Here is a 55,845-nt window from a genome sequence, read left to right as displayed (position 1 = left end):
CGGCGCAAGGCCCATTCAAACGAATAGGCATCGGCGCTGCCATGGCTCTTGAAGACGAGACCACGCAAACCCAGCAGGCTGGCGCCGTTGTAACGCGATGGATTCAAGCGGTTGCCGATGGCTTTCAGGGCCCCGCGGGCGATCAGCGCGCCCAGCATGGTAATCGGATTGCGCTTGAATTCGGAAGTGAGCACGTCTTTCATGAAGCGCGCCAGGCCTTCGATGGCTTTCAGGGTGACATTGCCGACAAACCCGTCGCAGACGACGATATCGGTCGTGCCCTTGAAGATATCGTTGCCTTCCACGTTGCCGTAGAAGTTCAGCGCGCCACGCTCGTGGTCGGCCTGCAGCAGCTTCGCGGTGAGTTTCACCACTTCATTGCCCTTGATATCTTCCGTGCCCACGTTCAGCAAACCGATCGTCGGGCGTTCGATACCCTCCATGGCGGACACGAGCACGGAACCCATGATGGCGAACTGGTGCAAGTGATGCGGTTCGCAATCGACGTTGGCGCCCAGGTCCAGCATGTAGGTCGGGCCGTTCTTTTGATTCGGCAAGATGCTGCAGATGGCCGGGCGGTCGACGCCGGACATGGTTTTCAGTACGTAGCGCGACACGGCCATCAGGGCTGCCGTATTACCGGCGGAAACGGAGGCTTGCGCCACGCCATTCTTGACCTGTTCGATGGCCACGCGCATGGAGGAATCCTTCTTGCGGCGCAGGGCCACTTCCAGGGGATCGTCCATGGTAACTTGTTCGGAGGCATGCAATACCGACAGGCGCGGATGCGTGTCGGCTTTATGTTTTTTCAGTTCGGCACGGATCACGTCTTCCAATCCAACAAGGATCAGTTCGGCTTCAGGCTCATGTTTTACGAAGGAAATTGCTGCGGGGATAGTGACTGAGGGACCATGATCTCCGCCCATGCAGTCGATAGAAATTTTGATTGTCATTTGTGTTGATTCAATACCGCTGCGGGCGTGCGGCAAGATGTGAATCGGACTGGAGCATATGCAGGGCGCAGCATGTCATGCACCGCCTGAGCAAGCTTGATTCAAAATGACGGGTGCGCAAGATGAATTGCAGCCGATAAAAAAGAAGAAGCGGCGCCACGCCGAATAACCACGCAACACCGCTTTCATCTTACCCAACAAAAACGTCGATTACTCGTCGTTTTTGGTCTTCAACACTTTACGGCCACGATAAAAGCCGTTAGGGCTGATATGGTGACGCATGTGTGTTTCGCCGGTAACTGGCTCGACGCTCAATTGCGGCGCGACCAGGAAGTCGTGCGAACGGTGCATGCCGCGCTTGGAAGGGGTTTTCTTGTTCTGTTGAACTGCCATGATGACTCCTAATACATAAGTTCTAAAATTTTAGCACAATCGATTAGCAAATACATGCGAATCGAGTATCCCAGCGGCAAAGACTACCCGAAAATAGCCCGGACCGACATCGTTTATTACAATTACATTTCACTACACTTGCCATACTCGATTACAACACGCGTTTGACACGTTCTTTACAGGAAGCATCAAAAACCTACTGCGCTTCCCGCTATCGCCTTTGCGTTGCTCAGCGTACCTTCGTACGCTTGCGCTACTCAAGACGATATCAGGCCGCTCGCTACGGTTTTTTAAAGCTTCCTTTTTACTACTCTATTCTGGCTTCAAGTCTTTCAGTGCTGCAAACGGCGACTTCTTTTCAGTCTTGAGAGCATCGAGCTGCGCCGTATCGGGGCAGACGTCGTGTTTGGGTACCTGCGGCAGGGCCAGCAAGGCTTCATCTTCGATCAGGGCCGCGGCATCCATGCTGCGGCTGCCGACGATCACGTCGATCGTTTCATCGTTGATGATTTCTTCGATCTCGTCCGCGTGCTCGTCATCCTTGCCCAGCATCAGAGTGGTCGTCGAATCAATTGCGTAAGCATACGGAGTCAGGCAGCGCTGGCAAACCAGCTGAACGGTGCCGTTGACCGACAAGGTCAGTTGTGGGTAGCCCAGCTTGCTGGTGCCGCCGACGATCTTCCAGGCGATCTCGCCGGAATTATCTGCACAATCCTTGGTCAACCGGGTCATTTCAGCGACAGGAGTTACACCCTCGCGGCTCCCGCTGATACGACAAAAATCAAAGGCGTCGATCACAAAAGCATTCATTGGTAGAAAATTTCCCCGGAAAACCTGCGATAATAACAGGGTTTTTAGCACGGAGTCAAAGGCTAAGCATCTTTTTTGACGCAATCATTGCCATCAACATGACAACTTCATCAACACCGTCATGCCGCATGGAGCCTCAATTGTGGGCTCTGCGCCCTGGGATTTGCGTGAAATTCCACTGACATCGACCAGCGCGGCCATGCCGGCCGCCATCCACTACCGAATGATACCAACTTCCGCCCCATTGCGCTTGATTCTTGCATCGAGTTCGACCTACCGCAAGGAATTGCTGGAACGCCTGCGCCTGCCTTTCGAGGTCGCCGTGCCCGATCTCGACGAAAGCCCCCTGCCCGGTGAAAGCCCCAGCGCCACGGCCCTGCGCCTGGCGCAAGCAAAAGCGCAGGCCGTGCTCGACCGCTATCCTGGCAGCCTCGTCATCGGCTCCGACCAGGTCGCCACCCTGGACGGCGCACAGATCGGCAAGCCCGGCAACCATGCGAATGCCTTGCTGCAACTGCAAACCATGCGCGGGCGCCAGACCGTGTTCCACACGGCGCTGTGCCTGCTCGACGGCCGCCAGGCGTTGCCTGTGGCGCAAGTGGAAGATATCCAGACCCTCGTCACCGTGCGCGACTTGCCCGATACGGAACTGGACGCCTACCTGCGCATCGAGCAGCCTTACGATTGCGCCGGCAGCGCCAAGAACGAAGGCCTGGGCATCGCCCTGCTCGAATGCATCGCCACCACCGACCCGACCGCCCTCACCGGCTTGCCGCTGATCGCCCTCACCGGCATGCTGCGCAAGGCGGGCATCACGTTTTTCACCATTTAATTTACCGACAATAACAATATGACCGGCACCCTGTACCTGATTCCCAACCACCTCGGCCTGTCCGACAGCCCGGCCGATCCGCTGGCCCACATCATTCCCGAGCAAGTACGGCAGATCACGTCGCAGCTCGATTATTTCGTGGCAGAAAACGCCAAGACGGCGCGCGCCTTCCTGAAATTGATCGGCAACCAGCATCCGCTGGCCAAGCCGCTGCAGGAAATCACGATTTCCGAACTTAACGTCAATACCCCCGCGCAAGCGCTGGCCGGCTTGCTGGCACCCCTGCTGGCGGGACGCGATGCGGGCCTCGTGTCGGAAGCGGGCGTGCCCGCCGTGGCCGACCCCGGCGCCGACCTGGTGCGCCTGGCGCATCAGCACGGCATTAAAGTGCGCCCGCTGGTGGGCCCGTCGTCGATCCTGCTGGCCGTGATGGCCAGCGGCTTGAACGGCCAGAGCTTCGCCTTCAACGGCTACCTGCCCACGGACGCGGCCCTGCGCGCCAAACGCATCAAGGAACTGGAAAGCCGCTCGCGCAATGAAAAGCAGACCCAGTTGTTCATCGAAACGCCGTACCGCAACGCCGCCATGCTCGAAGCGCTGGTGGCGCAATGCGCGCCGTCCACCCTGATCTGCGTCGCCACCGACCTGAGCCTGGACACGGAAAGCGTGCAAACGTGGAATGGCGCGCAGTGGAAGAAACAATTGTCCGCCGGCAAGGCGCCGGACTTCCACAAGAAACCGACCGTGTTCCTGTTGCTGGGACAGTAAACGACAAACGCCACGGAAATATTTGCCGTGGCGTTATTTACTTTGCTCAACTACGATAGTTACGACACCTGACAAAACCGTAGCGAGCGGAAGGGAGAGGTGGCCAAGAAGCGCAACCGTACTCTGTACGGGGGCGCCGAGCCGGTGAGCATCGCAGGCCGCCTATACCGACGCGCAGCAGGTTTGGTCAGGTGTCTTCAGACTCGACGGGTGCCCGTGTTCTTTTGTCCGCCCTTGCCCGTTTCCAATACGAACTTCGCGCCATCGTCGCGGCCCAGTACCTTCACCAGGTACGGCATGACTTCGCGCAACATCGGCTCCAGGGTGTACGGCGGGTTCAGGATGAACATGCCGCTGCTGTGCAAGCCGAAACCGTCCGGCGACGGGGTGTTGACCGTCAGGGTCACATGCAGCCAGTCCGAGCTGGGCAGTTGCTTGAGCTTGTCGGCGAACTGGCGCGATTCCATGCGCTGCAGCACCGGATACCAGACGGCATACATGCCCGAAGGGAAGCGCACGAGGGCATCGGCCAGGGTGTCCTTGACCTTGCGGTAATCCATCTTGTCTTCATACGGCGGGTCAATCAGCACCAGCGCGCGGCGCGATGGCGGCGGCAGCAGGGCTTTCAGGCTCTGGAAGCCGTCGGCCTTGGTGATGAGCACGCGCTTGCCGCGCACGGTCGGACGCTCGCCCTGGGCCAGCGCATGCGCCTCGACCTTGCGGAAGTTGTCGGCCAGAATCTTGGCATCGGCAGGATGCAGTTCGAACAGGCGCAGACGGTCTTGCTCACGGCTGACCTTGTCGGCGCAGTACGGCGAACCCGGGTAGTAGCGCATCTTGCCGCTCGGATTCATTTCCTTGATCAGCTTCATGTACTCGGCCAGCGAGGCTGGCAAGTCCGTGCGGTCCCACAGTGGCGCGATGCCTGTTTCGTACTCGGCATTTTTCGACGCATAGCCGCCGTCGAGCGCATACACGCCCGCGCCGGAGTGGGTATCGATATAACTATAGGCGGTATCTTTTTGATTCAGATATTGCAACAACTGAATCTGCACATAATGTTTCAACACATCGGCGTGATTACCCGCGTGAAAGGCGTGGCGGTAACTCAACATAAGCTGGCTAATTCCATAATAAAAATAAATAAAGGCGGGAGCGCTGACACCGGGCAGGGCATGAAAACAGACTGGAGGGGTCAGGCTGCGGGGCCAGGAAACAGCATGGACCAGCGTAATCAGCGCGCAATTACCAGCATTATCCACCAGAAAGGCGGATTGCATCAAAAAACACGGCTAAACAAGCTCATGCATTACCAGGACTGGCGTCGCCGGGCGCGGTAGAATACGCGCATCGGGCGCCTGGCGCCCATCCGCCCTACTAACCAGATACGACCATGCACAGCCTGACCCTCACGACCGACAACCGCGCCGACGTCGCCACAGCCCTGGCCGGCACGCGCTGGACGGTGGCTTGCCTGTGCGCGCTGTGGTGCGGCACTTGCGGCAGCTACCGCGCCACGTTCGAGGAACTGGCCGCGCGCCACCCGGACACCGTCTTCGTCTGGATCGATATCGAAGACCAGGCCGACGTGGTGGGCGACCTCGACATCGACAACTTCCCCACCCTGCTGATCCAGCACGAGGACAACGTGGCCTTCTTCGGCACCGTGCTGCCCGACGGCGGCCTGGCGCACCGCATGGTGCAGGCGCAGCAAGCCCTCAGCGGGGACGAACTGGCGGCGCTGGCCGGCAGCACGCAGGAGCGGCGCGACTGGCAGCGCGACTGCAATCTGCGTCATTTACTGGCCGCCACCCTGTAAATCAACCCAGGCGCAGCGGCAAGCTGCGCAGCCTTTTCCCCGTCAAACTGAACACGGCATTGGCCACGGCCGGCGCGATCGGCGGCGTACCGGGCTCGCCCACGCCTTCCGGATGTTCGGCGCTGGCGATGATGATGGTTTCAACCTCGGGCGTTTGCCCCATGCGCAGCACGGGATAGTCGTGGAAGTTGCCCTGCTCGACTTTCCCCTCCTTGAAGGTGATCTCGCCGCCCAGCGCCGCCGACAGGCCGAACAGCACGGCCGACTCCATCTGCTGGGCGATGATGTTCGGATTGACGGCGATGCCGCAATCGATGGCGCACACGACGCGCTGCACGCGGATCTCGCCGTTTTCCACGGACACCTGCGCCACTTGCGCGACAATGCTGCCAAAGGACTGGTGCAAGGCCACGCCATGCGCATGGCCGAGCGGCGGACTGCCCGCCCTGGCAACGGCGGCATCGAGCACGGCCAGGTGGCGCGGATGCTGCACCAGCATGGCGCGGCGGAAGGCGATGCCATCCTGCCCCGCCGCGTGCGCCAGCTCGTCGATAAAGCTTTCCTTGAAGAACGCGTTGTGCGAGTGCCCGACGGAACGCCAGTAGCCGATCGGCACGGGGCTGTCGGCGATCACGTGGGCGATGCGCTGGTTGGCGATTTCATACGGCATGTCGAATTCGCCTTCGGCCGTCGTCTTGTCCGGCCCCGCACCGGGCAAGCCGAAATTGCGCTGCAAGAACTGGTGCGTGATGGAGCCGCTGACGGATTTATTGTCCCAGGAAGCGATGCGGCCGTGCTCGTCGAGGCGGGCCGCGAAGCGGGCCAGCGCGGCGGGACGGTACATATCGTGCCTGGTATCCTGTTCGCGCGTCCACACCAGTTGCACCGGCGCGCCGCCGCACTGCAGCGCGATAGCGACGGCTTGCGCGATCATGTCCACTTCCAGGCGCCGGCCAAAACCGCCACCGAGCAGCAGCACCTCGATCATCACATCTTTCGCATCGACGCCAGCCACCTTCGCCGCCACGTCGACGGCGATGCCGGGCGCCTGCGTCGACACCCACAGCATCACCTTGCCATCCTTGACTTGCGCGGTGCAGTTGACGGGTTCCATGGCGGCGTGCGCGAGAAACGGGGCGCGGTACTCTGCCTTGATGCTGCGCAAACCCTGCACGGCTTTGCTTTCCACTTCGCCGCTGGCGTGGTAGGCATAACCGGCTTCAGTGTCCAACAGGCGAGCAAACTCCGCATACACGCCGGCGCTGGACAAGTTCGCTTGCGGGCCAGCCTTCCACTGCGTCGGCAAGGCGGCGGCCGCCTGCCTGGCGCGCCACCAGGTGTCGGCCACCACGGCGGCGCACGAGACGCTGCGCTGGGCCAGCTGCGGCGTCAGGTCCAGCACCTTTTTCACGCCGGGCATGGCCAGCACGGGCGCCGCGTCGAACGCGGACAGGGTATCGCCCAGGCGCGGCGGCAGATGCAGGGCCGCATACAGCATGCCGGGCGGACGCGCATCGATGCCGAAACGCGCGCTGCCATTCACTTTGGACGGCGTGTCGCGGCGCGGCGCCGGCTGGCCGATCAGTTTGAAATCCTTGGGCAGCTTCAGCACGGGCGCGCCTGGGGCTATGCCGGCGGCGCGCTGCGCCAGGCTGGCGTAGCTGGCGCGCCGGCCGTCCGGATGAACCACTGCGCCATTTTCCGTGCGGCATTGTGCGGCCGGCACTTGCCACAGCGCGGCGGCCGCGCCCACCAGCATGGCGCGTGCGGAAGCGCCCGCTTCGCGCATGGGACCCCAGCCATCCTTCACGCTCGACGAGCCGCCCGTGACGATCACGCCCAGTTCGCGCGCCGCCTTGGCCACCGTCCACTGGGCCAGCGCCTTGACGCGTCCGTGGTCGTCCGGGTGGAAGGGTAGGCCATCCTGGAGCATGGCCACGTTGCCGAAGATTTTATCCATGGGCGCCTGGATCAGCTTGACGCTGGCCAGCGGTACGTCGAGTTCCTCCGCCACCAGCATGGGCAAGGCCGTGTGCACGCCCTGCCCCATCTCGCTGCGCGGCATGGCCAGGAGGACACTGCCGTCAGCTTGAATAGCCAGCCAGCCGTTCAGGGCCACGGCGCCATCCTGCAGCGGCAGCGGCGTGCTGCCATGCAGGCGCTGGCGCGGCGGCAGCACGCCCCAGCCCAGCACCAGGGCGCCCACGCCGGCCACGCCAAGGCCCAGGCCGCCGAGCAGGAAACGGCGGCGCGACGTGTTTTTTTCTCCGGCCATGGGATACCCTTTAATTAGTTAGTGGTGGATCCAGCGGGTTGATCCAGCGTATCGATCCAGCGCTCCAGCATATCCTGTGCCAGCACCGGACGGCTATAAAAATAGCCTTGCGCCAGCTTGCAGCCATGGCGCAGCAGGAAGGCGGCCTGTTCTTCCGTCTCCACGCCTTCGGCAATCACCGACAATTGCATGCTCTTGCCCAGCTGGATGATGGCAATCGCAATCGCCTCGTCATTGACGTCCGTCGAGATATCCTTGATGAAGGAACGGTCGATCTTCAGGGTCTGCACGGGCAGCTGTTTCAGGTACGCGAGCGAGGAATAGCCGGTGCCAAAGTCGTCGATGGCCAGGCCCACGCCGATGGCGTGCAAGTCGTTGATGAAGCCGAGTGCGTCGCCCGTGTTCATGATGACCGATTCTGTCACTTCCAGCTGCAGGCGCTGCGGCTCCAGGCCCGTTTCCTTCAATATGGCGGCCACCATGCCGGCGATGCTGCCCCGCTCGAACTGTTTGACGGACAGATTGACGGCCATCTTCGGCACGTGCAAGCCCTGCGCCTGCCAGCGCATCATCTGGCGGCACGCCTCGTCGAGCACCCATTTGCCCAGCTGGTTGATGAAGCCGCTGTCCTCGGCCAGCGGAATGAAGCGGGCCGGCGGCACCAGACCCAGTTCCGGGTGGTTCCAGCGCACCAGCGCCTCGACGCCGACCAGGCGGCCCGTGTCGATTTCCACCTGCGGCTGGTAATTGAGGAACATTTCATTCTTTTCCAGCGAACGGCGCAAGAATGTTTCCAGGCGCAGGCGCTCGACGCCTTCGCCTGTCATCGACGGCGCATAGAAGCGGTAGCCGTTGCGCCCGCGCGCCTTGGCCTGGTACATGGCCACGTCGGCATTGCGGATCAACATGTTCAAGTCCAGCGCATCGTCCGGATACAGGCTGATGCCCACGCTGCAGGTGACGAACAACTCATGGTCGGCCACCGTAAACGGCTGGTCGAACATGGTCATCAGCTTTTCCGCCACCTGCGTGGCACCGTACTCTCCGTCGACGCGTTCGAGCAGGACGATGAATTCATCGCCGCCCAAGCGCGCCAGGGTATCGCCTTCGCGCAGGCGGGCCGCCAGCTGGCCGGCCACCTTTTGCAGCAATTCGTCGCCCACATGGTGGCCCAGGGTGTCATTGACGTTCTTGAAGCGGTCCAGGTCGATGAACAGCACGGCCAGCTGTTCCTGGTCGCGCGCGGCGCGCAGCAGCGCGTGCTGCAGGCGGTCGTGGAACAGCAGCCGGTTCGGCAGCGCCGTCAGCGGGTCGTGGTGGGCCATGTGATCGAGCTTTTCCTGCGACTCCTTGATCAGGGTGATGTCGCTGAACACGCCCACATAATGCGTGGTGCCAGCACGCGCGTCGCGCACGGCGCTGATGGTCAGCCATTCCAGGTACAGTTCGCCGTTCTTGCGCTGGTGCCAGATTTCGCCACGCCAGAAACCGCTGGCTTTCAGCTCGTCCCACATCGCCTCGTAGAACGCCGCGTCGTGGCGCACCGAGCGTGTCAGCGACGAGTGCTGGCCCACCGCTTCGGCCTCGGTATAGCCGGTGATCTGCGTAAAGGCGGGATTGACGGTGACGATGATGCCGCCGGCATCGACCACCATCACGCCATCGGCGATATGTTCGAGCACGGTAGCCGACAGGCGCAGCTTTTCCTCGGCTTCCTTGCGCGCCGTGATGTCCGCATACACCCAGATGCTGCCTTCAGTGGGGCGCAGCGGGTCGAGCGCGCAGCCGCTGACCAGCGCCCAGAACACACTGCCGTCGCGGCGCTTGTACTGGCGCTCCTCGCTGAAATCGCCGCCCATGGCCAGCGCCGGATACTGGCGCTCGCCCGCCTCTTCGAAGTCATACGAGGTCATGAACACGATGGCCGTCGAACTGCCCGTCATCTCGGCATGGTCATAGCCGAACAGTTCCTCGCAGCGGCGGTTGACGGAAATGATGCGGCGGTGGCGCACGAACATCACGCCGAACATCACGTTGTCGAGAATCGCGCTCTGCTCGGTCAGCAGCGCTTCGATGCGCATCTCGTGGTGCTTGCGCTGGCTGATGTCGGCGATGATGCCATCGACCCAGGTGACGCCCTGTTCGCCCGCCTGCGGCTGGCCATTCTCGGCCACCCAGCGTTCGATGCCGAAGGCATCGATGATGCGGTATTCCAGCGCATACGGCCGCACATCAAGCACCGCCTGGCGCACGGCGCGGCGGTGCTCGCGGCGGTCTTCCGGGCAGATCAGGTCGGCCCAGGCATGCGTGGTGCCGCGCATGAACTGGCGCGCCGAATAGCCGGAAATGTCTTCGATGGCGTCGCTGACGAAATCGATGGGGCCGTCGGGCCGGTAGCGGAAGACGGCGCCCGGCACCTGCGTGACGATGGTGCGGAAACGTTCCTCGCGCTGGCCCACATCCTCGAACAGCTGGCCGATGGCCGCGCGCATTTGCTCAAGCTGGGCCGTCAGGCGACCCAGCTCGTCATTGCTGTGCGAAGCCAGCGGCGTGTCGAAATCGCCGTGCGACAGGCGGTCGGAAAAGCGCGTCAGGCGACGCAGCGGTTTCAACAGACGGCGGTTCAGGAACAGCACGATCAGCGCCATCGACACGGCCAGCTGCGCGCCCAGCACGAAAATATACGACATCTGCTTTTCGCGCAGCTCCTGCTGGCTGCGCGCATCGTCCATCTCGACGACGACGTGGCCGATGCGTTCGCCGCGCACGAGGATGTCGCGCTCGGCGCGGTACAGATTGCCCACGGGCCGCTGCGGCGCCTGCAGGCTGATGAATTCCGTGTCGCCCTGCCCCAGCACCTTCACCAGCAGCACGGAGCGGTCGCGCATCACCGACTCGACCAGCGAATGGGCCGATTCCGCATTCATGTTCCACAACGACTCCTGCATGCCCAGCGCCAGGATGTCGGCATTGCGCTGCAAGGCCTCGTTCAGGCTGGTGCGCGCCGACTGGCGCTCATGCACGCCGACCAGCACATAGCTGCCGAAGATGGCGGGCACGACCAGGCCGCCAAATACCACCAGCAGCAAGGCGCCATAGATCGACGAGCCATACAGCACGCGCAGGCTGGCGCGCAGGCGCTGGTAAGGTGAATTAAACATGCGGCAACAGGGCAACAGGGGTCAGGCGGGCGATCATTGACTTTACAGGGGAATCGGGTGGTGAGGCGGGAAGAAACTTTATGAGGAGCAATTATGCATGGAAAAAGTGGAAAAAGTCACCAATAAACACGCGCTGGCGGCGACGTCATGCTATATAGACAGGGCTGAAAAACCACACGTGGGATGATGCGCCCGGCCGGCGCCAGCAGAAAAGCGCGCAGCTTGCTATCATCGCGCCACTTTACCTAGAGGAACCACCATGACCTTCTCCATCTACTCCGCTTCGATCCCCGTCTTCAAACAGATCCTGGGCAGCCTGGCCGCCATCCTGGACAAGGCGGAAACGCACGCGCAAGACAAGAAAATCGACCCGAACGCCCTGCTGCAATTCCGTTTGTTCCCCGACATGCTGCCGTTCGTGCGCCAGATCCAGATCGCCACCGACTTCGCCAAGGGCTGCGGCGCGCGTCTGGCCGGCGTGGCCGTGCCACCGTATGAAGATAGCGAACAGAGCTTTGCAGAGCTGAAGGCGCGCATCGTGAAAACCATCGCCTTCCTGGAAAGCCTGCCGCAAGCGGACATCGACGGCAGCGAAACGCGCGCCATCACCACCGGCAGCGGCGAAAAGACCAAGCACTTCACGGGCCAGACGTATCTGTTCCACTACGCGCTGCCGCACTTCTTCTTCCACGCGACGACGGCGTACGACATCCTGCGCCACAATGGCATTGAAGTGGGTAAAAAGGATTTTATTGGCAGCTATTGATCGCTAGCCTCTGAAGTACCGGGGCCGGACCTTCAAGGTCCGACCCCGGCAGTTGCAGTTGGGTTAAATCAGGTATTCCGGCGCGGATAACCTTGAGAAAGAATCCGCACCCACACCACTTCCTTCTCTTCATCCGTCATCGACACCCAGTGGGCCACTTCCACTACGCTGCGGCCGCAGCCGCGGCAGATTTCATCGAAAGTCGTCGAACACACGGCCACGCAGGGCGTATCGGGACGCGGCGGCAATTCCTTGTCAGCCATCAAGACACCTTCGGCAAACCGAGCTTTTCCCAGCCTTCGGTGCCCAGCGCTTCCAGGGTGGCGATATTCTTGTCAAAGATTTCCGACGCTTCCGGGAACGCCTCGACGGCGCGCTCGATGCTGTCTTCGCGCAGCAGGTGCAGGGTCGGGTACGGCGAACGGTTGGTGTAGTTGCTGATGTCGTCCTCGAACGTCTCGGCAAACTGGTAATTCGGGTGGAAACTGGCCACTTGCAGCTCACCGGCCAGGTGCATGTCTTCCACGGCCGCGTCGGCCACATCGAGGAACTCGTTGTAGTCGAGGAAATCGTTCAGGGTGTACGGATGGATCAGCAGGGTCGTGTCGATTTGCTCGGGATCCGTGTCGGCCAGGGTTTGCAGCTCGTCCATCAGCATCGCCAGCAGATCTTCGGGATTGCTCGACTCGCACACCACATAGCGGATCTGCTTCTTGACGTGCACGGCCTTGGCGAACGGGCACAGGTTCAGGCCGATCACGGCCTTTTCCAGCCAGGCAACGGTATTGGCGATGATGACGGCGTTGTCGTCGTCGTGGCGCGTCGGGGTGTTCATATACTTGACTCTCTATCAATAAGGCGGCCAGCGGCTGAATGGCCGGCCAAAGCCAAATTGTACGCACTTTTGCGCAGCCTCATGCCGGGCGCCATCCAGGCTTGCGCCAGCCTCCCCGCCATGTATGCTATAACAGCGGCCGAATCACGCATTGGGCAAATTAAATTTGCAATAATGACAGCATTTACGAATGGAAACTCAGCCGTTTCCCACTTATTGCCGCTTATTTCCTGTCATCATGCTGACATAATTCTTGACTCCGGCATGTGGATATACGTACACTCGCTGCTGAATCATGGGTCTGTCCGATGTTTCTCCGACGACAACAATGGAACACTATGCACGAAAACTCCTTTAAATCTACCGTCCTGGCGGCGTTGGCCCTGGCGCTTGCGCCCGCCCTCAGCCAGGCGTACGAAGCCGGTGTTGAGAGCGATAACGCGCCAGTCGCCGCCACCGCACCCGCCCTGATCCCGATGACCGCCCAGGTCACGGCGAAACTACCCACCCTCGACAACCGCCTGCAAAAGACCGACCGTCTGCTGAAAAACCTCAGCGACAATTCCGATCCGCTGCGCGAAGCCGACGTCTGGGGCCGCATCCGCAGCGGCTATGCGATTCCCGACATCAACAACCAGCTGGTAGCCAATCACGTCAACTGGTACGCCACCCGCCCCGACTACATCGCCCGCACCACGGCGCGCGCCTCGCGCTACATCTTCCACGTGGTGCAGGAACTGGAAAAGCGCGGCATGCCGACGGAACTGGCCTTGCTGCCGTTCATCGAGTCCGCCTTCAACCCGCAAGCATTCTCGAGCGCCAATGCGGCCGGCATGTGGCAATTCGTGCCCGCCACCGGGCGTGATTTCAACCTCAAGCAAAACATGTTCAAGGACGAGCGCCGCGGCGTGCTGGCCTCGACCGATGCGGCCCTGACGTACCTGCAGCGCCTGTATGACATGTTTGGCGACTGGCAACTGGCGCTGGCCGCCTACAACTGGGGCGAAGGCTCGGTGCAGCGCGCCATCAAGAAAAACCAGGCGCTGGGCAAGCCGACCGACTTCGAAAGCCTGGCCGACCTGATGCCGGCCGAAACGCGCAACTACGTGCCGAAACTGCAAGCGGTGAAAAACATCATCGCCAATCCGGCCCAGTTCGGCCTGACCCTGCCCGTGGTCGACAACCAGCCGTATTTCACGGCCATCGACAAGACCAGCGACATCGACATCACCGTTGCCGCTCAGCTGGCCGAACTGTCGATGGATGAATTCAAGGCCTTGAATCCGCAATTTAACCGCCCCGTCATCATCGGCGGCGAAAAGACCAAGATTCTGTTGCCACAGGAAAACGCCGCCAAGTTCACCACCAACCTGGCGCAATGGGGCCATGCCTTGTCGAGCTGGACGACGCACAAGATCACCAATGCGCGCGAACGCATCGAAACCCTGGCGTCGAAATTCGGCACCACGGCCGACGTGCTGCGCCAGGCCAATAACATTCCGCAGCGCACCAGCCTGCGCGCCGGCTCCACCATCCTCGTGCCGAAAACCTCGGCCACGATGAACAAGGACATCACCCAGGAAATCGCCGACAGCGCCACCATGCTGCTGGAAGCGGACCGTCCGGAACGGGCCGCCAAGGCACTGCGCCGCGCCGCCAAGGGTGGCAAGGTGCAAGCCGCGCCAATTTCCCTGGTGAAACCGCGTATCCAGCGTGGCGGCGGCAATAGCCGGGCAAAAGCCCGCCACTGAGTACACCTGACATAACCTACTGCGCGTCGTGATTTGCAGCCTGCGATGCTCACCGTACTAAAAGTACGGTTGCGCTTCTCACCTACAACTCACTTCCGCTCGCTACGGTTCTATCAGGCGTTGTTAGGCGTTACAAACCACCTGACATCTGATTTCCACCGGCCGCCACAGCTTTGCTGTCGCGGCCGGTTGCACATCCGCCTACCCCGTCCACCACCCAGACAGGAGTCGTCATGGCTTTCTTGCAAGGCAAAAAAATCCTCATCACGGGCTTGCTGTCGAACCGCTCCATCGCCTATGGCATCGCCAAAGCTTGCCACCGCGAAGGCGCCACCCTCGCCTTCACGTATGTGGGCGAGCGCTTCAAGGAGCGCATCACGGAATTTGCGGCCGAATTCGGCAGCGAACTGGTGTTTGACTGCGACGTGTCCAGCGATGAACAGATCAACGCCGTCTTCAGCGACCTGGCGCGCCACTGGGATCAATTGGACGGCCTGGTGCACGCCATCGGTTTCGCGCCGCGCGAAGCGATCGCCGGCGACTTCCTCGACGGCCTGTCGCGCGACAGCTTCCGCATCGCGCACGATATTTCCGCCTACAGTTTTTCCGCCATGGCCAAGGCCGCCTTGCCGCTGCTGCATCCGGGCGCCTCGGTCCTGACCCTGACCTACCTGGGCGCCGTGCGCGCCGTGCCCTACTACAACACCATGGGGCTGGCCAAGGCATCGCTGGAAGCGTCCGTGCGCTACCTGGCCGAATCGCTGGGTCCGCGCGGCATCCGCGCCAACGGCATTTCCGCCGGCCCCATCAAGACCTTGGCCGCTTCCGGCATCAAGGATTTCAGCAAACTCCTGGGCTTTGTGGCCGAACACGCCCCCCTTCGGCGCAACGTCACCATCGAAGAGGTGGGCAACACGGCCGCCTTCTTGCTATCCGATCTGGCCTCCGGCATCACGGGCGAGATTACCTACGTCGATGGCGGCTTTTCGCAAGTGATGGCCGTCAATCCCGAAGTAGAGTGATGCGGTGATAGTCGATATCTATCGGTTGTCACTTGACAACCAATAAATATCGACCTACATTGGAGACGTCGCATGGCGCGCTCCTCGCATCCGAGGAAAGAAATCGAAGCGGCGCTGCGCCACGCGGAAAGCCAGGGCTGGAGAGTGGAAATGGGCGGCAGCCATGCCTGGGGCAAGATCTACTACCCCTACAATGACGACGGCTGCCGCTGCGGTGAATTTTGCATCGCCTGCATCTGGAGCACGCCGAAGAATCCCGGCAACCACGCGCGGGCGATCCGGCGGGTGGTCGACAATTGCGACTTCAATAAACTGATCCACGACTGCATGCAACGCAAACCCAGGGGCTAACAATTATGGATTACATCTTTACCCTCAAGTACCGCCTGCCCGACCACGAAACCGATCTCGATGCGCTGGCCGAGCGCCTGGGCAGCGGCGGCTGCGACGACGCCCTGGCCGGCATCGGCCAAGCGGGACGCCTGGCGCTGGAGTTCACGCGCGAGGCCAGCAATGCCAGGGAAGCACTGCTCAGTGCCCTGGCCGACGTCAAGGCCATCGTGCCCGATGCCGTGCTGATCGAGGCCGCGCCCGACCTCGTGGGCCTGACCGACGTGGCGCAGGTGCTGGGCCTGTCCCGGCAAAACCTGCACAAGCTGATGAGCAAGTACCGCCACAGCTTCCCCGTACCCGTGCATGAGGGCAGCGCCACCATCTGGCACCTGGCCGACGTGCTGGCCTGGCTGCATGCCAAGGGAACGTATCAGCTGGAACGCAGCCTGGTCGAACTGGCGCAGGTCACCCGGCAAATCAACCTGGCCAGGGAAACGCGACAGGCGCCGCCGCTGTCCGCCGACATCGTGGCCATGCTCAAGTAAACACGCAAAATCTACGTATTTCTACTGATTTCACATAGGAAACAGCATCGAAACGTGGTAGGACTTTCGTTTCTTCCCATTTAGGCCGTGCAAAACGGCATCAAATACGGTATAGTGTCGTTGTGCGCTGCAATATGTTCCCTTGAAGCGATGGCAACACCGCAGTTATATGCACTACAAACTTAGCAGCTTCGCAAGCCTTAGCGCATCCACAGGATGCCGCTTATAAAGCCCTCCCGCCTTGTGTGTCGCACCTGACACCGTCCCGGCGCAAAGCTTTTGTGCCGAAATTTCTTTCTAGTTGAGTCATTTCGTTTTGGTTGGCGTTGCTATTTTGCGTTCTGCTTTTTGCAAGAACGCTGATTTTTACGAAAGAAAAGAATGACATTTGAATCCTTAGGCCTGCATCCGTCCATCATCGCCGCTCTGACCGAATCGGGCTACACCGCGCCAACCGCGGTACAGTCGCAAGCGATTCCAGCCGCGATCGAAGGCCGTGACCTGCTGGTCTCGTCGCAGACCGGTTCGGGCAAGACGGCAGCTTTCATGCTGCCATCGTTGCACAAACTGGCCAGCGCCGAACAAAGCGCCGCCGGCAAGACGCCGAACCAGGAAATGCAAGCATCGCGCGCCCGCGGCGAGCGTCCACGTTTCAAGGCTGCCCAGCCAAAAATGCTGGTGCTGACGCCAACGCGCGAACTGGCCCTGCAAGTGACCACCAATACCGACAAGTACAGCACCGGCATCCGCCGCATCAAGGCTGTGTCGATCCTGGGCGGCATGCCTTACCCTAAACAGATGCAATTGCTGGCCAAGAATCCTGAGATCCTGGTCGCTACCCCTGGCCGTCTGATCGACCACATGGACTCGGGCAAGATCGACTTCTCGCAACTGGAAATCCTGGTGCTGGACGAAGCCGACCGCATGCTGGACATGGGTTTCATCGACGACATCGAAAAGATCGTGGAAGCGACGCCGGAAGGCCGTCAAACCATGCTGTTCTCGGCAACGCTCGATGGCGTGGTCGGCAACATGGCGCGCCGCATCACGAAAAACCCGCTGGTCATCCAGGTGGCAAGTTCGAGCAACAAGCATGAAAACATCACCCAGCGCGTCCACTTCGTCGACGATCTGTCGCACAAGAATCGCCTGCTGGACCACCTGCTGCGCGACGAAACCTTGGACCAGGCTGTTGTGTTCACCGCCACCAAGCGTGACGCCGACACCATCGCCGACCGTCTGAACATCGCCGGTTTCTCGGCTGCCGCCTTGCACGGCGACATGCATCAGGGCGCGCGTAACCGCACCCTGGACGGCATGCGCCGCGGCCAGGTCAAAGTGCTGGTTGCCACCGACGTTGCCGCTCGCGGTATCGACGTGCCAACGATCACCCACGTGTTCAACTACGATCTGCCGAAGTTCCCGGAAGACTACGTCCACCGCATCGGCCGTACCGGCCGCGCTGGCCGCAATGGTCTGGCCATCTCGCTGGTGAACCACGCTGAAGGCATGAACGTCAAGCGCATCGAACGCTTCACCAAGCAATTGATCCCGGTCAATGTCATCGAAGGTTTCGAGCCGAAGAAAACGGCATCGGCACCACGTTCGAGCGCCCGTCCAGGCGGCTGGAAACCAGGCGACAACCGTGGCGGCGCGAAGCCAGGCCAACGCACGTTCAGCAAGCCAGGCGCACCACGCAAAGACGGCGCACCGAGCACCGGCGGTGGCTACAAGGGTTCCAACCCGCGCAGCACCGACGGCGCACGCCGCAGCTACGGCGACCGTTAATCACGACGCCATGCCGCCAGCAGGCGGCAAGCAATAAAAAAACGGCCACCAGATCACTCTGGTGGCCGTTTTTTCATGCCCGGCGCACTTACTTCTTCGACACCTTCTGGCGCGACAGCTTGCGCAGCTTGGCCTGCTCGAAGCGCACCTGCTGCTCCGGCGTCTCCAGCGCCAGCGGCGGCACGGCCACCGGCTTGCGGTTGGCATCCACGGCCACCATCGTGAAATAGCAGCTGTTGGCATGGCGCACCAGGCGCTGCTGGATGTTTTCCGTCACCACGCGGATACCCACTTCCATCGACGTCGTGCCCGTGTAATTGATCGACGCCAGGAAGGTCACCAGCTCGCCCACGTGAATGGGCTGCAGGAACATCACCTGGTCCACCGACAGGGTTACCACATAGCTGCCCGAATAGCGGCTGGCGCAGGCATAGGCGACGCTGTCGAGGTATTTCAGGATGGTGCCACCGTGCACGTTGCCGGAAAAATTGGCCATATCGGGCGTCATCAGGACCGTCATCGTCAGTTCGTGGGCCGACCAGTTCATCGCGCTGTCCAAAGTGTTCTCCAAGGGGAAATTAAAAGTGAGGGAAGATGTGAAAACCGGCCCCAGGGGCCGGTGGCAAGGACAGCTTGTTACAGTCCCAGGGTGTCGATGTCGGCCAGCGATTCGCGGCCCTTGTCGGAAATGTCGTGCCCCTCGCCGTCGGCGCGCGCCACGATGTGGGCTTTCTTGCCCAGGAAATAGGCCACGTCCGACTCCAGCTTGGTCAGCGGATCGGTAGCGACGGCGCGCAGCCCCATGATGCAGCGGCGCAGGAACAGCAGTTGTTGCGCCTTTTCGGTGATGGACAGACGGCCATCGCGTGCATAGCTGAGCAGCTTCAGGCCGGACAGGCGCTTGGCATTGCGGGCAACGCAAGCGCTGGGGCGCTCGGTCTTGATGCCGCGTGCAACTTGCTCCAGCGCGTCATATTCATCGGTTGTTAATTTCTCGTTCTTCATTACTTTTCCATAAAAGGCCAGGTGTTCGGCCCCCATGGTACGCGCCCCGCTGCGCATCGGCAACAGGCAACGTGAATCTACCGCCGCCCGCCAAGCGGCCAGGCAGCGGAAACACGGGCGTGATGAGCGTTATTTGTAGCTGCGCAGCAGCAGCCATGCGAGGCCGCAACCCGCCACGGCGCCCGCCAGGGCCAGCGCCACAAGGTTTTTGCTGGTGATCACAGGGCGCCGGCCCAGGTAGATTTTGTTATGCAAGGAATTGCCCACGATGGTCTCCTGTACAAGAATTTTTATGATGTCTCATTATAAGAACAGAATCGTGACGGCCGCATGACACTCGACAGTTAGGGCTTGATTTGTATCCACTCGGCAACATTTATTGACGTTTTTGTTGTTTAAATGGCGTAGCGCCGGCGACCACCGCGCAGTCCATTTCCGATCGGAAATAAACGCGGCGTGCGCCTCCCCCGCAACCGCCATGACGGAGCGCAGCGTGCCCGGTCAATGCATTTTCACGGGCGGTGGCGGCGGCGTCGGCTCCTCGACCGGCACGGGGTCGATGTGGGGCGGCGTTTCCGGCGGCGGCGTGACGGGATCGCCTTCCGGCGGTGGCGGCATATCGGGTTCGGGCGTGCTGTGTGCACGCAACAGGGCATGACGGGCTGGTGTTTGCATGTGGCCTCCTTTGCCCCCACTGTAGCCGATGCGGCCAAATCCTGGCGCCCGCCAGTGACGGCATCTGCGGGAACTAAACGGCGTGGCGCCACTCCAACTTGGCAGGTATCTCTCCTGCGAGTGCAATCGATCCCCATGGCGCGCAAGAAAATCCTCCTCATGGCCGAGGCAGTGACCCTGGCCCACGTCGGCCGCCCCCTGAGCCTGGCCCAGGGTCTGGACGAGAACGAGTATGAGGTGCATTTTGCCTGCGCCGATGGCTATGACTTTTGTTTCAAGCACGCGTCCTTCCGGCGCTGGCGCATCGACAGTATTTCATCGCTGCAATTCCTGCAGGCACTGGCCCAGGGCAAGCCTGTCTACACGGAAAGCACCCTGCACGCGTATGTGGAAGACGACTTGCGCCTGCTCAATGCCGTCCAGCCCGATCTCGTGATCGGCGACTTCCGCCTGTCGCTGTCGGTCAGCGCGCGCCTGCAGCGCATTCCCTACATCACCGTCAGCAATGCCTACTGGAGTCCTTGGGTGCGCCAGCACTACACGGTGCCCAGCCTGCCCCTGACAGGCATGCTGCCCATCTGGCTGGCCGATCCGATGTTCCGCCTGATCCGCCCGCTGGCCTTCGCCGCGCATGCCGTGCCCCTGAACCGCGTGCGCCGCCGCCACGGCCTGCCATCGCTGGGCAGCGACCTGCGGCGCATCTATACGGATGCCGACCACACCTTGTACGCGGACATTCCGCAACTGTTCCCGCCGCAGGCCATGCCGTCCACGCACGACTACCTGGGCGCCGTCATCTGGGCCCCGCCGCTCGACTTGCCGGACTGGTGGCAGCGCCCGGAGCTGAGCAGCGGACGGCCCATCATCTATGTCACCCTGGGCAGTTCCGGCCAGGGGCAACTGCTGCCGCGCGTGCTGCGCGCGCTGGCGCCCCTGCCCGTCACCGTGCTGGCGGCCACAGCCGGCACCATCCGCATCGATGCCGTGCCGCCGAATGCCTATGTCGCGCCCTTTCTGCCGGGCGACGCGGCGGCCCGGCGCGCCAGCCTGGTGATCTGCAACGGCGGCAGCCCCACCAGCCAGCAGGCACTGACGGCGGGCGTGCCCGTCATCGGCATCGCCGGCAACCTCGATCAATTCCTCAACATGCACGGCATCGCGGGGGCCGGCGCCGGCCAGCTGCTGCGCGCCGACCGCTTCCAGGAAACCACCCTGCGCCATGCCGCCACGCGCATGCTCGACGATGGCCGGGCCAGGCTGGCGGCGCGTCAACTGGCCACGGCCATGCGCGACTATGTGCCCGCGCAACGCCTGCTGCCCCATCTGCACGCCTTGCTGGGTCCGTTGCCGCAAGGCGGCCAGCCTTGACGGGCGGCGTCGGTTTTTCTTACAGCACGTCCGGCAGTACCTGCAGCACGTCAACAAAAGCACGCCAAGTCCTTGATTTCAAAAGAACCTCATGCGATGGCATGGAAGTCGCTTAAGTCTGGCCATGAGCACCTGCCGACAGGACTCAGGCAAGACTTCCAGACTCACTCAACCACGAGGTGACTACAATGAAACTCTCGAAACTGAAACTGCTTCCGGCCGCAGCGGCACTGGCCATGCTGTGCGCCGCCGGTAGCGCACAGGCGGGTGCCTACGGCTATGCCTACAACAACATCTACGGCCTGCAGATCGCCGCCGCCACGGGTTCCATCACCGCCCTGAACAGCACCACGATCTCGCGCGCCACGGCCACCCTGAATGGCGTCAGCGTCATCAATGGCGGCCCCGGCCTGCTCGACTCGCCCCGCGCCGCCGTCGGCGCCGTGACCAAGGGCGAGAATAATTTCACACAACAAGGTGCCGCGGGCAACTACTCGCGCGGCGATGCGCAGATCGTCAGCACGCAGTTTCCCTCGTTCCCGCCCGGCTCCACCTCCACGCAAGCGGTGAACGTGGCCGAGGCCCACCTGGACGGTCCTTCCGGCACGGCCGATGCATCCGGGCGCAACGGCTCGACCACGGGCTTCTCCGTCAACTTCGTCGTCGGTTCGCCCACGGCAACGCTGAGCTTTGACTTCTTCTCGTCGCCATTCATGCAAGTCTTCCTGCAAAGCACAGTGGGCCAGCTTTCCACCGCGACGGCCAACCTGGTGATGACCATCACCATCACCGACTCGACCGGCGCGACCGTCTTCAACTGGACACCTGATGGCGTCATCGGCTCCGGCATTTTCGGTGGCACGGAATCGGCCGATGCGGCCAACCTGAACACAGGCCTGGCGACCAACTTCCTGACGCGCGGCAACCTGTTTACGTATGACCCCACCGGTTGCGGCACGCCCACGGGCACGGGCGTGGGCACGGCTTGCGGCGGCCACTTCGCCTCCGTCAGCAATGCTCTCGCGACTGGCAATTACACCCTGACCCTGAATGCGGTGGAAAGCGTGGATCTGGTGAAACAGCAAGCGACACCGGAACCGGGCACCCTGGCCTTGCTGGGGCTGGGTCTGGCTGGTCTCGGCTATGCCCGCCGCCGCAAAGTTGCCGCCTGACCAGGCAACAGGAGGGCTTCACAGGCGAGGGCGTGTCCTCGCCTTTTTTATGTGGCAAGCCTGTCGGTTTTCCTTACAACGCGGCCGACCAGGAGATGAGGATTTTCATGACTACCTTTTTATGCACCCGGCTGCCAACGGCCCTGCTGGCCTTGCTGTTGCTGGCCAGCAGCGGCACTGCCAGCGCCGCCGCCTACGGCTATTCGTACACCAGTGTCTTTGGCCTGGTCATCAGCAATCCCTCCGGCTCCACCACCTTGCTCAGCAACATCGACCTGTCGCGCACCACCGCCACGCTCAATGGCAGCAGCATCATCAATGGCGGCAGCAACGAAATCGATGCGCCACAAGCGAAACGCGGCGCCGTGAGCAAGGGGGAAAACGACTTTACCCGGCAAGGCATGGGCAATGCCTCGTATGCGCGCGGCGAGGCGCAAATCGTCACCTCGCAAATCCCCCCCTTTCCACCGGGCTCGACCAGCACGCATACCGTGAATGCGGCGGAAACCTTCCTGACGGGCAGCGGCAGCGCCGACGCCTCCGGACGCAATGGTTCCAGCACCGCGATGACCGTCAATTTCATCGTCGGCCAACCGGGCGCAACCATGGCCTTCGATTTCCAGGCCCTGCCCTTCATGCAACTGTACCTGGACGCCTTGGCCGGCACAGGCTCGGCGGCCACGACGAATATGGCGATGACATTTACCATCATCGATGAACATGGCCAGATCGTCTTCAACTGGGCGCCCGACGGCAAGCTCGGCTCCGGCATCCTGGGCGGCACCGAACTGGCCGATGCCGCCAACCTCAATACCGGCTACGCGCAAACGCCGCTCACCAGCGGCAGCGTGTTCACCTACGATCCCAGTGGCTGCGGCGCGCCCACGGGCACCGGCATCGGCACGACGTGCGGCGGGCAGTACGGCGCCGTCACGGACCACCTGGTGGCGGGCAACTACACCCTGGTGTTGAACCTGCTGAACAGTTCCGAACTGGTCTACGTGCCGACCACCACGCCGATGCCGCTGCCGGGCACCTTGCCGCTGCTGGCGGCCGGCCTGGGCATGCTGGCCCTGGCGCGCCGGCTGCACTCTTGATGCACGCGGCTGCGGCTCATTGCCCGGGGGACGGCGCGACGAGCAAGTCTTGCAGCGGACGGCGCAGCGAGCGCGCACTGGCCGCCGGCCCGGCGCCTATGCGCCCGAGAAACACGGCCCGGTCAAACGCCGCCTCCCCCAGCACGGCCTGGCATTGCGCAGCCAGCTCCTGCGCCAGCTCCTGCATGCCATCGGTACGCGAAAAACTGCGCCGTTCGCGCACATAGCGGGCAAAGATCAGCGGCGTCAGTTCCGGCTGCAATTGCAGGCCCAGTTGCGTGGCCGTCAGCCAGAAGCGCTGCATGGCGCGGCCGGCCGCCACGTAATCGTCGATGTGGCGCGGCGGCGCCTCGGCCAGCAGCACGAAATGCGCGGCGCAATACAGGCCCGGCAGCAAATCCATCTGCAGGCGCGGCGCGACGGTGCCAGCCAGCCAGGTATTGAAAAAATCCACGCGGCGCCAGCTGTGCATGACCCAGCGCATCAGGCGCGCCGTCATCGGATCGACGCCGAGCGCCTGCTCCGGGATGCGGTCGCTGCTGTAGCGCGCGCCCCATTCAATGACGTCGCGGTGCACCTTGTGCGCCTCGGGCATGGTCAGGCGCAGCTTCGCATTGTCGAACATCAGGCGCGCGCAGGCCAGGCGTGCGCGCCCGCCTTCGAACCACTGCACGCCGTAACCGGGCGGCAAGCTGGCCGCCAGCGCTGCCTTTTCGCTGGTGCGCAAGCGGCGCGTGCTGAGCCGGCGCCGCTGCACGCTGCGCTGCGGCAAGAAGGCCGCCAGCGAATCGGGCAGCATGCCAGGGCTGTCGAGCAGGTGCACGTCAAACGTGGGCAAGGTGTCGGGCAGGGACAGACGCCGGCGCGCTTCCATGCGCAGACCATGGCTGCTGGCCGCCAGTGCCATGCTTTCGAGCAAGGCACCAAGCGACAGCTGGCTGGGATGGCCGTCGAGGTCGTACACGCAATGGCTACGCGTATCGAAGCCATGCACGACCACGTGGCGCGGGTCCACGACTTCAAAGCGCCACGGCTGCGTGTTGTCGCCGCTGGGCGCCCAGCGCGCCTGCTCGAGGATGTTTTCCAGCACGGGATCCATCTGCAAAGTTTGCCCCATTCATTTCCCCTGGGCGGCGCGGCGCCGCTTGATGATGGCCATCGTCAGGCGCTGCAGCGGATGACGGTTGCCGCCGGGACGCCAGGTATGCACGAGCTTGTTGCGGTAGGCGTCGAAATGCATGCCGTGCGGCGCCGCCATCACCTTGCCCCGCTTTAACAATATCTTCAAGGCTTCCGTGGCGGCCGCGCCCGCGCACAGCTGGCAGCCCATGATGGTCGACGGCCCGCGCCGCTCCTTCAGGTTGATGGCCGACGGGTCGACCAGGTAGGGAGCGTGCAAGCCGGCCGGCGCGAGGCCGACGAGAAAGCGCAGGGCTTTTTCTTCCTCGGGCAAGTCGCCCCAGCCAAAATAGTCTTCAAACGTCATGCCGCCCGGCATGAAGCTGAGCACGGCCGTGCCCATGCCCAGCGGCGCGGCCGTGATGGCGGGGATGCCCAGGCGCGCGCACGTGGCGAAGGTGGCCTGGCGCGCGGGAAAGGCGAAGAAATCCAGGCCGTCCACATACAGGTCGACACCGGCAAAAAACTCGGCCAGGTTGCTGTCGTGTATGCCGTCTGGAAATTGTTTAATCTCAAGTTCAGGATTGATGTCACGCGCCATCTGCGCCAGCACGGCCACCTTGGGCTGGCCCAGGGTGGACACCATGGCGCCCGCCTGACGGTTGAAATTGGCGATATCGAAGGTGTCGAAATCGGCGATGTGGAAGGCGCCGATGCCCAGCCGCGCCAGGGTCAGCAAGTGCACGCCGCCCACGCCGCCCATGCCGGCGATGGCCACGCGCTTGCCGCGCAAGCTATTTTGCTCCGCCTGCGTGACCCAGCCCAGGTTGCGGGCGAACGCCGCGTGATAGGAAAAACCGTCTGTCATGCTCACCTCTTCTGTGCATCCCTTGCGGACGAAAAAGTTTGGACAGGTGAGCCGGGGTTAAGTTCCCCGCATGACAGAAAAAAGCGCTTAGCGCGCCAGGCGCCGCGCCGCAGGCACGCTGCGCTGTAGCGCTGCCGCAGCCGGTGCCACTGCGCCCACCTTGAACACGCTGACGATCTGCGCCAGCCCTGCCGCCTGCTCGTTCATCGCCTGCGCCGCCGCCGACGCCTGCTCGACCAGGGCCGAGTTTTGCTGCGTCATGTTGTCCATCTCGACGATGGCCTGGTTGATCTGCTCGATGCCGGCGCTCTGCTCGGCGCTGGCAGAGGAAATCTCGGCCACGATATCGGTCACGTGCTGCACGCTGGAGACGACTTTTTCCATCGTCTCGCCCGCCAGCGCCACCAGTTTTTCACCGGCACCCACTTGCTCGGCGGAACTGTCGATCAATTGCTTGATTTCCTTGGCGGCCGCGGCCGAACGCTGCGCCAGGTTGCGCACTTCGCTGGCCACGACAGCGAAGCCACGGCCCTGCTCGCCCGCGCGCGCCGCTTCCACAGCCGCATTCAGGGCCAGGATATTCGTCTGGAAGGCGATGCCGTCGATGACGGCGATGATGTCGCCGATTTTCTTCGACGAGGCATTGATGGCGCCCATGGTGTCGACCACCTGGCTCACCACGCCGCCCGCCTGCGTCGCCACTTGCGAGGCGGAAATAGCCAGCTGGTTGGCCTGGCGCGCATTGTCCGCATTCTGGCGCACGGTCGAGGTCATTTCTTCCATGGTCGAGGCCGTTTCTTCCAGCGATCCCGCCTGCTGCTCCGTGCGCGCCGACAGGTCGTGGTTGCCCGAAGCGATCTCGCCCGACGCCGTGGAAATGGATTCCGCATCGTTGCGCACCTGGCTCACCAGATGGGCCAGGTTGTCGCGCATGGCCTTGATCGCCATCAACAGACTGGAGGTATCGCCGGGACGCGTATCGATCTGCGTGGTCAGGTCGCCCTGGGCGATTTGCGCCACGATGGCCGCCGCATAGTCGGGTTCGCCACCGAGCTGGGCCAGGATGCGGCGCAGCATCAGGGCCGCCAGGGCGCCCACCACCAGCATCAGCGCGCCGCCGATGGCCAGCAGCACGCCGGCCTGGGCCCAGAACTTGTGGTTGATGTCATCGATATACGTGCCCGTGCCGATCAGCCAGTCCCACGGCGCAAATTTCACCACGGCATACATCTTCGCCACCGGATCTTTCACGCCGGGACGTGTGCCATCCGCCTGCACCAGGCCGATGCGGCTGCTGGCCAGGGCCACGCGGTAGCGGTCGCCCGACTGCTTCATGTTCTTTTGCGGCGTGCCGATGCGCGCAGGATTTGGGTGTACGTACAGCAAGTCGGTGCTGAAATCGCGCACGAAATAATACATCTCGTCCTTGACGAAGCTGCCGATGGCCAGCTTGGCCTGCTGCTGCGCCTGCTCACGCGTGAGCTTGCCCGACTGTTCCAGCGCATACGCCTTTTCCACCGAGGCATTGGCCAATTCCACCAGCACCGTCAATTGCTCGACCCTTTCCGCCATCATGGTCTGGCGCAGCGAATACAGGGAGAATGAAGCGATGAGGACGATGCCCAGCAAGGTGCTGAAACACAGGAGAAGAATGCGCGAACGGAGAGTCATGGGAGCCTGGGTAAAGAATAAAATGTGGAATTATAAACAATTTCCATATGGAAATCTTTTCAGAAAAGCAAAGCGGGCGGCGCTACCAGGCTGATGCCCGGCAGGCACCGCCCGCATATGTCTTGCTGAAGTCTGGATGAAAGGTCAGGCCAAGGCTTCCTTGGCCGCCTCTTCCGGCGTCAAGCCGTCGTAGAACTGGTCGGTGAACCACTCGACCTGCTCTTCGATGTGGTCCTGCGCCTGCGCCACGGTGGCACCGCCGGCCACGAGGAAGCCTTCGACCTCGATACACCAGTTGATCAATTCCAGGGTTTCCGGATCGAGTTCTTCTTTCTTAGCCATCGTACAGTCCTTGCTTGTTAAATTGCGATCACATCAATCAGCAGCAGTTTAACAGCTTCGCCACACTGCCGCCCCTGCAGTTCAACAATGAAGCTTACTTGGCTGCAACGTTTTTGCGTTCCGGATACAGTACCACCTGTACATAATTGTGCATGTCCAGGTAACGCTGCGCGGCCAGTTTGACGGCTTGCGGCGTGAGGGCGCGCACGCGCTGCTCGTAGCGCAGGATGTGCGCGGGGTCGCGCCCCTGCGTCACCGAACCCATCAACTGGTTCATCCAGTAGTTGTTTTCCCGCAAGGATTTCTGCTGGCGCGTGATCCAGTTCAGCTTGACCTTTTCCAGGTCCGCCGCGGACGGCCCGTCCGTCTTCATCCTGTTGATTTCGGCAAACGCGGCGGCGATCACCTTGTCCACGTTTTCCGGTCCCGTCGGCAAGTTCAAGGCCACGGAATAGTGGCCGTACGGATGCTGGCCCATGGACGTCTCAAAGCCGCCGCCATAGATCATGCTCATCTTTTCACGCAGCACTTCGATGACTTTCAGGTTCAGCACCTCGCCCAGCGCCTGCAGGGTCAGCTTTTGCTCGTCCGAATACGCCACGTCGCCATTGAAGGTGATGGAAATCGTGCTCTTCGGCTCGCTGCCCATGTAGATGTCCTTCTTGACGACCCCGGTCACCGGGCGCATGCCCACGTCGCGGTAGGCGTGCGGCACGTCAGCCACGGGCAAGGTGCCCAGGTAGCTGGCGATCAGCGGCTTGATCTTGTCGAGCTCGAAACTGCCCGTGAAGATGAAGGTCATGTCGCGCGCGCTGGAAAAGCGCTGGCGGAAGATTTCCAGCGAACGGTCCAGGCCCACCTTGTCGAAATCGGCCACGCGCGGCACGCCATCGACGCGCGGGTTGTCGCCAAACATGGCGTGCTGGATGGCATCGTAAAACACGGCTTCCGGCTGCGCCATGCTGTTTTTCGCCAGGTCCTGCTGCTTGCCGATGAAGGACTGGTACAGGCCCGCATCCTTGCGCACGTCATGGAAATACAGATACACCAGTTGCAGCATGGCTTCCACGTCGGCGCTGCTGGCCGAGCCGCCAAAGCCTTCGCTCAGTTCGCCCAGCGAAGCGCCCACATTGACCGTCTTGCCAGCCAAGACTTTTTGCAAGTCCAGCGGCGCCAGGTCTTTCAGGCCCATGCTGCCGACCACGGCGCTGGCGTAGCGGGCGTTGTAGATGTCGGCATCGCCAAACAGCGACTGGCCGCCGAAGCGCGTCGAGCCCATCAGCACCTGGTCATTCTTGAAGTCCGTGGGTTTGAGCAGCACGCGCACGCCATTGCCCAGGATCAGTTCCGTCACGCCGATGGCCCTGTTCAACTTTTCCGAGACGATGCTGCCGCCGGCCGGCGGCGCATCCATCAGCTTGCTGGCCAGCACTTTTTCCGTGCGCGGCTCGATGATTTGTTGCTCGGCTTTCGCCACGGCATCTAGCAATTGCTGCTGCGTCGGCACGCTGCCCCCCGCTTTCGGCTCGGCGCCCATGAAGACCACGAGTTTCTTTTGCTGGTCGGGAATCACCTTGGCCACCGTCTCGTTGATTTCTTGCAAGGTTACCTGCGGCAAGAGTTCCTGCGCGTACAGCAATTCATTGGCGATGCCGGGGATGGCTTCCTGCTCCAGGAAGTTGCGCGAATACTCGGCCACGAAACCGGAGGAATCGGACTTGTCGCGCTCGCTGTATGCGCGCTCGTAATTGCGCAGCATGTTCTTGCGCGCGCGGTCCAGCTCATCCTGGCTGAAACCGAAGCGGCGCGCCCGCTCATCTTCCTGCACCAGCGCATCGACGGCCGGCTGCACGCCGCCCTTGCCCAGCAAGGCATACGCGCTGAACGATTCATAACCGCGCACCAGCTTGCCCATGCTGCTGCCGCCCTGGATGAACGGCGGGTTCGCCTGCTGCGTCAATTCCTGCATGCGCGCGCTGAGCATTTGCCCGTACAGGTTCTCGATCATCTGGCGGCGGTAGTCGGCGATGGTGACGGGTTCCTGCGCGGCGCGGATCGGGTAGCGGATGAAGACCGTGTCGTCCGGCGCTTCCTTGTCCGTGATCACCAGCGCTTCCGTTTGCGAGCGCTGCGGCACTTCCGCATACAGGCGCGGACGCGGTTTTGCGGGATTTTTCAGCTTGCCGAAATGTTGCTGGATCAGCTTTTCAGCCTGTTTCGGCTCCACATCACCGACCACCACCACGGCCATCAGGTCGGGACGGTACCAATCCTTGTAGAAACGCTTGATGGCTTCCGGCTTGAACGTTTTCAGCACGGATTCCTTGCCAATCGGCATGCGTTCCGCATAGCGCGAACCGTTCAGCAGCTTCGGATACAGGACCTTGTTCATGCGGTCGCTGGCACCCTTGCCCAGGCGCGCCTCTTCCAGCACGATGCCGCGTTCGCTGTTGATGTCGGCCGGATTGAATTTCAAGCCATGCGCCCAGTCTTCCAGCACGAGAAAACCCTTTTCCAGGTTTTCCTTCTTGTTCGTCGGAATCGGCAGCACGTACACGGTTTCATCAAAGCTCGTGTAGGCATTCAAATCGGCGCCGAACTTCACGCCGATCGATTGCAGATAGGAAATCAGTTCATTGCGCTTGAAATGCGTGGAACCATTGAAGGCCATGTGTTCCGTGAAATGCGCCAGGCCTTGCTGGTCTTCATCTTCCAGGATGGAACCGGCTTTCACCACCAAGCGCAATTCCACTTTCTGCGCGGGACGGGCATTTTTCTTGATGTAATAGGTCAAGCCGTTCGGCAGTTTACCAACGGTAACTTCTGGTGCCAGCGGCAGGGGATCGCTCAAACGGATTCCCGCCTGGGCCATGCAGGCGCACGCCAGCAAGACGGCGCCCGAGATCAGGCGTAATTTACTCAGCTTCATGTATTCTCAACGGTAAGATTCAGTAGGCATACCTTACACTGAAATCCTGTTTCCGCCATTAAAAACAGCTTAGGAAAAACGGCTTTTCCCAGGCAACTTTGCCGAATGACAAACTCAGCAGTGTCCTGCCAGCTTTTTTCAATTGTGCTAAAGTATTGCCGCCGGTCATGTGGACCGGCACAACAATACGTCTTCGGGGCGGGGTGCGATTCCCCACCGGCGGTAAGACCGGCAACGGTCAAGCCCGCGAGCGCCTGTCAAACGTCGTTTGGCGGGGTCAGCAGATCCGGTGTGATTCCGGGGCCGACGGTATAGTCCGGATGAAAGAAGATGTGCAGTAGTGTGATGTCCCATCGCCCCGGCGATGCGGCCAGTTGCGTCTATTCGCTTGCCCTGCAGCGTTTTTCGCCTATGCGAGGAGCGTTTCACCATGTTAGTCAACAGCTATACCCTGCTTTCCAACGACCTGGAAGGTCGTATCCAATCCGCCCTGGCCGCCATGCGCGCCGGCATCCCCGTCATCCTGCTCGACGATTTCGACCGTGAAAACGAAGCCGACCTGATTCTGTCTGCCGAGAAACTCACGAACGAAACCATGGCTTTGCTGATCCGCGAATGCAGCGGCATCGTCTGCCTGTGCCTGCCGACGGACGTCGTCAGCGCGCTGGAATTGCCGCCCATGTCGTCCGACAACGGCAGCCGCTATGGCACGCCATTCACCGTGTCCATCGAGGCGCGCGACGGCGTCACGACGGGCGTGTCGGCCGCCGATCGGGTCACCACCATCCGCGCCGCCATCGCGCCCAATGCCAAGCCCGCCGACCTGGTGCGCCCCGGCCACGTGTTCCCCCTGCGCGCCGCGCCCGGTGGCGTGCTCGAACGCCGTGGCCACACGGAAGGCTCCGTCGACCTGTCGCGCATGGCGGGCCTGAACCCGGCCGCCGTGCTGTGCGAGCTGATGAATCCGGACGGCACCATGATGCGCGGCGACGATATCGAACGTTTCGCCGAACTGCACGGCATGCCGATCCTGACCATCGAAGAACTGGTAGAATGGCGCAGCACGCGCGAACAGTAAGCCATCTTCAGGCGGCCACGGCCTTCGGCGGATGCACGTGCCGGTAGACGAGTCCCGCCGCCAGGCCATACGCGACGGCGATCGTCGCGTAGGCCAGCGGCAAGCGCAGCGACCAATCCTGCACCATGTGCAGGATGCTGCCGATCAGGGCCACGCCCACCAGGGCGCCGATTTGCCGGTTAGCATTCAAGGCCGCCGCCGCACTGTTCGCATGCTGCTTGCCGGCCACCCGCATCACGGTGGCCGTCATGGCGGGAATCACGATGCCGATGGCCACGTTCATGACGGCCGTGCCCAGCGCCAGCAGCGCGTACGGCGTGCCTGGACGCAAGCCCATCAACAATACGGCCATGACGGCCCCTACCAGCAAGCCTAGCAGCATGGGTCGGCGCGTGCCATGACGGGCCGCAATACTTCCCGCCATGAAATTTCCTACCGTATAGGCCGCCATCATGGGCAGCAGGCGCAAGCCCGACTGCAAGGCATCGGCGCCGCCAGACTGCTGCAGGAACAGGCTCAATAAGAACAGCTGGCCGAACACGCAGAAATTGATCAAAAAACCCACGCCGTTGGCCGCGCCAAAGCTGCTGCTGTGAAACAGTGCACGCGGCAACAGCGGATGGCTGCCGCTGCGCTCGCGCCGCAGCAGTTGCCCGGCCGACAATACCGTCAAGGCCCCCGCCGCCAGCACGCCGGGCGACAGCCAGCCCAGCACAGGGCCTTCGATCAGCACGAAACTCAGGCCCGCCAGCGCCGCCACGCCCAGCGCATGGCTGAACAGCGATAAATCGCGCGGCTGGCGCGCCGGTGCGGCCAGCAGCAGCTGCGCCATGACGATGGCCAGCACGCCCAGCGGCACGTTGACCCAGAAGACGCTGCGCCAGCCGAACTGGTGCACGAGGATGCCGCCGATCAAGGGGCCGGACGCGCCGGCCACGCCCACCAGGGCCGACCAGGCGCCCAGCATGCGCGTGCGCTCTCGCTCGTCGTCAAAACTGTGCGTCAGCAAGCTCAGGGAGCTGGGCATGAACAGGGCCGCGCCGACGCCCTGCAGCAAACGCGCCGCCGTCAGGAAGTGGCCGTCGGGCGCCGCGCCGCACAGGACCGAGCCGAGAATGAAAACGCCGAGGCCGCCCTGGTACACGGCTTTCGGCCCGTAGCGGTCGGCCAGCGCGCCGCCGGCCAGCAGCAGCGCGGCAAACGTCAAGGTGTAGCCGTCGACCACCCAGACCAGGCCCGTCAGCGGTATGGCCAGGTCGAGCGCGATATCGGACAAGGCCACGTTGACGGCCGTGACGTCAAGCATGGCCATGACGAAGCCGAAGGCCAGGGTCAGCAGGATCAAGCCGCTGGCGCGGCGCGGTGTGGGGGCAGGCATGGCATTCCTTGCAGGGATAGAAGGGCAGCCATTATGCGAGCGTTGCACGATGCAGTAAACAGGCATAAAATCGGCACCTTGATGCAAAATTGCATCAGAAAACAAGGACAAGGATATGGACTGGGCTCATGGATTGGGATAACGCGCGCATCTTTCTCGCCATCGGCCGGGCCGGCACCCTGCGCGGCGCGGCGGCCCTGCTGCGCATCGACCAGGCCACCTGCGGGCGCCGCCTGGCCACGCTGGAAAGCTCGCTGGGCGCCACCCTGTTCCTGCGCACGCCGTCGGGCTACGTGCCCACGCCGGCCGGCGAGCTGGCGCTCACGGCAGCCGAAGCGATGGAACGGGCGGCCGACAAGCTGCAACGCGAGATGCAGGGCGTCGACAACCGCCTGTCCGGCCTGGTGCGCGTGGCCACCACCGACACCATGGCCAGCCATTTCGTCATCCGCGCCATGCAGCAGCTGCACGCGGCCCACCCGGACATCCGCATCGTGCTGCACGTGGCGCCGCAGCTGGCCAGCCTGACGCGGCGCGAAGCGGACCTGGCCGTGCGCGGCGTGCGTCCCACCGACCCGGACCTGATCTCGCGCCACTTGGTCAAGCGCAGTCTGGGCCTGTACGCGTCAAAAACCTACCTGGCGCAGCGGGGCGAACCCGTGCGCGGCACGGCGCTGGCCGGCCACGACATCGTCATCTACCACCATTCCGTGGCGCCCCGTCACGCGGAAAAACTGGCCGGCGAATCCGTCGCCAACGCCCGGGTCGCCATGGAAGTCAATTCGGCGGCGATGCTGCAGGAAGCCACGCGCGCGGGCCTGGGCGTGGCCGAGCTGGCCACCCACCTGGGCGACATCGACCCGCTCCTCGTGCGCATCTGGCCCGAGCGGGCGGAAAGCTACGACGTGTGGCTGGTCATGCATGCCGACCTGAACCGCTCTGCCCGCGTGCGCGCGGCGGCCGATGCCATCATCGCCAGCGTGGCGGGGCAATAGCGGGCCACCCGCGCACGGCTGGACAATCGTTTGTATCGAACGCATCCAATGTTAAGATGCCATGATGACCCTATCCGTCTCCCTCATCATCAGCCTGCGCCGCCTGCACCGGGCCACCATGGCCTGGCTGGTCAGCTGGTGGCGCATGCTGCATTTCGCCATCCTCGTGTTTTCGCTGGCCCTGTCGCCGTCGAGCTATAACCGCGACAACCGCCCCATCCTCGCGCACCGCCTCGTGACCAATACGGCGCCCAATCTCGTGTGGTTCAGCGTGGCCTGCGCGCTGGTCAGCCTGGTGCTGATACGCATCGTCGTCGTCAGCGCGCAAAGCTACGGCCTGTCGCGCTATGCGCTGGAAATGGTGGTGCGCGTGCTGGTGCTGGAATTGATACCGCTGACGGCCGCCCTGTTCGTTGCGCTGCGCCTGACCCTGCCCGACGGCATTGCGTTTGCGCAAATGCGCTCTTCCGGCATGCTCGATACCATGCAGCGCCAGGGTGTCGACCTGCTGCGCCGCGAGTACTTTCCACGCGTCATGTCCGGCATCTTTGCCGTGTGGATGCTGGCCATCGTCAGCTGCGTCACTTCGCTGATCCTCGCCTACATCACCATCTACGGTTTTACCCCGTGGGCGCTGCAAGGCTACACGCGCGTCGTGGGGCAGATCTTCAATCCGGCCGTGGCCCTGATCCTGATGCTCAAGGTCATCTTCTTCAGCTTTGCAGTGGCCCTGATCCCGCTGGCCTCGTCCTACTACCCGGAAGAGCCGCATGGCCGGCGCAACCGCCTGTGGGCCGCGCACGGACTGTCTGAAATGCTGCGCCTGTTTTCCGTCATCCTGCTGGTCGAAGTGGCTTCGCTGATGGGCAATTACTACTGATGCCCCGCCGCCACCGCCAGCGATCCCCGAACCATCCATACGAGAGCCAGAAGCCATGAGCCAGAGCCAGAGCCAGCCACCGAATCCCGACCAGACCGACGTCACGGCGCCCGACGCTGTCCTGCCCGCCCCGCCGCCCGTGCGCCACGCCGAATTGAAGGCGGCCATTCTGCTCGTCTTCATGTTCGTGCTGGTGGTCGGCTCCGTCGTCTACCTGATGTATGCGCGCGGCGCCTTTGAGGCAACGCAGACCCTGGTGCTGACGGCCGACGATTCCGACGGCGTCGGCGTGGGCGCCGACCTGACCTTTTCCGGCTTTCCCATCGGCCGCGTGCAGCGTATCGAACTGGCGCCGGACGGTCGCGCGCGCGTCATCATCGACGTGCCGCGAAAAGACGCGCACTGGCTGCGCACCAGCTCCATCTTCACCCTGGAACGGGGCATCGTGGGCGGCGCCAAGCTGCGCGCCTACAGCGGCATCCTGACGGACCCGCCGCTGCCCGACGATGCCACGCGCGACTTGCTGGTAGGCGACATGGCAGCGGAAATTCCCCGCCTGCTGGCCGCCGCCAAGGATTTGCTCAACAACCTGGGCAACCTGACGGGTACCGATTCCGCGCTCGACGGCACCATGCGCAATGTGCAGGCCGTGACCGGCAAGCTCAGCGGTCCGGGCGGTGCCATGGGCTTGCTGACGGGCGACGACAAACAGTCGCGCCTGCTGATCGAGCGGGCCAACGCCCTGCTGATCACGGCCGACCAGCTGGCGCGCCGCACGGATGGCCTGGTGGCCAATGCCGATACGCGCGTCTTCGGCGAAAAAGGCGTGATGACGGATGCGCAGGCGACCATCGTGCAGCTGAACGCGCTGCTGGCCGACACGCGCAACAGCCTGAAAAAAGTCGACGCCGTGCTGGTCGAGGCGCAAGCCGTGGGTGCCAATGCCAAGGCGGCCACAGCCGACCTGGGTCCGCTGCGCGCCGACGTGGAAAGCAATCTGCGCAAGGTCGAGCAACTGGTCAATGAAATCAACCGCAAATGGCCGTTCAAGCGCAATCCGGAGATCAAACTGCCATGAGAAAACGCAATGTCACCTTGTCCGCCCTGGCCGCATTGTTGTGCACCGCGTTGGCAGCCTGCTCCAGCGGCCCGCCCGTGCCGGACTGGAAAATGAATGCGCAAAGTTCCGTCGAACGTTTTCAAGCGGCCTACTTGAATGGCAACGCCCTGGTCGAGCAGACGGAATTCCGGCGCGCCCGCAGCCAGGTGGCCGGCACGGGCAAGCTTGAACTCGTGGCGCGCATCGAACTGCTGCGCTGCGCCGCGCGCGTGGCCAGCCTGGCGTTCGAGGACTGCGCCGGCTTTGACGCCCTGCAAGCTGACGCGACAGCCGCCGACCGCGCGTATGCGGCCTGGCTGGCCGGCAAGGCGCAGGCGGCAGACGTCGCCCTGCTGCCGGAAACGCAGCGCGCGGCCGCCGGCGCCAGCTCCGACACGGCCGCCGCCAGCACCGTGGCCGCCATCAAGGATCCGCTGTCGCAACTGGTGGCGGCCGGCGTGCTGCTGCGCTCGGGCCGCGCCACGCCGGAACTGCTCGATACGGCCGTGGCCACCGCCTCGGATCAGGGCTGGCGCCGGCCGCTGCTGGCGTGGCTGGGCGTGCAGCGCCTGCGCGCCGAACAGGCGGGCGACACGCAAGCGGCGCAGCGCATCGCGCGGCGCATGGCGATCGTCGAGCAGCCGCTGGCGCCTTGAGCGCGCCGATGGCGGCCCAAAGCAGGCGGAATCAGGCATAATCGAACGAGGATGACATCAAGGCCGTGCAGGCAGCGAGGTGTGACGATGCAGTTCGAGGATTTCGACCTTTCCACTCCCGATACCGGCCGGCATGCCGGCGCGGCGCCTGGCGATGACGCGTCGGCCGCCACGGCCGTGCGCCTGCAATACCTGCTCGACAATACGCCCTCCATCATCTATTGCACCGTGCCCAGCGGCGACTTCAAGATGACCTTTGTCAGCAACAATGCCCTCAACGTGCTGGGCTACCAGCCAGAGGAGATGGTTGCCGATCCCAATTTCTGGTTCGACCACATCCACCCCGACGATGCGCCCGGCATCTTTTCCAGCCTGGCGCAGATCTTCGTCGAAGGCGCGCGCGCCTACGAGTACCGCTTCCGCGTGCGCGACGGCAGCTATCTGTGGATGCACGACAGCCTGCGCCTCGTGCGCGACGATCACGGCGTGCCGTTCGAGGTGATCGGCTCGCTGACGGACATCACGGAACGCAAGGGCATGGAGGCGATGCTGCAGGCGCGCGGCGAAGAGCAGCAACTACTGATCAGCAAGTTGCAAGAAGCCCACGACCAGCTGCTGCAATCGGAAAAGATGGCCTCCATCGGCCAGCTGGCGGCCGGCATCGCGCATGAAATCAATAACCCGATCGGCTTCGTCAATTCCAACATGAGTTCGCTGCAAGGCTATGTCGGCACCCTGTTCGACGTCATCGCCCAGTATGAAGCGGCGATGGGCGAGCCGCTCGATGGCCCGGCCCTGGCCGGCAGAGTGACCCAGGTGCGCGCGCAGGCCGACCTGGCCTTCCTGCAGGACGACATCGGCGACCTGGTGCGCGAATCGATGGATGGCTTGAAGCGCGTGCGCGACATCGTGCAGGCGCTGAAAGATTTTTCCCACGTGGGCGAGACGGACTGGCAAGTGGCCAGCCTGCATGCTGGCCTGGACAGCACCCTGAATATCGTCGCCAACGAATTGAAATACAAGGCGCGCATCGAAAAACACTATGGCGAGCTGCCGCAGATACTGTGCCTGGCGTCGCAGCTGAACCAGGTCTTCATGAACCTGCTCGTCAACGCAGGCCAGGCCATCAGCAGCGACGGCGTGATCAGCATCCGCACGGGGCACGCGGGCGACTGGGTGTGGGTGGAAATCGGCGACACGGGCGCCGGCATCGCGCCCGAGCACCTGAAGCGCATCTTCGAGCCGTTCTTCACCACCAAGGCCGTCGGCAGCGGCACGGGCCTGGGCCTGTCGCTGTCGTACGGCATCGTCAACAAGCACGGCGGACGCATCGAAGTGGCCTCGGAAGTGGGCCGCGGCACGCGTTTTACCGTGCACCTGCCCGTCACACCGGCGGCGGCCCAGGCAGCGCCCTAGCCTTCCCGCCCTAGCATTCCTTCAAGGGCGCGTACACGCGGATACTCAGGCGTCCGCCATTCTTGCCTTCGAAGTCGAGCAGCTGGCTGATCACGCGCGCCGTCAGCACGTGTTCGGCGGCCAGCAGCATCAGGCCATCGCGGCTGATCAGGTCGCGCGACAGCACCATGCCCGGCTCCAGCTGGCCCGACAGCACGGTCAGGTCGCGCGCCGGCGGCTCCGTCTCTTCCATGAGGCCGCGGAAAGCGGCTACCACGGCGGGGTCGTAGCGCTTGCCGACGCTGTCATAGATCAGGGTGCGGGCCTCGTCGGCGCGCAGGCTGCGCTGCACCATGGCGCCGATCTGCAAGCCGTCATAGTCCGACGCCAGCGCCAGGATGCGCGCGCCCATGGGAATGGCCAGGCCCACCAGGCCATCGGGAAAGCCGGCGCCGTCGAAGCGCTCGAGCTGCGAGCGCAGGATCACGGAGACGGCGCGCAATTCCTCCAGCGCCATCAACAGTTGTTCGGCGCGCAGCGGATGCTTGCGGAAGGCGGCCAGCTGCTCGCCATTCCAGGCGCTGGCCGGCAATTCCAGCACGTCATCGCTCAAGCTGAGTTTGCCTATATCCTTGAGCAGGGCCGCGATGAACACGTCGCGCGCCTCCTGCCCTTCCAGGCCCAGTGCCTGCGCCAGCTTGCGCGACAGCTCGGCCACCCTGCGCGCATGGCCGGCCAGCTTGCCGCCCCGCATCTCGATCAGGTTGGAAAACACCTTGATCGTCGTCACGAACGTGGCCTTCAGGCGTTCATTGGCCGCCTGCACCTCGTCGTGCGACAGTTTCAGCTGCTGCGTGCGCGTGGCCACCTTCGCTTCCAGGCTGGCGTTGAGCGCCTGAAGTTCCACGTTCTGACTGGCCGTCAGCGCTTCCAGACGCAGCTTTTCCTGCTCCAGCGCGCGCCGTTCCAGCGCGTGGCGCACCACCAGGACGATATCGTTGTCGTCCCACGGCTTGGTCACGTAGCGGTAGATTTCGCCCTGGTTGATGGCGTCGAGGATGGACTGAATGTCGGCATAGCCGGTCAGCAGCAAACGCATGGTGGAGGGCCAGCGCTGGCGCACCTGGGCCAGGAATTGCGCGCCATCCATGTGCGGCATGCGCATGTCGGAGATGACCAGGTCCACCGTCTCGCTCTCGAGCAGGGCCAGGCCGGCCGCGCCGCCATCGGCCGTCAGCACGCGGTAGCCGTGCGGACGGAACAAACGCCGCAGCGAGGACAGGATATTCGGTTCGTCGTCGACGCACAGGATGGTGGGCGGCGCGATGCTGGTGCTCGTATACATGCTGTCCTGTTCGGTCATGGTGCGACGGCCTGCGCCTGGCGCACGGGCAAGGTGATGCGGAAGGTGGTGCCGCGGCCGATGATGCTGCGCACGTCGATGCGGCCATGGTGTTTCTGTACCGTCGTGTAGGCCAGCGACAGGCCCAGCCCCGTGCCCTTGCCGACGGCCTTGGTGGTGAAGAACGGGTCGAAGATGCGCGACAGGTGTTCGGGCGCGATGCCGCCGCCCGTGTCCTCGACCTCGATCCACACTTCCGCCGCGTTGTCGCTGCCCGTGCGCAGGGTGATGCGTCCGCGCGCCTCGCCCATGGCGTGGGCCGCGTTGACGACCAGGTTCATGATCACCTGGTTCAGCTCGGAAGGCTGGCATTCGATATCGGGAATGTCGCCATACTCGCGCACCACGTCGGCCTTGTACTTGACTTCGTTATTCACGATATTGAGCGTGGTGTCGATGCCCTGGCGCAGGTCGGCCCAGACCCACTCCTGGTGCGCATCCGTGCGCGAAAAATCCTTCAGGTCCTGCACGATGCGGCGCACGCGCGAAATGCCTTCCTTCGACTCGCCCATCAGCATCGGTATGTCGGTGCGCAGGAAGTCCAGGTCGATCTGCTCACGCAGCGCCCGCAGGCGCGCCGCCACCACGGGGTCGGCGACGGCCGGCTCCGCTTCCTCGTAGGCGTCGAGCATGCTGAACAGGTCATCCAGGTAGCCTTCCAGGGTGCCGACATTGGAAAACACATAGCCGATGGGATTGTTGATCTCGTGCGCCACGCCGGCGGCCAGCTGGCCGATCGAGGCCAGTTTTTCCGATTGCAGCAGCTTTTGCTGGGCCAGCGACAGCTTGCTGTTCAATTCCGTCAGGGCCAGGTTGCGCTCGCGCAATTCCAGATCGGCGATCTGGCGCTGGCGGATATCATCGGCCAGGCGCTCGTTCATTTCCGCCAGCTGGGCCGTGCGCTTGGCCACCAGGTGTTCCAGGTTGTCGTGCGCCTTGCGCAGCGCCAGTTCCGCCAGGCGCCGCTCGCTCACGTCGCGCAGGGTTTCGATGGCGCCTACCAGGCGTCCCTGGCGGTCGCGCAGGGGCGCCGCCGTGAAATGCAGCCAGTGGCCGTCGGGGCCGATATCGGCAAAGTAATCCTCGGCTTCGTAGGCGCCGGGAATCACGGGAGAGCGCTTCAGCTTGCCAAGGTAGAGTTCATTTTCGCCGAACGCGATATCGTCGGCCACCAGCAGATCGGCCAGGCAGGCGCGCGGCTGCGGATAAAACGCCTTCCAGTGGTCGCGCGTGCCGACCATCTCGGCGGCCGTAAAGCCCAGCAACTGTTCGCAGGCGCTGTTCCAGTGCGTTACCACGTGGTCCGTGTCGATGGCGAAGGTGGCCACGGGATGTCCATCGAAAAACGCCGACAGCGCGATGGAATCTCCCTGGCGGCGTTCCGGCGTGGCGGGCAATGCCTTTCCTGCATCGGTTTCCATGGACTCTATCCTGTTCATGCCAGCATGATCCGCGACATTTCATCGAAGGTGTGTTCCGTTTGCCCCAGCAGCGCCAGCCAGGCCGGCTCGTCCAGGGCGACGCTGCGCCAGCCCGCGGGCGACAGGGGCGGCACCAGCGCATCGTCGATGTTGGCCAGGTCGAGCGCCAGGGCGACGGCATTGGCCAGGTGCACGGCCAGCGGCAAGCCGCCTGCGTCCAGGCGGTCGATGGCGTGGTGGTCGGCCACCGCCTGCTGTATCGCCTCGGGAAACTTCCAGTAGGCGGCCAGGGCGCTGCCCACCTGCGCGTGATCGATGCCGATGACGGCCAGTTCCGCCTCGGCCATCTGGCAGTCATGCGCCTGGCGGTGGCTGCGCACGAGCGCGTGCTCGGCCGGGAAGCGCGTCACCAGCACCAGGGTGCCCAGGTCGTGCAGCAGACCCGCCGTGAATGCCGTCTCGGGATTGACGCGCAAGTGCGGCGCCAGCAGGCGCGCGGCGATGGCCGTGGCCAGCGAATGGCGCCAGAACGCCTGGAAATCGAAGCCGCCGCTGACGGGTGCAAAGCTGCTCGTCAGGGCGCAGGCCGTGACGACGGTGCGGATGCTGTGAAAACCCAGCACGGAAACGGCTTGCGGAATGCTGGTGACCTTCGATTGCATGCCGTAGAACGAGGAGTTGGCGATGCGCAAGGTCTTTGCCGCCAGGGCCTGGTCCAGTTCGATCTTTTGCGCCAGCACATGCACGTCCGTGTCATCCTGGTCCATACTCGACAGCAGCTCCAGCACCACCACGGGCAGCGAAGGCAGTTCCTGTATCTGGCGGATGATGTGTTCAAAGCTGAGGCGTGTCATGCGGCGCCCCCTTGCCGGTAGCGCTGCAGCAGCGCCAGCAGTTCCGCCCCGGCGGAATCGGGCGGCGTGGCGCGGAACAGCACGGCCAGCCGTTCCAGGTGGCGCAAGCGTTCCTGCTCGGCATGCGCCTGCGCGGCGGGATCCGGCGCCTCGTCCATGACGACGTGGCAGCGCTCCACATTGCGCCTGCGCAAGGCCGTCAGGTTCGCCGCCGTCAGGGTGGCGCCCTGTGCCAGCAGCACGGCGCCGCTGGCGTCGTTCAACGCCTGGGCCAGCACCATGCCTTCCTGCGCCTGCTCCATGGAAATCTCGCGTCCACTTTCGCTCATGCTTTCACTCATTTACCCACTCCATGACGACTCAGGGTAACCAGGCTGCCGCGCGAGCGCGAATGCAGACCCATCGGATGGACTGCCACGACATACGGCTGGCCGTCGATGGCGGCCAGGCGGGGCGTGTCCTGCCCGTCGAACAGTTGCGGCAAGACGATCGCCGCCTCGTTGCCCAGCAGGGCCGCGCCCCGTTCGAACAGGTTGGCCGCCGCCGTATTGATGAAGGCGATCATGCCTTCGTCGTCGAGCCCGATCACGGGCAGCGGCAGGAATTGCAATACTTCGCGCGCGATGCCCAGGCTGACTTCATCGCGGTTGATCTGATGCTGCTGCTGGCGCACCAGCGCCTGCATGGCGGCATTGGCTGCCGCCAGCGCCTGGTTGGCGTCGCGCAACTGCGCATTGAGGCGCACATTGTCGTCGTCGATGCCCTTCAGGCGAAAGGCTTCGGCGATATGCTCGCGCAGCTGATGGTCTTCCCAGGGCTTGGTGAGGAATTTGAAGATGGCACCCTCGTTGACGGCGTCCGTGACGGCCTGCAACTCGGTATAGCCCGACAGCATGATGCGGATGGTTTGCGGGCACAGCAGCTTGGCCTTGCGCAGGAAGTCGGCGCCCAGCATGCCGGGCATGCGCTGGTCCGACACGATCACGTCGACGACATGGCTGGCCAGCACGTCCAGCCCTTCCTGGCCGCTGCCGGCCGTCAGGATATGGTAGCCGTCGCGCCGCAGCAGGCGCTTGAGGGAAGCGAGGATATTCGGCTCGTCATCGACCAGCAGCAAGGTGCGCGGGGGCGCCGCAGGCACCGCCGTCCCTGGCACACCATGCTCGTCGTGCACATCCATCGGACCATCCTCTCATCGCCGTGGCGATATCGGAGCTTGCCTGGAGGGGATCTGCCGCGCGAGACCATCTTGCGAGTCTTGCGCGGCAGCCAGCTTGCGCTGAAATTATACGACTAAATGTTCCTTTTTGGCATTTATCCGCGCCGTGCAGGACAAGGTGTGTCGCGGTAAAACACAAAGCCGCCCAGGCCGATGGCCTGCGTGTCGGCCTTCACGGCGTACACCAGCGTGTTCTTTGACGCCTCGACCCGCAGCAGGTTCTGGTGCAGCACCGTTTGCGCGTGCGACAGTTCCAGCGACGGCGTCGGCGCCAGTTGCAGCCGCAGCTCGGACGTGGCCGCATCGTAGGCCCAGCGGCCCGGGTTGAAGAAGGCGAAGCCGCCGTCGAAACGCAGGCTGCCATCCTTGAACTGGGTCAGGCAAATGCCGGGAAATTCGCTGGGCGGGTTGTACCAGGTGGCGGCCACGGCGGCATCGGCTGGCGTCTTGCCCGGCATCTGCATGCCGGCGCCATCACTTTTGCCGCCCATGCCGGCGCAACCGGCCAGCGCCAGCGCGCCAGCCAAAGCGCCCGCGCGCGTGATGAAGGTCATGTGCATCAACAGTCCCCTTGCTTTATAGAAACATCATCTTAAAGCGGGACGGCCAGCCGTTCAAGCGGCTAGCGCACATAAGGGCGATTTAGTGTTCGCCGGCAGCCTTGGCGGCCGCCTCGCGCAATTTGTCCTTCTTGCTCTTGCGCGCGCCCTTCACGCCGCCGTTGACAGTGTCCGTGACGGAATTCACGGGCGCGGGCAATTCCGTCGGCTCGAAACCGGCCACCACTTCGCGCACGATGCGCAAGTCATTGCGGTTTTCGATCAGGCGGAAATGCGCTTCCGAGTCGGCCGTCACGAAACTGATGGCCGTGCCGCTTTCGCCGGCGCGGCCCGTGCGGCCGATGCGGTGCGTGTAGTCGACGGCCGAGCGGGGCAAGTCATAGTTGACGACGGCCGGCAGGCCGGCGATGTCGATGCCGCGCGCGGCCACGTCGGTGGCGACCAGTACCTGCAAGCGACACGCCTTGAAATCGGCCAGCAGCTGGCTGCGCGTGCCCTGGCTGAATTCGCCATGGAAGGCGCCCACGTGCAGGCCCGCGCGCTGCAGCTTGTCGGCCACGTGTTCGGCCGCGTACTTGGTGGCGACGAACACCAGCACGCGCTCCCACTGCTGCTGCAAGATCAGGTAGCGCAGCAGCTGCGTGCGGCGCGGCACGTCGACCGTGATGGCGCGCTGCACGATGTCGGGTTTGTCCTGCGGTTCGGACGCCACTTCGATGCGCACGGGGTCCTTGAGCAGGCTGTCGGCCAGCGCCTGCACGCTGTCGGGGAAGGTGGCGGAGAAGAACAGGTTTTGCCGCTTGCCCGGCAGTAGCGCCAGGATGGCGTTGATTTCCTCGCTAAAACCCATGTCGAGCAAACGGTCGGCCTCGTCGAGCACGCACAGCGACACGCCGCCCAGCTTCACGGCGTTCTGGCGCACCAGGTCCAGCAAGCGGCCCGGCGTGGCGACGACGATGTCGGCGCCGCCGCGCAAGTCCATCATCTGCGGATTGATCGACACGCCGCCGAACAGCACGGAAATCTTCAGTTTGATCGGCAGCGGCTTGGCCAGCGCGTGCACGGTCTGCCCCACCTGCGCCGCCAGCTCGCGCGTGGGCACGAGGATCAGCGCGCGCACCTGGCGCGGGCCGGAAACGGGCGCCATCAGCGCCTGCAGCAGCGGCAGCGCGTAGGCGGCCGTCTTGCCGGACCCCGTCTGGGCCGCGCCCAGCACATCGCTGCCGCGCAGGATGGCGGGAATGGCGGCCGCCTGGATGGCCGTCGGCGCGGCATAGCCGGCCTTGTCGACGGCACGGACCAGGGCGGGAATCAGACCCAGTGAGGAAAATGGCATAACGGGCCTTCTTTATTCGTAAAGTGAGACCGGCCGCGAAAGGCGGCCGGTCGGAATTGCGACAGTATAAGGCAGACCGCTACTGGCGTGGCATTTGCAGCTTCGGAAAGCCCGCTTCATCGTAGCCCGGCATGCCGCGGCGGATGGCGTGCGAAAAGTCCGCGTCGTCGTTGGCCGCCCGCGCGCGCGCCGTGATGTGGCCCCCAATACGCAGCTGCTGGAAGCTCAAGCCGGGCACCAGGCCCTTGACGTCGAACAGGTAGCGGTCCAGGTAACCCGAGGCCATCAGCCGGTAGTCGAGCGGCAGGCCAGGCACGATGCGGCGCACCATCTCGAAGACGATGGTGGTGCAGTTGGCCGTCAGGGTGTTGTAGAACTGCGGCTGGTTCTTCAGCGCTTGCGCTTCGTCCAGGTAGGCGAGGAACAGCGAGCGCATGGCCGCTTTCGGCATCATGACGCGGTACAGATGCATGTCCTCGCCGCGCGCATTCGTGCGCACGCGCAGGATGTCGCGCTCGTCGGCGGCGATCAGGCTCATCTCGAAATGCTTGAAGAAGCCGCCGATGGCGGAAAAGCTCTCGCCCTTCTCCTTGCGGATCTCGATGGAAAACGTCAGAAAGCGCCCGTCGGCGAAGCCGAACGAGATCAGGGTGTGCGCAATGTAGGGGCCCGTCCAGTACGACAGCGCCGTGTCCACCGTGCGCAGTTCGTCGAGGTCGTAGCTGCGCTGCTCCCACTTGACCGTGTAGTCGTCATCGCTGCGCCAGTCGAAATTGCGCACATTGTCCAGGGTGACGAGATTGCCTGCCACCTTGCCGGTGACGTTGCGCGCCACGTCGTCGGCCCACACGCGCTGCTGTTTCGGCGTGATCAGGCTCCACCACAGGAGCAGCAGGATAAAACCGGCCGCATACGGCAGCAGCACGCGCGCATCGCCGCGCATCCACCACAGCGCGATGCTGGCCACGCCCAGCGCGCCCCACAGCAGCGCGCCGATGGCTTGCGCGGCCGTGCCGCCGGACAGCTGGTACCACAGCGCCAGCGCGCCCCACAGTGCAGTCAACAGGAGAATCAGGGAAACGGCCATTTTGCCGAGGGTGCCCAGCACGGAGCGGGCACGATGTGATAAGAAAGTCATGCCCTGATTATAAGGGCAAGCACAGGAACAGGTGAGTTCAGACAGGTTTCGATGCAACAGGCTGCAACAGAAAAAGCATTGCTTGCCTGCCAATTTGTTTCATGAGAGCATGTTGCACAAATAAAATGTATAGACAAGGCAGCCTGTCTCACAGGGCAGCCTTGTCCTCCAGGGAGACATCTTGCAATCCAGTTCACTGTACACCCTCGCCGGCAGCCTCAATTCCCTTTTCATTATCGTCAGCCTGTTTGGCCTGTGGTCGCAGCTGCAAAAGATCTGGCGGCGCAAGCGCGACGCCAACTTGGGCGCAGGCCAGGCAACGGACGTCCTGTCGCTCAACCAGTTCACCGTCAGCTTCCTCGCGTATTGCGCGTTCTTCGTCTACGGCTATTCGATCACGCCGTTCAACCACTACATCGTCTGGCCGCGCCTGATCGCCTCGCTGATCGCGCTGGGCATCCTGTATGAAATCGACCACGACCGGCGCAGCGTGGCATCGCGCAACGCGCTGCTGACCTGCGCGCTGCTGCTGTGCGCGGGTGTGGCGGGATTGCTGTTCGGCCCCACCTTCACGGATGAAAAGCGCGTGATCTCGCAAAGCCTGATCGTCGCCGTCACCGTGCTGCTGGCGCAGGGCTATGCGCATCAGATCCGCCTGATCTGGCGCTCCGGCAAGACGGGCGCAGTGTCCCTGAAAATGAGTCAGTTCATCCTGGCAATGGATATCAGTACCATCTTCTTTGCCTGCGTCATGGGGCTATCGACGGGCTGGCCTTTGCTGCTGCTGGCCTGCGTCAGTGCCACGACCAAGCTTGCCATCATGTGGCTGTTCCGCTGGGAGAAGTCCAGCCCCGCCGCGCAGGTGAAACGCCAGGCGCCGGCCTGAGGCCTACTGCCCGCTCAGGGCGCGCATTTCCGCATACAGGTTGGCCTTGCCCTCGAAACCGATGCCGACCAGGTCCGGCATGGTGATGTGGCCATTTTCCACCCTGACGCCGTCGGGGAAGCCGCCGAACGGCTGGAATAAATCCGGATACGATTCATTGCCGCCCAGGCCCAGCCCTGCCGCGATATTCAGGGACATCTGGTGGCCGCCGTGCGGGATGCAGCGGCTGCGCGACCAGCCGTGCTGGTGCAGCATGTCCAGGGTGCGCAGGTATTCCACCAGGCCGTAGCTGAGGGCGCAATCGAACTGCAGCCAGTCGCGGTCGGCGCGCATGCCGCCATAACGGATCAGGTTGCGCGCATCCTGCATGGAAAACAGGTTTTCGCCCGTCGCCATCGGCTTGTCGTAATAGCTGCGCAAGGTCGATTGCAACTCGAAGTCGAGCGGGTCGCCCGCCTCTTCATACCAGAACAGGTCGTACTGGCGCAGCGCCTTGGCGTAGGCGATCGAGGTATCCAGATCGAAGCGGCCGTTGGCATCCACGCACAGCTTTTGCCCATCCTGCAGCACCTCCATGATGGCGTCGATGCGGCGCAAATCTTCATCGAGCGAGGCGCCGCCGATCTTTTTCTTGACCACCGTGTAGCCGCGGTCGATATAGCTGCGCATCTCGTCCTGCAGCGCGGACAGGCTCTGGCCCGGGTAGTAATAGCCGCCGGCCGCATACACGAAGACCTGTTTGTCGGGCACGCCCGTGCCATGGCGCTCGGCCAGCAACTGGAACAGGGGCTTGTTCTCGATCTTCGCCACGGCATCCCAGATGGCCATGTCGATGGTGCCGATGGCCACCGAGCGCTCGCCATGGCCGCCCGGCTTTTCATTGGTGTACATGCAATCCCACACCTTGTGCGGGTCGAGGTTGCCACCGTCATCCGTCACGAGGCTGGCCGGATCGGCGTCGAGGATGCGGGGAATGAAACGCTCGCGCATCAACATGCCCTGGCCGTAGCGGCCATTCGAATTGAAGCCATAGCCGACGACGGGCTTGCCGTCACGCATCACGTCGGTGACGACGGCCACCAGGCTCAGGGTCATCTTGGTGAAATCGATGTAGGCATTGCGGATGGGGGAAGAGATGGGGATGGTCTTTTCGCGGATCTCGACGATTTTCATGCGGATCTCCTGTGCTTGAATGGTGACGCCAGCTTACCCGCGAATGAGAGTCGTATAATCGAGTCTAATTTAAACCATTCTTCACCTCAGGTTAATAATGAAAAGCGACGCCACCACGGAAATGGCCTTCTTTGTGCTGCTGGCCAAGCTGGGCAGCCTGTCGGCCACGGCGCGCGAGCTGGGCATCACGCCGCCCGCCGTCAGCAAGCGCCTGCAGCTGATGGAACAGCGCCTGGGCGTGCGGCTGCTGAACCGCAGCACGCGGCGCATCAGCCTGACGGGCGATGGCGAAAGTTATCTGCAACAGGCGCGGCAAATCCTCGACGATATCCGCGCCATGGAAGAATCCCTGGCCAGCGGCAGCGCGCAGCCGCGTGGGTTGCTGCGCGTGAATGCCACCCTGGGTTTCGGGCGCACGGTGATCGCGCCCCTGCTGTCGCAATTCGCCCTGCGCCACCCGCAGCTGGAAGTGCAGCTGCAGCTGACTGACAGCCCTATCAACCTGGTCGAGCAGGCGTACGACCTGGGCATCCGCTTCGGCGACTTGCCCGACACGCGGCTGTCGGCGCGGCGCATCATGTCGAACCGGCGCTTCCTGTGCGCTTCGCCCGCCTACCTGCAGGCGCACGGCACGCCGCACACCCCGGACGACTTGGCGCAGCACCGCTGCATCGTGCACCGGCAGAATGACGACGCCTACGGCATCTGGCGCCTGAGTAAGGGACGCGCCACCCACACGGTGAAAGTGCGCGGCACGGTGGCCAGCAATGATGGCGACGTGGTGCTGGGCTGGGCCCTGGACGGCCACGGCATCCTGCTGCGCTCGGAATGGGACCTGACGCGCTACCTCGACAGCGGCCGCCTGCGCGTGGTGCTGGCCGATTACGCGCTGGCGCCGGCCGACCTGTACGCCTATTACCCGAGCCGCCACCAGCTGCCCGCCAAAGTGCGCGCTTTTATCAATTTTCTCATCGAGCAGTTGCAGCCGGAAGCGGCCACAGCGGCCAAATCAGGTTAAACTACAATATTGCGATATGGCAATATTATGAAGGAGTAGGTTTTGCTAGTCATACTCGGATTTCTCGTCGTGCTGTTTTCCGTCTTCGGCGGCTTCGCCATGCAGGGCGGTCACTTGGCGGCCCTGTTCCAGCCGCTGGAACTGCTGATGATCGGCGGCGCCGCGCTGGGCACCTTCTTTGTCGGCAATGACGCCAAGGCCATCCGCGCCACGTTCGCCGCCCTGCCCACCCTGTTCCACGGTTCGCAGTACACGAAGGCGCGCTATATGGAACTGATGGGCCTGATGTATGAAATCCTCAGCAAGATCCGCAAGGAAGGCTTGATGTCGGTCGAGGACGATATCGACGACCCGTACCGCAGCCCCATCTTCGTGAAATACCCGTACACGCTCGGTGACGAGCACATCCTGGAATTCATCACCGATTACCTGCGCCTGATGGTGTCGGGCAATATGGACGCCTACCAGATCGAAAACCTGATGGATAACGAGATCGAGACGCACCACGAAGATGCGGAAATGCCGATCCAGACGATTTCGCAGCTGGCCGACGCCATGCCCGCCTTCGGCATCGTGGCCGCCGTGATGGGCGTGGTGCACACGATGGCCTCCGTCGGCTTGCCGCCGGCCGAGCTGGGCGTGCTGATCGCGCAGGCGCTGGTGGGCACCTTCATCGGCATCTTGCTGGCCTACGGTTTCATCGCGCCGCTGGCCAGCTTGCTGCGCCGCAAGCACCATGAAACGGCGAAGATGTACCAGTGCGTCAAAGTGACCCTGCTGGCCAGCCTGAACGGCTACGCGCCGGCGCTGGCCGTGGAATTTGGCCGCAAGGTCATTTCCGCCACGGAACGCCCGTCGTTCAGCGAACTGGAAAACCACGTGCGCCAGGTGCGCACGAAGAACTGATACAGCCGGCTAGTCTCAATCGTCAGGCTTCCGGCGCCGTCCAGACCAGGTTCCACAGGTGGCCATCGATATCCTCGAAGCCCTGGTCATACATGAAGCCATGGTCCTCGGGCGGATGCGGTATGCGGCCACCGGCGGCCGCCGCCCTGGCGATCAGGCCATCCACCTCTTCCCGGCTTTCGCAACTCAGGCAAATGACGACTTCATTGGCCTCCTTCGCATTCGCCACCGGCTTGCCGATCAGCGACTGGAAGAAGGCTTCCGTCGTCAGCATGGCCTGGATGCTGCGGTCGACGATGTTCATGAAGGCCGCGTTCTCGCCGCTGAAGCGGGAATCGAAGGTAAAGCCAAGGGCGGAAAAGAAGGCCCTGGATTTATCCAGGTCCTTGACGGGCAGGTTGAGGATGATCTGTTTTTTCATGGCGTTTCCTTGCTCACACGTTGACGAAACAATCGTTCGTCCAGAATACCAATAAAAACTAAAGAAAGGCGCGGGCCAGGCTTGAGCGCGCGCCAGCCACCGCGCGCAGGCGTTCATCAAGGTAGGCGCTCACGCGCGGATGCTGGCTGAAGGCGACGTTGAAGCGGATGTGCTGGTCGGGCGTGTCGTTGGCCGAGAACGCGGCGCCGCGCATCAGCAGGATCTTGTTGCGGTAGGCGTCCTGCACCAGCAAGTCCACGTCCAGCCCTTCGGGCATGCTGCCCCACAGGAAAATGCCTGCGTCGCCGGGCTGCTCGAACAGCACGCCGGCCGCGCTCAGTTGCCGCGTGCTGGCGTTGCGCGCCACCATGATCTTGCGTTGCAGCCGCTCCAGGTGCTTGCGCAGGTTGCCGGCCTTGAGCACTTCCAGCAGCACGTATTCGTTCAGCGCAGGCAAGGTCATGATGGAGTGGATCTTGGTGCGCATCAGCAACTTGAGCAGGGCGGGCGCCGCGGCCAGGTAGCCCATGCGCAGGGCCGGGCTCAGCGCCTTGCACAGGCTCGAGTAATAGATCACGCCGTCCAGTCCGGACAGCGACGCCAGCCGCGTGCTGTGGCCCGGCTGGAAATGGCCGTGCACGTCGTCTTCGGCGATCAGGAAGCCGTACTGCTGCGCCATGATCAGCACCTTGTGCAGGTTGGCGGCGCTGCTGCTCCACCCGGTGGGATTGTGCAATGCCGTCTGCACGAACAGCAGGCGCGGACGGTGCGCGCGGCAGGCCGCTTCCAGTTCGTCCAGGTCGAGGCCATCGGGGCGGCGCTTGATGGGCACCAGGCGCACGCCGTCCTGGCGCAGCCTGCCGAACATCAGGAAGTATCCGGGGTCTTCCACCAGCACCGTATCGCCGGGCTGCAGAAACGTGCGGCAGATCAGATCGATGGCATGGGTGCCGCCGAAAGTGGTGAGGATGTGGCTGGCGTCCGCGGCGATGCCGATGCCGCGCATCAGCAGCGCGATCTGCTCGCGCAGTTCGGCCAGACCTTGCGGCGGACAGCGCGAGGCCATGCCAGCCGCGCTGCGCGCCAGGCCACGTTGCACGGCGGCGGCCGGCAGCGCGTCCTGCAGCCAGGTGGGGGGCAAGGCGCCGCTGCTGGCTAGCAGCACGCCCGGCCGCTGGTCGTTCACTTGCTGGCTCAGCCAGACCGGCTCCTGCTCCTGGCCCGCTTCCAGCGCCACCTCGTCGGGAATGGCGCGGCTGGCGTCGGTGGGTGCGCAGACGAAGAAGCCTGTCGTGCCGTGCGTATCGATGACGCCTGCGGCCACCAGCCGGTCATACGCCACCACCACGGTGTTGGTGCTGACCGCGAGCTGCGTGGCGAGCTGACGGATCGACGGCAGCCTGGTGCCGCCAGACAGGACGCGTTGCGCGATCTGCTGGCGCAATGCGGCCTCGATCTGCTTGAACAGGGCGATGGGCGAGGAGCGGTCGATGGCGAACATGGGTGGAAGTCTAGCGTAAAAACATCACGGCGAGTACCAGCAGGATGGCGCCCATCGTCAGATTGAATATGCGCTGGTTGCGTGGCGCTTTCAGCACGCGGCGGATCGAGACGCCGAACAGCGCCCACATGGCGTTGCACGGCATGCCTACCACGGTGCCGATCACGGACACCAGCAGCGCACTGGCAAGCATGTTGCCCTGTGCAGGCATGAATACGGACGCCATGGTGACCGCCTTGAGCCAGCTCTTGGGATTCAGCGCCTGAAACAGCGCCGCCTGCGCAAACGACACGGCTTTCGCTGTGCTGCTTCCCGCCACCGAGGCGCCGGCAAGCTTCCAGGCCAGGAACATCAGGTACAGCGCGCCCGCGATACGCAGCACCTGCTGCGCCATCGGATAAGCGACGAACACGCTGCCCAGCCCCACGCACATGAGCATGGTCTGCACAAAGATACCGGCCTGGATGCCGAGGATCACCGGCAGCGCACCGCGATAGCCGAAATTGGCGCCGGTGGTGGCCAGCATGACGTTGTTCGGCCCGGGCGTGGCGGACATCACAAAGCAATAGCTCATCAGGGGCAGGAGTTCGGTCATGGCAGTCAATCGCAGCGTGGAGAAGGCCCCAGTCTAGAAGCGCGGCACGGCGGGGACAAGGCACAAGGCGCCGCATACAAGCACATGCTGTATCAGTCGAACGACTGCTACAGCAGCGAAACAGGCCGCCTCGCCCGGACAAGCATCAGGAACGCTCTGCTCGTGGCCTGAAGTGGACACCGTCTGCGTCAGGCCGGGGAATTGATGCGTTTGTCCAGCGGCCTCTCGTTGAGCGCATCTGCGGCCCGATCCACGAATTGCCTGACGTCCCCTACCTCGGCAAACAAGCCGGCATAGGCCGCCCGTATCAGCACAGTGCACTGCTCGAATTTCGCAAGCTGCGACAAGCCCTCATCAGTGAGCATGAATATCCGCCGCCGGGCATCATTGTCATCATTCCGATATTGTATGAGGCCCAGACGCAGCAGCTTGGGTATCTTTTGCATGACCAACTGGTGCGAATGTCCGAGTTCGCGCGCCAGATCCGAAGCGGAGGCCGCGCCGAGCGTGGCAAGAACAGTCATCAGCGAACACGAACGCACCGGGATGACGATCCCCATCGTATCGAAGACGGTCTGGGATTGCTCAGCGATCAGAATGCTCAGCCGTTCGACGGCTCGGCCGAGAAACACGGCGTCATCGATCGCGGCCGGGTGAGGTGTCTTCTTAGTCAAGGCGCTTGTACCTCTGGATGCTGCCGTCCTGGTTCACGCGTTCCAGCGCCGTCACTTTCCCGCGCGAAACATTCAAGCGGTATCGAAAACCCGACACGCCTTCCACCGCGAACAGGTCGGGACCGATCGGCTCAAGCGCGACCCGAAACCGGTCGCGCCAGATAGTGTAGAGCGTGCCATTGTCCAGGACGAGCTGGCGGCCTTCATATTTTCCGGCGGCGCTCGTCAGCAGCCCGGCATCGACATGCGGGCGCTCGATCGCTGCCGTCAAGCTGGGGAGCAGCCAGGCAAGTTCGGTTCGCCTGGCGTCATCGGTCTTCGCCAGGTTTTCAAGCGCCAGCTTGTGCGCCAGAGGCAGCGCGCGAATGGACGGGCTTGGAATATCGGGTTGCACGCCAACTCCTTCGAAATCGCCATGCTCCACGGGATCCTGGATCTGGCCGATCGGCACTTGCACGAAATAATCGTCATTGAGGGGCTTGCGCGCAACCGGATGCGCACCACCGGCGGTCCGCTCCCCGATCAGTGTCGCTCTCCCGAGCTTCTTCATCGCATAGGAAAACCATTCTGCGGAGGAAAACGACGTGGAACCGGTCAGGATATACACCGGCTTGTCCACCATGCGCTTGCCTGGCAGGCCCGGCAGCACCCATTGCCCGCGCTGGATACGCTTGCCATCCTCATTATAATAATAGTCAAAGAGCAGCTGGTCTTTCTCGCTGGAGAAGAAATAGCTCGCTAGAAACTGCGCCATTTCCAGATGTCCTCCATTGTTATAGCGCAAATCGATAATGAGGGCGTCCGTATTGCCGACGAAGCGCATAACGGATGCCGCCGTATCATAGGCAAGCTCCGGATCGGCAAAATAGCTGAATCGTATATAACCGATATTTCCCTTCAGGCGAGCGACCTCATCGAAACCAAAATTGGTCTCCTCCAGCCTGCTCGATTCTTCTTTGCGTATCTTGGTCTTGAGCGTCGGATTGGCTTTTGCCTTGAATTCCGCGATCCATTTTGCGTCGGCACCCACGAAAAAATGCAGGTCGCCGCTGACTTTGATGAGATCGTCCGTCAGCTTGCTCGCAAACGCTGCCTGCGTCGTCGCCGAGTCATAATCTCCGTTTGCCAGATGCGCCTGAAGCACCGGCGCAATCTTTCTTGCGATGTCAGGAAACGCATAGTTTGCATTCAAGGTGCTATTGAGGGAGGCGATGATCTCGCTCTTTTCGTTGCGCGAGATGCTTGGCTCCTCGGCAAAAGCGCCCGGTGCGCACATGATGGACAGTGCCGACAGCGTTTGAAGCAGACATAAGTGATAGCGCATTCTAATGTTCCCCCTCGGTGAGTCTCAATCATACAATATGTTGCGCAATATATTGTAGAAATAATTAAATAACATCGATGATGGGAACAAACCGCAGCCGCTTGCGGCCGACAGTGCCGAAGGGCATTGTCAATGTTGATAATGGACTGCAGCGCCCACCGTAGGTGCACAACGCGACTGGCGGATTGTCAGTGGGCTCAAGCGAGTCGCATTGTCATTTCAAAGGAGCTTCCACATTGGCTGGGATACCACCCCTTCCTCAATGCCTGTCGAATAGCGTGCTCCACGACTGAGGGCGTGATAGCACGCGTAAAATTACCCAGCCAAATATCCGGACGTGCGATATCTGTTCTCACCAGAAGAGTGGTTCGGCCACCGTTTTCAGATTCGACTGCGAAAGACACATTCGTTTCCCCCATGGCCTGTGTACAGGCAGGCAGGCTGACCGACCATCGATATGGTAAAGAATCGACAATAATCCGGCGGCTTCCTTTTCTTGCAATGGACATGATATTTCCTGTGCTTCAGTGACAGCCTCTGGCCGGTTATCGTCGTTGGCAGTTTCCGCCCCTAAGCGGCCCATCAACCTTGGGCATTGTTTGGAAGGTTGCTCACCTATATTCCATAAATACGCTTGAGTTCAAGAATCCAAGAAAGCAAGCGTTCTTGAGCTGAGTCTTGCCGAGACTCAAACCCTTCCTCATCAAAATAACCTTCTGTTTCGATAGCATATTCGTGCCGTCGAAATTCATGAGTAACACTAATCGGAACACCTTCAAGCGCTCGGATGCTATTGCTGAGAAAATCTACAAACGCATCGCGAGTCAACTCACCTTTGCCATAAGCCGAAAGTAAATCTTCCAGCCGTTCGAGAATCGAAAGATTTGACACCAAATTCCTCTTACTTTCCACTGGCGTTAACGAAATGCGACTGTCCGCTTCTGGCCGGTTGCCGCCTTCATGTGCGACAGCTTCCGACCCGAAGCGGTCATAGAACTACCGAAGTAGGCGGATCAATGAAGTGAATTCACAGCGTCTTGGATATCGTTGATCAACAAGGCGAGATCGGGCTTGTCGCCGTACATGTCAAGTTCGCGAGTGGCAATCAATCCCATGGACAGTGGCCCTAGCGCTGGGTCGGTAGGACATCCAGACGCAAATCCTTCGCACCAACCTAGTTGTCGTAGGATAGATTGCCCAGGCGGCCAGCCTTTCGCTGCCAGAGGCTGAATCTGCTGAATAGCTGATTGAATCTTCCGCAAGAGCATTATTTTATCTTCCATTTTTTCTTGCTCGCGCGAGTGACCGCTTGTGGCAGCCGATACTGGACAGTCAGAATCAATGCACGAAGTTGCTGCCTTCAGCGCCATCAAGAGGTTTGCTCAGGCGCACCAAGTCCTCTCACTGCCATTTACGGAGTCGGCGCCGTCTCATCGGGACAGCTGACCTCGTCCTCTGGCGTATATAAGGTCATCGGCACGCGCTGGCCGTCGACTTCCAGTTCGCGCACTTTCGGCGGCACCAGCTGGAACTCGCCCGCCTGCAGTTTCTCGCGCAGGGGTTTGCAGCGCAGCGCATCCGTGGGGATTTGTCCGCGCGCGGTCCAGCTGCCGTCTTCCTTTTCCGCCAGCAAGACCGA

General features: G+C 62.7%; 55 protein-coding genes and 1 riboswitch (2 of these 56 only partly in view). Of the genes, 21 read left to right on the top strand and 34 right to left on the bottom strand.

Translation table 11 applies throughout. The annotated features are described in order from the left end of the window. The 3 genes from plsX to CSQ93_RS12960 form a co-directional block, all read right to left on the bottom strand. Nucleotides 1-953: the 5' portion of a phosphate acyltransferase PlsX gene (plsX, locus tag CSQ93_RS12970; RefSeq protein ID WP_099378400.1), read on the bottom strand. The gene continues 115 nt to the left of window position 1, outside the view; only the first 953 of its 1,068 coding nucleotides appear in the window; its start codon is at nt 951-953; its stop codon lies off the left edge, out of view. A 210-nt stretch (nt 954-1,163) separates the two neighbouring features. Further along, on the bottom strand, nt 1,164-1,346 hold the full coding sequence (gene rpmF, locus CSQ93_RS12965; protein WP_034749653.1) for a 50S ribosomal protein L32: 183 nt from the start codon (nt 1,344-1,346) through the stop codon (nt 1,164-1,166). Between the two features lie 312 nt (nt 1,347-1,658). Continuing rightward, nucleotides 1,659-2,156 carry a YceD family protein gene (locus tag CSQ93_RS12960; RefSeq protein ID WP_099378399.1) on the bottom strand — a complete coding sequence of 166 codons (498 nt, stop codon included), beginning with the start codon at nt 2,154-2,156 and terminating at the stop codon, nt 1,659-1,661. 223 nt (nt 2,157-2,379) lie between these two features. On the opposite strand from CSQ93_RS12960, the gene CSQ93_RS12955 reads away from it, so the two are divergent. Continuing rightward, nucleotides 2,380-2,988: a Maf-like protein gene (locus CSQ93_RS12955; protein WP_099378429.1), complete on the top strand. Its 609-nt coding sequence runs from the start codon at nt 2,380-2,382 to the stop codon at nt 2,986-2,988. An 18-nt stretch (nt 2,989-3,006) separates the two neighbouring features. Further along, a complete protein-coding gene (locus CSQ93_RS12950; protein ID WP_099378398.1) occupies nt 3,007-3,756 on the top strand; it encodes an SAM-dependent methyltransferase in 750 nt (249 codons plus the stop codon). Between the two features lie 197 nt (nt 3,757-3,953). Here the strand turns inward: CSQ93_RS12950 and CSQ93_RS12945 are convergent, their stop codons facing one another. Continuing rightward, nucleotides 3,954-4,871: a 23S rRNA (adenine(2030)-N(6))-methyltransferase RlmJ gene (locus CSQ93_RS12945; RefSeq protein ID WP_034749665.1), complete on the bottom strand. Its 918-nt coding sequence runs from the start codon at nt 4,869-4,871 to the stop codon at nt 3,954-3,956. Nucleotides 4,872-5,149: 278 nt separating this feature from the next. Here CSQ93_RS12945 and CSQ93_RS12940 point away from each other — a divergent pair, with 278 nt between their 5' ends. Continuing rightward, complete coding sequence (locus CSQ93_RS12940) at nt 5,150-5,575, top strand: thioredoxin family protein (RefSeq protein WP_099378397.1); 426 nt, start codon at nt 5,150-5,152, stop codon at nt 5,573-5,575. 1 nt (nt 5,576) lies between these two features. Here the strand turns inward: CSQ93_RS12940 and CSQ93_RS12935 are convergent, their stop codons facing one another. Beyond that, nucleotides 5,577-7,850: a xanthine dehydrogenase family protein molybdopterin-binding subunit gene (locus tag CSQ93_RS12935; RefSeq protein WP_199534389.1), complete on the bottom strand. Its 2,274-nt coding sequence runs from the start codon at nt 7,848-7,850 to the stop codon at nt 5,577-5,579. Between the two features lie 14 nt (nt 7,851-7,864). Continuing rightward, the gene (locus CSQ93_RS12930) at nt 7,865-11,011 is read right to left on the bottom strand and encodes a bifunctional diguanylate cyclase/phosphodiesterase (RefSeq protein WP_099378396.1); all 3,147 of its coding nucleotides are present in this window, start codon (nt 11,009-11,011) and stop codon (nt 7,865-7,867) included. 259 nt (nt 11,012-11,270) lie between these two features. Between CSQ93_RS12930 and CSQ93_RS12925 the strand changes: the two genes are divergently transcribed. Further along, nucleotides 11,271-11,777 carry a DUF1993 domain-containing protein gene (locus tag CSQ93_RS12925; RefSeq protein ID WP_034779265.1) on the top strand — a complete coding sequence of 169 codons (507 nt, stop codon included), beginning with the start codon at nt 11,271-11,273 and terminating at the stop codon, nt 11,775-11,777. Nucleotides 11,778-11,845: 68 nt separating this feature from the next. On the opposite strand, the gene CSQ93_RS12920 is transcribed toward CSQ93_RS12925, so the two are convergent. Beyond that, a complete protein-coding gene (locus CSQ93_RS12920; protein WP_070255368.1) occupies nt 11,846-12,040 on the bottom strand; it encodes a DUF1289 domain-containing protein in 195 nt (64 codons plus the stop codon). After that, a complete protein-coding gene (locus tag CSQ93_RS12915; protein ID WP_099378395.1) occupies nt 12,040-12,612 on the bottom strand; it encodes a DUF1415 domain-containing protein in 573 nt (190 codons plus the stop codon). The genes CSQ93_RS12920 and CSQ93_RS12915 overlap by 1 nt, the downstream gene beginning before the upstream one ends. Before the next feature lie 338 nt (nt 12,613-12,950). On the opposite strand from CSQ93_RS12915, the gene CSQ93_RS12910 reads away from it, so the two are divergent. From CSQ93_RS12910 to CSQ93_RS12890, 5 genes are all read left to right on the top strand, one after another. Next, nucleotides 12,951-14,363 (top strand): transglycosylase SLT domain-containing protein, encoded by a 1,413-nt coding sequence (locus CSQ93_RS12910; RefSeq protein WP_099378394.1) that lies wholly within the window; start codon nt 12,951-12,953, stop codon nt 14,361-14,363. A gap of 233 nt (nt 14,364-14,596) precedes the next feature. After that, nucleotides 14,597-15,385 carry an enoyl-ACP reductase FabI gene (fabI, locus tag CSQ93_RS12905; RefSeq protein WP_099378393.1) on the top strand — a complete coding sequence of 263 codons (789 nt, stop codon included), beginning with the start codon at nt 14,597-14,599 and terminating at the stop codon, nt 15,383-15,385. Nucleotides 15,386-15,457: 72 nt separating this feature from the next. Then, a complete protein-coding gene (locus tag CSQ93_RS12900; RefSeq protein WP_099378392.1) occupies nt 15,458-15,736 on the top strand; it encodes a hypothetical protein in 279 nt (92 codons plus the stop codon). A 5-nt stretch (nt 15,737-15,741) separates the two neighbouring features. Then, nucleotides 15,742-16,263: a helix-turn-helix transcriptional regulator gene (locus CSQ93_RS12895; RefSeq protein WP_099378391.1), complete on the top strand. Its 522-nt coding sequence runs from the start codon at nt 15,742-15,744 to the stop codon at nt 16,261-16,263. A 381-nt stretch (nt 16,264-16,644) separates the two neighbouring features. Then, nucleotides 16,645-18,051 carry a DEAD/DEAH box helicase gene (locus tag CSQ93_RS12890; RefSeq protein ID WP_077406752.1) on the top strand — a complete coding sequence of 469 codons (1,407 nt, stop codon included), beginning with the start codon at nt 16,645-16,647 and terminating at the stop codon, nt 18,049-18,051. 88 nt (nt 18,052-18,139) lie between these two features. Here the strand turns inward: CSQ93_RS12890 and CSQ93_RS12885 are convergent, their stop codons facing one another. The 4 genes from CSQ93_RS12885 to CSQ93_RS29200 all read right to left on the bottom strand — a co-directional run bounded on the left by CSQ93_RS12885 (nt 18,140) and on the right by CSQ93_RS29200 (nt 19,731). Continuing rightward, nucleotides 18,140-18,598 (bottom strand): acyl-CoA thioesterase, encoded by a 459-nt coding sequence (locus CSQ93_RS12885; RefSeq protein WP_071326331.1) that lies wholly within the window; start codon nt 18,596-18,598, stop codon nt 18,140-18,142. Nucleotides 18,599-18,687: 89 nt separating this feature from the next. After that, a complete protein-coding gene (locus tag CSQ93_RS12880; protein ID WP_099378390.1) occupies nt 18,688-19,056 on the bottom strand; it encodes a hypothetical protein in 369 nt (122 codons plus the stop codon). Between the two features lie 129 nt (nt 19,057-19,185). Then, nucleotides 19,186-19,323 carry a hypothetical protein gene (locus CSQ93_RS29205; RefSeq protein ID WP_180979422.1) on the bottom strand — a complete coding sequence of 46 codons (138 nt, stop codon included), beginning with the start codon at nt 19,321-19,323 and terminating at the stop codon, nt 19,186-19,188. Nucleotides 19,324-19,557: 234 nt separating this feature from the next. After that, nucleotides 19,558-19,731, bottom strand: a complete 174-nt coding sequence (locus CSQ93_RS29200; protein WP_199534388.1) for a hypothetical protein — start codon at nt 19,729-19,731, stop codon at nt 19,558-19,560. 135 nt (nt 19,732-19,866) lie between these two features. Here CSQ93_RS29200 and CSQ93_RS12875 point away from each other — a divergent pair, with 135 nt between their 5' ends. The 3 genes from CSQ93_RS12875 to CSQ93_RS12865 all read left to right on the top strand — a co-directional run bounded on the left by CSQ93_RS12875 (nt 19,867) and on the right by CSQ93_RS12865 (nt 23,368). Beyond that, complete coding sequence (locus CSQ93_RS12875; RefSeq protein WP_099378389.1) at nt 19,867-21,099, top strand: glycosyltransferase; 1,233 nt, start codon at nt 19,867-19,869, stop codon at nt 21,097-21,099. A gap of 188 nt (nt 21,100-21,287) precedes the next feature. After that, on the top strand, nt 21,288-22,271 hold the full coding sequence (locus CSQ93_RS12870) for an EDSAP-1 family PEP-CTERM protein (protein WP_099378388.1): 984 nt from the start codon (nt 21,288-21,290) through the stop codon (nt 22,269-22,271). Between the two features lie 107 nt (nt 22,272-22,378). Continuing rightward, the gene (locus CSQ93_RS12865; protein WP_099378387.1) at nt 22,379-23,368 is read left to right on the top strand and encodes an EDSAP-1 family PEP-CTERM protein; all 990 of its coding nucleotides are present in this window, start codon (nt 22,379-22,381) and stop codon (nt 23,366-23,368) included. A gap of 16 nt (nt 23,369-23,384) precedes the next feature. Here CSQ93_RS12865 and CSQ93_RS12860 read toward each other — a convergent pair whose 3' ends face one another. The 5 genes from CSQ93_RS12860 to CSQ93_RS12840 form a co-directional block, all read right to left on the bottom strand. Further along, entirely contained in the window at nt 23,385-24,485 is a 1,101-nt protein-coding gene (locus CSQ93_RS12860; protein WP_099378386.1) for a nitroreductase family protein, read from the bottom strand. Further along, nucleotides 24,486-25,355 carry a ThiF family adenylyltransferase gene (locus CSQ93_RS12855; RefSeq protein ID WP_099378385.1) on the bottom strand — a complete coding sequence of 290 codons (870 nt, stop codon included), beginning with the start codon at nt 25,353-25,355 and terminating at the stop codon, nt 24,486-24,488. It abuts the gene before it with no gap. Nucleotides 25,356-25,442: 87 nt separating this feature from the next. After that, complete coding sequence (locus CSQ93_RS12850) at nt 25,443-27,026, bottom strand: methyl-accepting chemotaxis protein (RefSeq protein WP_099378384.1); 1,584 nt, start codon at nt 27,024-27,026, stop codon at nt 25,443-25,445. A gap of 144 nt (nt 27,027-27,170) precedes the next feature. After that, nucleotides 27,171-27,368 carry a hypothetical protein gene (locus CSQ93_RS12845; RefSeq protein WP_010399555.1) on the bottom strand — a complete coding sequence of 66 codons (198 nt, stop codon included), beginning with the start codon at nt 27,366-27,368 and terminating at the stop codon, nt 27,171-27,173. 94 nt (nt 27,369-27,462) lie between these two features. Further along, the gene (locus CSQ93_RS12840; protein WP_099378383.1) at nt 27,463-30,297 is read right to left on the bottom strand and encodes a M16 family metallopeptidase; all 2,835 of its coding nucleotides are present in this window, start codon (nt 30,295-30,297) and stop codon (nt 27,463-27,465) included. A 185-nt stretch (nt 30,298-30,482) separates the two neighbouring features. After that, a riboswitch (FMN riboswitch) is annotated at nt 30,483-30,633 on the top strand. Between the two features lie 94 nt (nt 30,634-30,727). Here CSQ93_RS12840 and ribB point away from each other — a divergent pair. Continuing rightward, on the top strand, nt 30,728-31,375 hold the full coding sequence (gene ribB, locus CSQ93_RS12835; protein ID WP_035820303.1) for a 3,4-dihydroxy-2-butanone-4-phosphate synthase: 648 nt from the start codon (nt 30,728-30,730) through the stop codon (nt 31,373-31,375). A gap of 7 nt (nt 31,376-31,382) precedes the next feature. On the opposite strand, the gene CSQ93_RS12830 is transcribed toward ribB, so the two are convergent. Beyond that, nucleotides 31,383-32,753: an MFS transporter gene (locus tag CSQ93_RS12830; RefSeq protein ID WP_099378382.1), complete on the bottom strand. Its 1,371-nt coding sequence runs from the start codon at nt 32,751-32,753 to the stop codon at nt 31,383-31,385. A 128-nt stretch (nt 32,754-32,881) separates the two neighbouring features. Here CSQ93_RS12830 and CSQ93_RS12825 point away from each other — a divergent pair, with 128 nt between their 5' ends. From CSQ93_RS12825 to CSQ93_RS12805, 5 genes are all read left to right on the top strand, one after another. Beyond that, nucleotides 32,882-33,748 carry a LysR family transcriptional regulator gene (locus CSQ93_RS12825; protein WP_099378381.1) on the top strand — a complete coding sequence of 289 codons (867 nt, stop codon included), beginning with the start codon at nt 32,882-32,884 and terminating at the stop codon, nt 33,746-33,748. 64 nt (nt 33,749-33,812) lie between these two features. Beyond that, a complete protein-coding gene (locus CSQ93_RS12820; RefSeq protein ID WP_035827750.1) occupies nt 33,813-34,628 on the top strand; it encodes an MlaE family ABC transporter permease in 816 nt (271 codons plus the stop codon). 55 nt (nt 34,629-34,683) lie between these two features. Further along, nucleotides 34,684-35,706 (top strand): MlaD family protein, encoded by a 1,023-nt coding sequence (locus tag CSQ93_RS12815; protein WP_099378380.1) that lies wholly within the window; start codon nt 34,684-34,686, stop codon nt 35,704-35,706. Then, nucleotides 35,703-36,383, top strand: coding sequence for a hypothetical protein (locus CSQ93_RS12810; protein ID WP_099378379.1), 681 nt, complete (start codon nt 35,703-35,705; stop codon nt 36,381-36,383). Before CSQ93_RS12815 ends, CSQ93_RS12810 begins: the two co-directional genes overlap by 4 nt. A gap of 87 nt (nt 36,384-36,470) precedes the next feature. Beyond that, complete coding sequence (locus CSQ93_RS12805) at nt 36,471-37,799, top strand: ATP-binding protein (RefSeq protein WP_099378378.1); 1,329 nt, start codon at nt 36,471-36,473, stop codon at nt 37,797-37,799. Between the two features lie 10 nt (nt 37,800-37,809). Here the strand turns inward: CSQ93_RS12805 and CSQ93_RS12800 are convergent, their stop codons facing one another. The 8 genes from CSQ93_RS12800 to CSQ93_RS12765 form a co-directional block, all read right to left on the bottom strand. Then, a complete protein-coding gene (locus CSQ93_RS12800; RefSeq protein ID WP_099378377.1) occupies nt 37,810-39,141 on the bottom strand; it encodes an HD domain-containing phosphohydrolase in 1,332 nt (443 codons plus the stop codon). Then, nucleotides 39,138-40,601, bottom strand: coding sequence for an ATP-binding protein (locus tag CSQ93_RS12795; protein WP_099378376.1), 1,464 nt, complete (start codon nt 40,599-40,601; stop codon nt 39,138-39,140). Before CSQ93_RS12795 ends, CSQ93_RS12800 begins: the two co-directional genes overlap by 4 nt. Before the next feature lie 14 nt (nt 40,602-40,615). Further along, nucleotides 40,616-41,455 carry an HDOD domain-containing protein gene (locus tag CSQ93_RS12790; protein WP_099378375.1) on the bottom strand — a complete coding sequence of 280 codons (840 nt, stop codon included), beginning with the start codon at nt 41,453-41,455 and terminating at the stop codon, nt 40,616-40,618. Continuing rightward, nucleotides 41,452-41,784, bottom strand: coding sequence for a hypothetical protein (locus CSQ93_RS12785; RefSeq protein ID WP_158301213.1), 333 nt, complete (start codon nt 41,782-41,784; stop codon nt 41,452-41,454). The genes CSQ93_RS12790 and CSQ93_RS12785 overlap by 4 nt, the downstream gene beginning before the upstream one ends. Nucleotides 41,785-41,792: 8 nt before the next feature. Further along, nucleotides 41,793-42,635: a response regulator gene (locus CSQ93_RS12780; protein ID WP_099378373.1), complete on the bottom strand. Its 843-nt coding sequence runs from the start codon at nt 42,633-42,635 to the stop codon at nt 41,793-41,795. Nucleotides 42,636-42,769: 134 nt separating this feature from the next. Continuing rightward, entirely contained in the window at nt 42,770-43,234 is a 465-nt protein-coding gene (locus tag CSQ93_RS12775; protein WP_099378372.1) for a hypothetical protein, read from the bottom strand. 82 nt (nt 43,235-43,316) lie between these two features. After that, nucleotides 43,317-44,570 carry a DEAD/DEAH box helicase gene (locus CSQ93_RS12770; protein ID WP_099378371.1) on the bottom strand — a complete coding sequence of 418 codons (1,254 nt, stop codon included), beginning with the start codon at nt 44,568-44,570 and terminating at the stop codon, nt 43,317-43,319. A 79-nt stretch (nt 44,571-44,649) separates the two neighbouring features. After that, nucleotides 44,650-45,708, bottom strand: coding sequence for an Lnb N-terminal periplasmic domain-containing protein (locus CSQ93_RS12765; protein ID WP_199534387.1), 1,059 nt, complete (start codon nt 45,706-45,708; stop codon nt 44,650-44,652). 181 nt (nt 45,709-45,889) lie between these two features. Between CSQ93_RS12765 and CSQ93_RS12760 the strand changes: the two genes are divergently transcribed. Next, nucleotides 45,890-46,594, top strand: a complete 705-nt coding sequence (locus tag CSQ93_RS12760; protein WP_099378369.1) for a hypothetical protein — start codon at nt 45,890-45,892, stop codon at nt 46,592-46,594. A 3-nt stretch (nt 46,595-46,597) separates the two neighbouring features. On the opposite strand, the gene CSQ93_RS12755 is transcribed toward CSQ93_RS12760, so the two are convergent. Next, nucleotides 46,598-47,767: a mandelate racemase/muconate lactonizing enzyme family protein gene (locus CSQ93_RS12755; protein ID WP_099378368.1), complete on the bottom strand. Its 1,170-nt coding sequence runs from the start codon at nt 47,765-47,767 to the stop codon at nt 46,598-46,600. A 97-nt stretch (nt 47,768-47,864) separates the two neighbouring features. On the opposite strand from CSQ93_RS12755, the gene CSQ93_RS12750 reads away from it, so the two are divergent. Together CSQ93_RS12750 and motA are read left to right on the top strand one after the other, a co-directional pair. Further along, nucleotides 47,865-48,785 (top strand): LysR family transcriptional regulator, encoded by a 921-nt coding sequence (locus CSQ93_RS12750; RefSeq protein WP_099378367.1) that lies wholly within the window; start codon nt 47,865-47,867, stop codon nt 48,783-48,785. A 42-nt stretch (nt 48,786-48,827) separates the two neighbouring features. After that, on the top strand, nt 48,828-49,691 hold the full coding sequence (gene motA, locus CSQ93_RS12745; protein ID WP_070255446.1) for a flagellar motor stator protein MotA: 864 nt from the start codon (nt 48,828-48,830) through the stop codon (nt 49,689-49,691). Between the two features lie 22 nt (nt 49,692-49,713). On the opposite strand, the gene CSQ93_RS12740 is transcribed toward motA, so the two are convergent. The 7 genes from CSQ93_RS12740 to CSQ93_RS12715 form a co-directional block, all read right to left on the bottom strand. Further along, the gene (locus CSQ93_RS12740) at nt 49,714-50,112 is read right to left on the bottom strand and encodes a VOC family protein (RefSeq protein ID WP_099378366.1); all 399 of its coding nucleotides are present in this window, start codon (nt 50,110-50,112) and stop codon (nt 49,714-49,716) included. A gap of 58 nt (nt 50,113-50,170) precedes the next feature. After that, entirely contained in the window at nt 50,171-51,613 is a 1,443-nt protein-coding gene (locus tag CSQ93_RS12735; protein ID WP_099378365.1) for an aminotransferase-like domain-containing protein, read from the bottom strand. A gap of 10 nt (nt 51,614-51,623) precedes the next feature. Then, nucleotides 51,624-52,208, bottom strand: a complete 585-nt coding sequence (locus tag CSQ93_RS12730; protein ID WP_099378364.1) for a LysE family translocator — start codon at nt 52,206-52,208, stop codon at nt 51,624-51,626. 188 nt (nt 52,209-52,396) lie between these two features. After that, nucleotides 52,397-52,882: a MarR family winged helix-turn-helix transcriptional regulator gene (locus CSQ93_RS12725; protein WP_099378363.1), complete on the bottom strand. Its 486-nt coding sequence runs from the start codon at nt 52,880-52,882 to the stop codon at nt 52,397-52,399. Then, on the bottom strand, nt 52,875-54,206 hold the full coding sequence (locus tag CSQ93_RS12720) for a S41 family peptidase (protein WP_099378362.1): 1,332 nt from the start codon (nt 54,204-54,206) through the stop codon (nt 52,875-52,877). The genes CSQ93_RS12725 and CSQ93_RS12720 overlap by 8 nt, the downstream gene beginning before the upstream one ends. A 615-nt stretch (nt 54,207-54,821) precedes the next feature. Then, nucleotides 54,822-55,097, bottom strand: a complete 276-nt coding sequence (locus tag CSQ93_RS28835) for a hypothetical protein (protein WP_158301212.1) — start codon at nt 55,095-55,097, stop codon at nt 54,822-54,824. A gap of 520 nt (nt 55,098-55,617) precedes the next feature. Then, nucleotides 55,618-55,845, bottom strand: partial view of a DUF4153 domain-containing protein gene (locus tag CSQ93_RS12715; protein WP_233516163.1) — the 3' portion only. The gene runs 1,617 nt beyond the window's last position; the window shows 228 of its 1,845 coding nt (coding positions 1,618-1,845); the start codon falls outside the window, past its right edge — the gene reads right to left on this strand; its stop codon occupies nt 55,618-55,620.

It is taken from the genome of Janthinobacterium sp. BJB426, from assembly GCF_002735705.1.
Lineage (GTDB): Bacteria > Pseudomonadota > Gammaproteobacteria > Burkholderiales > Burkholderiaceae_D > Janthinobacterium.
Note: the sequence above shows the minus strand (reverse complement) of the source record. Positions and strands in the feature narration are given on the sequence as shown.

What these genes read in the sequence shown, in the direction of transcription:
- rpmF (WP_034749653.1), bottom strand. Translation starts at nt 1,346, where the DNA reads ATGGCAGTTCAACAGAACAAGAAAACCCCTTCCAAGCGCGGCATGCAC.
- CSQ93_RS12960 (WP_099378399.1), bottom strand. Translation starts at nt 2,156, where the DNA reads ATGAATGCTTTTGTGATCGACGCCTTTGATTTTTGTCGTATCAGCGGG.
- CSQ93_RS12955 (WP_099378429.1), top strand. Translation starts at nt 2,380, where the DNA reads ATGATACCAACTTCCGCCCCATTGCGCTTGATTCTTGCATCGAGTTCG.
- CSQ93_RS12950 (WP_099378398.1), top strand. Translation starts at nt 3,007, where the DNA reads ATGACCGGCACCCTGTACCTGATTCCCAACCACCTCGGCCTGTCCGAC.
- CSQ93_RS12945 (WP_034749665.1), bottom strand. Translation starts at nt 4,871, where the DNA reads ATGTTGAGTTACCGCCACGCCTTTCACGCGGGTAATCACGCCGATGTG.
- CSQ93_RS12940 (WP_099378397.1), top strand. Translation starts at nt 5,150, where the DNA reads ATGCACAGCCTGACCCTCACGACCGACAACCGCGCCGACGTCGCCACA.
- CSQ93_RS12935 (WP_199534389.1), bottom strand. Translation starts at nt 7,850, where the DNA reads ATGGCCGGAGAAAAAAACACGTCGCGCCGCCGTTTCCTGCTCGGCGGC.
- CSQ93_RS12930 (WP_099378396.1), bottom strand. Translation starts at nt 11,011, where the DNA reads ATGTTTAATTCACCTTACCAGCGCCTGCGCGCCAGCCTGCGCGTGCTG.
- CSQ93_RS12925 (WP_034779265.1), top strand. Translation starts at nt 11,271, where the DNA reads ATGACCTTCTCCATCTACTCCGCTTCGATCCCCGTCTTCAAACAGATC.
- CSQ93_RS12920 (WP_070255368.1), bottom strand. Translation starts at nt 12,040, where the DNA reads ATGGCTGACAAGGAATTGCCGCCGCGTCCCGATACGCCCTGCGTGGCC.
- CSQ93_RS12915 (WP_099378395.1), bottom strand. Translation starts at nt 12,612, where the DNA reads ATGAACACCCCGACGCGCCACGACGACGACAACGCCGTCATCATCGCC.
- CSQ93_RS12910 (WP_099378394.1), top strand. Translation starts at nt 12,951, where the DNA reads ATGCACGAAAACTCCTTTAAATCTACCGTCCTGGCGGCGTTGGCCCTG.
- fabI (WP_099378393.1), top strand. Translation starts at nt 14,597, where the DNA reads ATGGCTTTCTTGCAAGGCAAAAAAATCCTCATCACGGGCTTGCTGTCG.
- CSQ93_RS12900 (WP_099378392.1), top strand. Translation starts at nt 15,458, where the DNA reads ATGGCGCGCTCCTCGCATCCGAGGAAAGAAATCGAAGCGGCGCTGCGC.
- CSQ93_RS12895 (WP_099378391.1), top strand. Translation starts at nt 15,742, where the DNA reads ATGGATTACATCTTTACCCTCAAGTACCGCCTGCCCGACCACGAAACC.
- CSQ93_RS12890 (WP_077406752.1), top strand. Translation starts at nt 16,645, where the DNA reads ATGACATTTGAATCCTTAGGCCTGCATCCGTCCATCATCGCCGCTCTG.
- CSQ93_RS12885 (WP_071326331.1), bottom strand. Translation starts at nt 18,598, where the DNA reads ATGAACTGGTCGGCCCACGAACTGACGATGACGGTCCTGATGACGCCC.
- CSQ93_RS12880 (WP_099378390.1), bottom strand. Translation starts at nt 19,056, where the DNA reads ATGAAGAACGAGAAATTAACAACCGATGAATATGACGCGCTGGAGCAA.
- CSQ93_RS29200 (WP_199534388.1), bottom strand. Translation starts at nt 19,731, where the DNA reads ATGCAAACACCAGCCCGTCATGCCCTGTTGCGTGCACACAGCACGCCC.
- CSQ93_RS12875 (WP_099378389.1), top strand. Translation starts at nt 19,867, where the DNA reads ATGGCGCGCAAGAAAATCCTCCTCATGGCCGAGGCAGTGACCCTGGCC.
- CSQ93_RS12870 (WP_099378388.1), top strand. Translation starts at nt 21,288, where the DNA reads ATGAAACTCTCGAAACTGAAACTGCTTCCGGCCGCAGCGGCACTGGCC.
- CSQ93_RS12865 (WP_099378387.1), top strand. Translation starts at nt 22,379, where the DNA reads ATGACTACCTTTTTATGCACCCGGCTGCCAACGGCCCTGCTGGCCTTG.
- CSQ93_RS12860 (WP_099378386.1), bottom strand. Translation starts at nt 24,485, where the DNA reads ATGGGGCAAACTTTGCAGATGGATCCCGTGCTGGAAAACATCCTCGAG.
- CSQ93_RS12855 (WP_099378385.1), bottom strand. Translation starts at nt 25,355, where the DNA reads ATGACAGACGGTTTTTCCTATCACGCGGCGTTCGCCCGCAACCTGGGC.
- CSQ93_RS12850 (WP_099378384.1), bottom strand. Translation starts at nt 27,026, where the DNA reads ATGACTCTCCGTTCGCGCATTCTTCTCCTGTGTTTCAGCACCTTGCTG.
- CSQ93_RS12845 (WP_010399555.1), bottom strand. Translation starts at nt 27,368, where the DNA reads ATGGCTAAGAAAGAAGAACTCGATCCGGAAACCCTGGAATTGATCAAC.
- CSQ93_RS12840 (WP_099378383.1), bottom strand. Translation starts at nt 30,297, where the DNA reads ATGAAGCTGAGTAAATTACGCCTGATCTCGGGCGCCGTCTTGCTGGCG.
- ribB (WP_035820303.1), top strand. Translation starts at nt 30,728, where the DNA reads ATGTTAGTCAACAGCTATACCCTGCTTTCCAACGACCTGGAAGGTCGT.
- CSQ93_RS12830 (WP_099378382.1), bottom strand. Translation starts at nt 32,753, where the DNA reads ATGCCTGCCCCCACACCGCGCCGCGCCAGCGGCTTGATCCTGCTGACC.
- CSQ93_RS12825 (WP_099378381.1), top strand. Translation starts at nt 32,882, where the DNA reads ATGGATTGGGATAACGCGCGCATCTTTCTCGCCATCGGCCGGGCCGGC.
- CSQ93_RS12820 (WP_035827750.1), top strand. Translation starts at nt 33,813, where the DNA reads ATGACCCTATCCGTCTCCCTCATCATCAGCCTGCGCCGCCTGCACCGG.
- CSQ93_RS12815 (WP_099378380.1), top strand. Translation starts at nt 34,684, where the DNA reads ATGAGCCAGAGCCAGAGCCAGCCACCGAATCCCGACCAGACCGACGTC.
- CSQ93_RS12810 (WP_099378379.1), top strand. Translation starts at nt 35,703, where the DNA reads ATGAGAAAACGCAATGTCACCTTGTCCGCCCTGGCCGCATTGTTGTGC.
- CSQ93_RS12805 (WP_099378378.1), top strand. Translation starts at nt 36,471, where the DNA reads ATGCAGTTCGAGGATTTCGACCTTTCCACTCCCGATACCGGCCGGCAT.
- CSQ93_RS12800 (WP_099378377.1), bottom strand. Translation starts at nt 39,141, where the DNA reads ATGACCGAACAGGACAGCATGTATACGAGCACCAGCATCGCGCCGCCC.
- CSQ93_RS12795 (WP_099378376.1), bottom strand. Translation starts at nt 40,601, where the DNA reads ATGGAAACCGATGCAGGAAAGGCATTGCCCGCCACGCCGGAACGCCGC.
- CSQ93_RS12790 (WP_099378375.1), bottom strand. Translation starts at nt 41,455, where the DNA reads ATGACACGCCTCAGCTTTGAACACATCATCCGCCAGATACAGGAACTG.
- CSQ93_RS12785 (WP_158301213.1), bottom strand. Translation starts at nt 41,784, where the DNA reads ATGAGCGAAAGTGGACGCGAGATTTCCATGGAGCAGGCGCAGGAAGGC.
- CSQ93_RS12780 (WP_099378373.1), bottom strand. Translation starts at nt 42,635, where the DNA reads ATGGATGTGCACGACGAGCATGGTGTGCCAGGGACGGCGGTGCCTGCG.
- CSQ93_RS12775 (WP_099378372.1), bottom strand. Translation starts at nt 43,234, where the DNA reads ATGCACATGACCTTCATCACGCGCGCGGGCGCTTTGGCTGGCGCGCTG.
- CSQ93_RS12770 (WP_099378371.1), bottom strand. Translation starts at nt 44,570, where the DNA reads ATGCCATTTTCCTCACTGGGTCTGATTCCCGCCCTGGTCCGTGCCGTC.
- CSQ93_RS12765 (WP_199534387.1), bottom strand. Translation starts at nt 45,708, where the DNA reads ATGACTTTCTTATCACATCGTGCCCGCTCCGTGCTGGGCACCCTCGGC.
- CSQ93_RS12755 (WP_099378368.1), bottom strand. Translation starts at nt 47,767, where the DNA reads ATGAAAATCGTCGAGATCCGCGAAAAGACCATCCCCATCTCTTCCCCC.
- CSQ93_RS12750 (WP_099378367.1), top strand. Translation starts at nt 47,865, where the DNA reads ATGAAAAGCGACGCCACCACGGAAATGGCCTTCTTTGTGCTGCTGGCC.
- CSQ93_RS12740 (WP_099378366.1), bottom strand. Translation starts at nt 50,112, where the DNA reads ATGAAAAAACAGATCATCCTCAACCTGCCCGTCAAGGACCTGGATAAA.
- CSQ93_RS12735 (WP_099378365.1), bottom strand. Translation starts at nt 51,613, where the DNA reads ATGTTCGCCATCGACCGCTCCTCGCCCATCGCCCTGTTCAAGCAGATC.
- CSQ93_RS12730 (WP_099378364.1), bottom strand. Translation starts at nt 52,208, where the DNA reads ATGACCGAACTCCTGCCCCTGATGAGCTATTGCTTTGTGATGTCCGCC.
- CSQ93_RS12720 (WP_099378362.1), bottom strand. Translation starts at nt 54,206, where the DNA reads ATGCGCTATCACTTATGTCTGCTTCAAACGCTGTCGGCACTGTCCATC.